Here is a 56,317-nt window from a genome sequence, read left to right as displayed (position 1 = left end):
GCCGCTTCGAAGGCTGCGACACGGTCACGACGCTCGACGCCGCCCTCGCGCTCGCGGAGCAAGATCAGGCGCGCGAGGCGTTCGTGATCGGCGGCGCGCAACTCTATGGCGAAGCGATCCGCCACGCCGACAAGCTGATCGTCACCGAAATCGACGCCGATTTCGACGGCAATACAAAGTTCGATGCGCTCGATCCGTTGCAATGGACCGAAGCATCGCGCAGCGAGACGCATCGCGCCGCCGCGCCGAATGACTTCGAGTACGCGTTCGTGGTGTACCGACGCAAGGGTTAAGTAACTCCCTTTAGCAGAAATCGCAGGCCGCGCTCACGCCTATCGTGAGCGCGGTTTTTTTTCGTCCAGCCATTTCCCCCGCCGACTTTCGGAACAATCCGAATAAAGCCGTTGATACACTCGACCCCCCCGTTTTCTTAGTTATCCGATTTTTATTTGAGATGAAACCGCTGACCAGGCGACGTAATCAAGAACGGCTGACAAGACCAAGCGGGAGCATTCGAGCGGGCCGTCGATCGTCCACGCGAATCGACGGCTCTCTTTTTTGGCTACGGGCCGCCACGCAGCGCCGCATCGGCTCCGTGGCAGCACCGTCCGCATCAAGAGGCGCAATGAATACATCAAGGTTATCAATCACGGCCATCGCAGCCGCAGCGTTCGCGCTTGCCGCGTGCAATGGGTCAAACAACGATTCATCGGTCGTCTCGACGCGGCCGTCCTTCGATGCCACGGAAATCGACAAATCGATTTCCGCTTGCCAGGACTTCAATGCCTACGTCAACAGGAAGTGGACCGACGCCGCGCAGATTCCCGCCGACGCGTCGCGCCTCACCACCTTTAGCGTGCTCGAGAAGAAAAGCAGTGACGTGCAACTGGAGATCGCGCAAAAAGGCGGCGCCGACGTCTACAGCAAGCTGGTCCAGGACTTCTACCGCGTCGCCGCCGACGAAGCCGGGCCCGAACGCGCCGGCGGTGCGCCGCTCGCGCCGCAACTCGCGAAAATCGACGCAATCCGCGATACGGCGGATCTCGCTGCCTACCTGAACGGACCTGTCGGCGACGGGCGCGCCGCCTTGTTCATCATGCACCCGTTCGCAGGCGAGATCGATCCGACGGTGAACGTCCTGAACGTCTTGGCGATGGCCCTGAGCCTGAAGTCACGCGAGCTGTACTTGAACGCCGATGCCAGGCCCACGCGCGACGCGTTCGTCGCGTCCGTCACGCGTTCGTTCATGCTCACGGGCATGTCCGCGGACGCCGCCGGCGCCGCCGCGCAAAAGGTGCTCGCCTTCGAGACGAAGCTCGCGGAAGCCACCCCGGCCGCAGGCGAAGCGAGCCCCGACGATTCTGGGGAAATCAGTCTCGCACGGGCCAACCAGATTTCGCCGAACTTCGACTGGACCGCTTTCTTCAAGGCGCAAGGCGTCACGCCGCCGGCAACCATCAAGCTGTCGTCGCAGAAATGGTTCGCGGCCATGGACGGCATGATCAAGAGCGTCCCTCTCGACGACTGGAAACAGGCACTGCGCTACGCGGTGATCCGCTCGGCGTCGAAGTATCTGTCGAAGGCATTCCGGGACGAGGACTTCAACTTCTACGGCAAGACGCTGGAAGGCCGCGCCGCCCAACCCGCGCTATCGGCGCGCATTCTGGACAACATCAACAATACCGAGGTCCTTGCAAAGGCCATGGGCGTGCCCTTCCAGGCGAAAACGCTCACGCCGGAGACCGTCGCCGCCACCGAGGCGATGGTGAAGGACATCCGCGCCGCCTTCCGTGCGCGGCTCGCGAAGTCGGTTTGGCTCGCGCCGCAGAGCATTCAGCGCGCGCTCGCGAAGGAAGAAGCCATTCTGTTCAAGATCGGCGGTCCGAAGAGCGGTCCGGACATCTCCGACCTGAAGCTGCCCGGCACGTCGTGGTATGACAACGCGATGGCGGTATCGAAGTTCGATGCGCACCGGTGGTTGTTGCAAGTCGGCACGAAGGTTGACCGGAAGATCTGGACTTTCGCGCCGCAAGAGGTAGAGGGCGCCTATTCCCCGACCGAGAACAGCATCCAGTTGACGGCGGGAATACTGCAGCCGCCGTTTTTCGACGCAAAGGCTGACCTGGCGATGAACTACGGCGCACTCGGCGCGGTTATCGGGCACGAACTCACGCACGGCTTCGACTCCCAGGGCTCGCGACACGATGCGACGGGCGCGCTCGCCGACTGGTTGCAGCCGAACGATCACACCGAGTTCGATGCCCGCGTCGCCCGCCTCTCGCGCCAGTACGACGCCTATGAGGCGCTGCCCGGCCTGCATCTGAACGGCAAGCTGACCGAAGGCGAAACGACGGCGGATTCCGGTGGCATCAACGCCGGGCGCGACGCGCTCATTGCGCGCCTCGCGCGCGAGCCGTCCGCCGACAAATCGATCGACGGCTTCACCCAGCAACAGCGCTATTACCTCGCGTGGGCCCGGATCTGGCGCCAGAAGATGACGCCTGAGTACGTGCGTTCGCAGGTCGCCACCGATCCGCATCCGATCGGCAAGTTCCGCGTGATCGGGCCCATGTCGAACATGCCTGAATTCGCGCAGGCCTTTTCCTGCAAGACCGGCGACCCGATGGTGCGAACGCCCGAGGATCGCGTGACGATCTGGTAACTACCCCGGATGAGTTCGAGTGCGCCTTCGTGGTGTATCGACGCAAGGGGTAACTAACCCCATGTAGCAGAAATCGCAGACCGCGCTCACGCCTGTCGTGAGCGCGGCTTTTTTTCGTCCGCGATTCGCGTCGTGACCGACTGTCGCAGTTCACACAGTAAGAACTTCGTAAGCCGTTGATAAACTCGCAGCGCTCCGATTCATTAGTTATCCGCATTTGTTTTTGAGATACAGACGCCATTCGGCCGAGGACGACTGGATGATCCGAGGCATCCGAGCGGGCTGTCGGTTGTCGACATCGATCGACGCCCATCCTTCCGTGCTCCGGGTCCGATGCGGTGCCGGACCGACCCCGGTTGCCCGTCAGCAACAAGGTACGTCACGAAAGAATTCAGGTATTCGATTACGGCCATTGCGGCCGCCACGCTTATGCTCGCCGCGTGTGGCAGATCAGTCACGCCCCGGGCAAATCCCGGGCGAACGGGCCGGTTTCGAACACACCGTCGTTTGCCGCGCCGTTCGCCTGCAAGCCGGGTTCGCCCATGGCGCGCACCCAGGAGGATCGCGTAACGATCTGATAAGTCCGGCCGGCAGACCCGATCGGCCGACGTTGAAGAAAGCCCCGGATGACTCACGTCATCCGGGGCTTTTTTACGACCAAAGCGCCCGCTTACTGCCCCGCGATCGTCATCTTCTCGATCAGCACCGAGCCGATTTCCTTAGTCCCGCGCACGACCGTATCCGCGCCGATCGCCTCGATATGGCGGAACATCTCCTGCAACGTGCTCGCGACCGTGATTTCCTCGACCGGATACTGAATCTTGCCGTTCTCGACCCAGAATCCCGACGCACCGCGCGAATAGTCGCCCGTCACGTAGTTGACGCCCTGTCCCATCAATTCAGTCAGCAGCAAACCGGTGCCGAGCTTCTTCAACATCTGCTCGAAGTCGTCCTCGGGTTTCGTGAGCGAACTGCGCAGCGACAAATTGTGCGACCCGCCCGCGTTGCCCGTGGTCTGCATGCCGAGCTTGCGTGCCGAATACGTCGACAGGAAATAACCCTGCACGACGCCGTCTTCCACGACACGGCGGCGCTGCGTGCGCACGCCTTCTTCGTCGAACGGCGCGCTGCCCATGCCGCCGCGCACGTGCGGATCTTCCACTACCTGCACATGCGGCGCGAACACCGGCTTGCCGAGGCTGTCGACGAGGAAGGTGGTCTTGCGATACAGCGCGCCGCCGCTCACCGCCTGCACGAACGCGCCAAGAATGCCGGCCGCGAGCGGCGCCTCGAACAGCACGCGGCACTTGCGCGTGTCGAGGCTGCGCGCGCCCATGCGCGAGAGCGCGCGCTGTGCCGCATAGCGTCCGACGGCTTCGGGTTCGGCCAGATCAGCGGCGTTGCGCCTCGACGTGTACCAGTCGTCGCGCTGCATGTCGCGGCCGCTGCCGGCGATCGGCGCGCACGCGATGTAGTGGCGCGAGTACGGATAGCCCGCGAGAAAGCCGCGCGACGTGGCGAGCACGAACTGCGAGTGCTGCGCCGAGACGCTCGCGCCTTCCGAATTCTTGATGCGCGGGTCGACGTCGAACGCGGCGGCTTCCGAGCGGCGCGCGATTTCGACGGCTTCCTCGGCGTCGATGTGCCACGGATGGTAGAGATCGAGATCCTGCGGCGACGTTTCGAGCAGTTCCGCTTCGGCGAGGCCGGCCGCGGTGTCCTCGGCCGTGAAGCGCGCGATGTTGTACGCGGCCGCGACGGTATCCTTCAGCGCCTCGCGGGAAAAGTCCGCCGTACTGGCGTTGCCCCGCTTCTTGCCGATGAACACCGTCACGCCGACCATCTTGTCGCGATTGTGCTCGATGGTCTCGACTTCGCCGCGCCGCACGCTGACGGAAAGCCCGTCGCCCTCGGAGATTTCCGTGGCCGCGTCGGTTCCACCGAGTTCCTTCGCGTAGCGCAGGATGTCGGACGCGATTTCCTTCAGCTCGTCCTGGGTGTGCGGGAAAAAGCGTTGCTTGACGTCCATGTCTGCTGCCATTTTTCGTAGCCTGTCGGAGGCGGGCCGGACTCCGGCCCGCGTGTTCGTTGCCTGGGATCGTTTCGTTGCCTGGAATCGTTGCCAGTCCGCGCTGCCGGGCCGTTGCCGTGGCCCTCGCTGCGTTGCTTCTGCGTTCCTTCACTACGTTCTTTCACTGCGGCACTGCCGACGCGCCGCGTGCTCGGTGCGCATCACGCGATCATAGCAAGGACAGCGCGCATTCACTCGCCAACGTCGAACGCCGCGACGGCGGGTTGGGCCGCCCTGCGGGAAAACACGGGGAGGCCGGCAAGCTACAATGTCGCCATGAACCGTAAAACCCGCATTCAACCGATCGAATCCGCGCCAGCCGCCGAGGCGGACGCGAACGACAACGGCTACGACCGTCCCAGCAAATCCCAGCTGAAGCGCGACATGCACGCGCTGCAAGAGTTGGGCGAGGCGCTCATCGCGCTGCCGAAAGACGCGCTGAAGCGCATGCCGATGCCCGAAAGCCTCGACGACGCGGTACGCGAAGCGCGCCGCATCACCGATCACGAAGGCAAGCGCCGTCAGGTGCAGTATGTGGGCCGCGTGATGCGCACGCTGACCGACGAGGAAACCGCGGCGCTCCGCACCGCGCTCGACAGCTATCGCGGCGTGAACCGCGCCGAGACGGCGAAGCTGCACTGGATCGAGCGCACGCGCGAAAAGCTGCTCGCCGACGACGCCGCGCTGACCGAATTCATCCGCCAGCATCCGGGCGTCGACGCGCAGGAAGGCCGCACGCTGATCCGCAACGCGCGCAAGGAACGCGAGCAGCAGAAGCCGCCGCGCTATTTCCGCGAGCTGTTCCAGTGGATCAAGAACGCGGCGGGCGTGGAGGAAGACGACGAGTCGGCCGATGCCGAAGCCGGTGACGATGATGACCAAGCCAACGCGTAATCACCCTGACGAATTGATCGTAGGCCTCGTGTCGATCAGCGATCGCGCGTCGCAGGGCGTCTACGAGGACAAGGGCATTCCGTCGCTGCAAACGTGGCTGGACGAAACGCTTGCGACGCCGTGGCGCGCCGAAACGCGCTTGATCCAGGACGACGCCGCGACCATTTCCGCGACGCTCGTCGAACTGGTCGACCAAGCCGGGTGCGACCTCGTGCTGACGACGGGCGGCACCGGCCCCGCGCGACGCGACGTGACGCCCGAGGCGACGCTCACGGTCGCCACGAAGCCGATGCCCGGCTTCGGCGAACAGATGCGCCAGATCAGCCTGAACTTCGTGCCGACGGCCATTCTGTCGCGACAAGTCGCGGTGATCCGCGAAACTGCCGATCACGCCGCGCTGATCATCAACCTGCCGGGCCAGCCGAAATCGATCCGCGAAACGCTGGAAGGTTTGAAAGATGGTGAAGGCAAAACCACGGTACCGGGCATCTTCGCCGCCGTGCCGTATTGCATCGACCTGATCGGCGGCCCGTACATCGAAACGCGGCCGGAAACCGTGGCCGCGTTCAGGCCGAAGAGCGCGATCCGGCCCGCCAAGTCCTAAGCTGCGTCGCTGCCAGCCGAAGGCGCCGACGGAATCAGGAAATGCTCGCGGTAGTACTTGAGTTCGTCGATGGACTCGTGGATGTCGGCGAGCGCGGTGTGCATCGCGCGCTTCTGGAAACCCTTGTAGATGGCCGGCTGCCAGCGGCGGCACAGTTCCTTCAGCGTGCTGACGTCGAGGTTTCGGTAGTGGAAGAACGCTTCCAGTTCCGGCATCCAGCGCGCCATGAAACGACGGTCCTGGCAGATCGAGTTACCGCACATCGGCGACTTGCCCGGCGGCACGTATTGCCCGAGAAATTCGCGAATCTGGCGCGTGGCTTCGGCTTCGTCGACCGTCGATGCCCGCACGCGCTCGGTCAATCCCGAGCGGCCGTGCGTGTTGCGGTTCCATTCGTCCATTTTGCCGAGCGCTGCTTCGTCCTGGTGAATCGCGAGCACCGGCCCTTCCACCAGCTTGTCGAGCGTCGAATTCGTCACGACGACCGCGATTTCGATGATGCGGTCGTTGTCGGGTTCGAGGCCTGTCATCTCCATGTCGAGCCACACGAGATTCATGTCGCTGCGCACGAGGATGGCGGAATCCGCTGTCCCCGAAGGTGCCTCGGAAGGTGCCTCCGAGGGTGCCTTGGATGGGTCGAGAATGTCGGTCATGAAGGAGCCTGGATGGGTGGACGAGGCGCGTCGCGTGTATGCTGGCGCCGAAGCAAAATCCGGCGGCGGCGGCCGGCGCGAGCACGGCCAAGAACCTATAATTCTCGCATAGTTCAATCGGAATCCCCGGATGTCCAATCTCAATCTCGTAGTCTCGGTGGTGTTCGTCGTCGCGCTCGTCGCGATGGTCGGCACCAAGCTCTGGCTGGCCTCGCGCCAGATCCGCCATGTCGCGGCGAACCGCAACGACGTGCCGCAGCAGTTCACCGGCACCATCGCGCTCGCCGCGCATCAGCGCGCCGCCGACTACACCGTCGAGCGCACCCGCCTCACGATGATCGAGGTCGTCGTGAGCGCTGCCGTGCTCGTCGCGCTGACGCTGCTCGGCGGCGTGCAGCAGCTCGATCTCGCGATCAGCGGCTGGCTCGGGCGCGGCTACCTCGGACAGATCGTGCTGGTGGCGTCGGTGATCGCGATCACGAGCCTCGTCGACCTGCCGTTCGATTACATCCGGCACTTTGTCATCGAGGAAAAATTCGGCTTCAACCGGATGTCGAAGAAGCTCTTTTTCGTCGATCTCGTGAAGGGCGTGCTGCTTGGCATCGCGGTCGGGTTGCCGCTCCTCTTCGTCACGCTCTGGCTGATGGACCGGGCGGGCGCGCTCTGGTGGCTCTGGACGTGGATGGTCTGGGTCGCCTTCCAGTTGCTCGCGATGATCATTTATCCGACCTTCATCGCGCCGCTTTTCAACAAGTTCGAGCCGCTCAGGGACGAAGCGCTGCGCGCCCGGATCGAAAACCTGATGTCGCGCACCGGCTTCGCGGCGAAGGGGCTGTTCGTGATGGACGGCAGCCGCCGTTCGGCTCACGGCAACGCGTATTTCACGGGCTTTGGCGCAGCCAAGCGCATTGTTTTCTTCGATACGCTGCTCGCCCGCCTGTCCGGCAGCGAAATCGAGGCCGTGCTCGCGCACGAACTCGGCCATTTCAAGCGCCGCCATGTGCTGAAACTCCTGGTCGTCATGTTCGCGATCAGCCTCGCGATGCTCGCGCTGCTCGGCTGGCTCGCGCAGACGGTGTGGTTCTACGAAGGTCTCGGCGTGCGGCCATCGCTCGTCGGCAGCAATAATGGCCTCGCGCTCGTGCTCTTCATGCTCGCGCTGCCGGTCTTCATGTTCTTCGTGACGCCGCTCGGCAGCCTCAGTTCGCGCAAGCACGAATTCGAAGCCGACGCCTTCGCCGCCAGCCAGACCGATCCGAAGGATCTCGTCAACGCGCTCGTCAAACTGTACGAGGACAACGCGTCGACGCTCACGCCCGATCCGCTCTACACCGCGTTCTACTACTCGCATCCGCCGGCGTCGCAGCGGATCGATCGCCTGATGCAGCACGCCGCATGACGGCGCGCGCGGCGAAGGCGGCGCGTGCGTCGGGCGCGCGGATCGAAGGCACGGTGATCGCGGCGCACGGACGGCACTATCTCGTCGCCCCCGCCGATGGCGGCGCGATGCTCCAGTGCTTCCCGCGCGGCAAGAAGAGTGAAGTCGCGGTCGGCGATCGGGTGATGTACGAACAATCGTCGGCGGATCAGGGCGTGATCGTCGAGATCGGCGAGCGGCGCAACCTGCTTTATCGGTCGGATCAGTTCAAGTCGAAGCTGTTCGCGGCGAATCTCGACCAGTTGCTGATCGTGCTCGCCACCGAACCGCATTTCAGCGAAGACCTGCTCGGGCGCGCGCTGATCGCAGCCGAGGCGCATGGGCTCGAACCGCTGATCGTGCTGAACAAGATCGATGTCGAGGCGGCCTTGCCGCTGGCCAGGAAGCGGCTCGCGCTGTATCGGGCGCTGGGGTATGCGGTGGTCGAGTTGTCGGCGAAACTCGCGCCCGGCGCCGTCCATCCGCAACTCGATGCACGCCTGAAAGACCGTGCGACGCTCCTGCTCGGCCAGTCGGGCATGGGCAAGTCGACGCTCGTGAACATTCTCGTGCCCAACGCGGAAGTCGCGACGCGCGAAATCTCGACGGCGCTGAACAGCGGCCGCCACACCACCACGTTTACGCGGCTTTATCCGTTGCCGAACGGCGGCTCGCTGATCGATTCGCCGGGATTTCAGGAGTTCGGGCTGCATCATCTGTCGGAAGGACAACTGGAGCGCGCATTCGCCGATTTCCGGCCGTTCCTCGGGAAGTGCCGCTTCTACAACTGTCATCACCTGCACGAGCCGGGCTGCGCGATTCTCGAAGCCATCGACGACGGCAAGATCACACCCGAGCGGCATGCGCTTTATGCGCAGCTGGTGCACGAAGCCAGCCAGATCGTCCGATGAAGCCGCGTTTTTTCGACCGCACAGCGACATCGACATGAAGCGGCTCACGCGCGCGCCGAATCTGATCACCGCTCAGCATTGGGTGAACGTACTGTCGACGGCGGGCGTGTCTTGCCAGTTGCACAACCGCTATCTGAACGGCGCGCTGGGCGAGATTCCGGCGGATCAGTGTGCGCCGGAGATATGGATCGTCGACGATCGCGACGAGTCGCTTGCGTTACGCCTGCTGGAACGGGCGAGAAGCGGACCGGCATCGGACGCGCGGCCGTGGCGCTGCGCGAAGTGCGGCGAAGTGCTCGAAGCGCAATTCACCGTCTGCTGGCAGTGCGGAACGGCGCGCGACCCGCTGGACGGTTGAACTTGCCGTGCGTCTTCAGGCCAGCCACACGGCGATCGTCAGCATCAGCAACAGCAGCATCCACAGGATCACCGCACGCCACACGAGACCGACCGCCGACTGCAGCGTGCGCGGCGTGCAATCATCGCCGACGGGGACCGGACTCGCATCGCCGACCGCGAGCGCCTCGACGCTCAGCGGCTCGGCGAGCGGCCCCGCCAGCCGCGCCCCGAGCGCACCGCTGCCCGCGGCCAGCAACACGCCTTCGTTTGCATCCGGCCATTGCCGCGCGTGATTACGCCACGCATAGATCGCATCCTCGAAATTCCCGACGATCGCGAATCCGAGGGCCGTGAGCCGCGCAGGCACCCAGTCGATGAAAAAGAACGCCCTCTGCGCGAACCACGAAAACGCGACCGAACGTTCTGCGCTCGGCGTCGCCCACGAACGCGCGAGATACTCGGCGATGCGATAGAACACCGCGCCCGCCGGCCCGACCGGAATCAGGAACCAGAAGAACACGCCAAACACATGCCGATGCGACGCCACGACCGCATACACGAGTGTATGACGCACGATCTCGCTCACGGGCATGTCGACGGTATCGAGTCCGGTCCATTCGCTCAGCACTTCGCGAGCGCGCGGGACGTCGTCGTTATTGAGCGCGAGATGGATATCGGTGAAGTAGTGGCTGAACTGCCGGAAACCGAGTGTGAAGTACACGATCACGACGTTCCACAGAAACGCCAGCACGAAGTTGATCCGGTACAACACGTAGTAGATGAGGCCGACCGCGAGCGTCCACGGCAACACGACCACGAGCCACGCGAGAACGCCGTGCTTTTGCTTGCCGGCATCGAACCCGTGCGCGGCGGATTCCGCATGATATTTGAGCAGCGCCGATATGGGATTGTGCGGCGAAAGCGCGCGCACCTGCTCGATGATGAGAGCCAGCAATACGGAGAAAAAAGTCATGCGATGCGCCGAGACATTCGAGTTTTACGAATTTCGCGTAACGATAGCACAGCGCCGCACGCGTTTAGTGCGCTAAGCAATTCATGGCCGACGCTCGCGCCTTGCCCGGCGCGCTCAAGCGGCGAGGAAACGGTAGAAATTGCGCAACATGCCGGCCGTTGCGCCCCAGATGAAATACGGAGCGTGCTTTTCGCTGGCGGCGTAAGGCATCGCAAAAAAACGACGCTCGCCGCCTTCCCACCGGAAGAGCCGCACCTGGTGATTCGCGGGGTTCATCAGCCAGGCAAGCGGAACCTCGAAGATGTCGGCGACTTCGAGCGTATCGGCCTCGAGCGCGAACGGCGGATGAACCAGCGCGACGACCGGCGTCACGCGAAAACCGGTTCCCGTGAGGTACTCGGGCAACGCGCCGAGCACCTCGACATGTTCCGATGCAAGGCCCACTTCCTCGCGTGCTTCACGCAGTGCCGTGGCGGCAGCGTCGGCGTCTTCGGGTTCGCGGCGGCCTCCGGGAAAGCTGATCTGCCCGGCATGGTCCGACAGGTGATCGGCGCGTTGGGTGAGGAGCACCGTCAACCCCGCATCGCGCACGACGAGCGGCACCAGCACCGACGCCACGCGCGGATCGCCGCCGATCGCCTTGATCCGCGCCTCGGGTGCCTCCTGCGACCAATCGAGCGTCTGTGCGAAGCGCGCGCGCAAGCCGTCGGGCGTCAGGCGTTCGGCGGGAACGGGTGGCAGATTGTCTCCGCTCGAAACGACGGGCAGGAGTTCAGGTTCGAGAATGCGCGGGGTCGAATGCTTGCTTGAGGACACGGAGGGAAGAATCGGGGTGGAAAACCAATTTGAACACACCAAAGAAAAAAGCACCCGGACGGGTGCTTTTTTTTGGTGCGCAGCGCTTATGCCTTCGACGCAGCACGGTCCTTCGAGACCAGCTTTTCCTTGATCCGAGCCGATTTGCCCGAACGCTCGCGCAAGTAGTACAGCTTTGCACGACGCACGTCACCACGACGCTTCACGACAATGCTCGCGAGCAGCGGCGAGTAGGTCTGGAACGTACGCTCGACGCCTTCGCCCGACGAAATCTTGCGGACGATGAAATTCGAGTTCAAGCCGCGATTGCGCTTTGCGATCACGACGCCTTCGTAAGCCTGGACACGCTTGCGCGTACCTTCAACCACGTTGACGCTGACAATCACCGTATCGCCGGGAGCGAAGTCGGGGATGGTCTTCTCGCCGAGTGCACGCGCGATTTCTTCCTGCTCGAGTTTTTCAATCAGATTCATGACTGTTTCCTGGTGCCATCTTGCCGGAGTTGTGTGCCTCGCGTTGCGTGGCCCCGGTAGAGGATGGATTTGCAACTGGCGCCTTTCACGAATGACTGGCGCCGCCTGAGTGTCCGCGACGTTCGGACCGCCGGCCTATTCGGCCTTCGATGCCTCTTTCGCGAGACTTGCGAGCCACGCCTCGTCGGCACGGCTCAACATCTTGTTCCTGCGCGCCCGCGCGATCAAGTCGGGGCGCTTGGTCAGCGTGTTCTTGAGCGCTTCGCGGCGCCGCCACGCTTCGATTTCCTTGTGATGGCCGCCGAGCAGCACATCGGGCACCCGCGCGCCTTCATATTCTTCCGGCCGCGTGTAGTGCGGACAATCGAGCAGCACATCGACGAAACTGTCTTGCACCGCCGACTGCGAATCGTTCAGCACGCCCGGAAGCTGCCGCACGACTGCGTCCATCAGCGCCATCGCCGGCAATTCGCCGCCGGACAGCACGAAGTCGCCGAGGCTGACCTCTTCGTCCACAACGCGGTCGATCAGGCGCTGGTCGATCGCTTCATAACGGCCGCACAACACAACGAGGCCGGGTTCCAGCGCGAAGCGCATCACCCGATCATGGTCGAGCGTCGCGCCCTGCGGCGACATCATCACGACCCGCGTGCTCGCAATGCCTTGCTGCGCCTGTGCCGCTTTCGCCGCGGCGATCGCATCTTCGAGCGGCCGCGCCAGCATCACCATGCCCGGGCCGCCGCCGTATGGACGATCGTCGATGGTCCGGTAGTTGTCGGTGGTGAAATCGCGCGGATTCCACGTGCGCAGACCGAACCGTTCCTGCTTCACCGCCCGGCTGGTGATGCCCCAGTCGGTGAGCGCGCGAAACATCTCGGGAAAGAGCGTCACGACATCGAACTGCATCGCTCTCTCCGTTCGTCACAGGGTTTAATAATCGGCGTCCCAGTCGACGACGATCTTCTTCGCCGTCTGATCCACCGTTTTGACATATACGCCGACGAACGGAATCAGCCGTTCACCGGTGATCGGCTTGCCGTCTTTCGCGGTCGCCGGATATTCGATGCGCATGATGGAATGCGCGCCGTTGTCGATCATGTCGGCAACGTGGCCCAACGCCACGCCCGCCTCGTTCACGACATCCAGGCCGATCAGATCGACCCAGTAGAATTCGTCCGCGTCGGCGAGCTTCGGAAAGTCGCTGCGCGATACATGCACAGTGTGGCCGCGCAGCGCGAGCGCAGCGTCGCGGTCGTCGCAACCGCAAAGACGCGCGACGATCGTATCGCTATGCACCTTCGACTGCACGCAGCGCGCCGATTGGCGATCGGCGCCCTTGACGAGCCACCAGCGTTTCGCGGCCAATATGGCGTCGCCGCCACGTCCCGCGTTTGCATGCGGCACCACCTTGACCCAACCCTTCAGGCCATACGCATCGACGACTGCACCGACCTCGATCGCGTCGTCCGGCAAGCTTTCGACCGGCTCGATGACACCAGGCTGCGCTTCGTCAGCAACGTTAGCAGCCACGCGGCGCGTTCCCGGCTTGCGGACGAACGCACCGAATGTGGCAACTTCGGCAGCAACTTCGCTTTGCTCCGGCTTCGCTTTGCGCGCCTCGTCGGAACCCGAATCACGCGCGGACATTGACGAACCCTCGAGCAAGTTTCAACCGAACCTCGGCAATGAATTTCGACTGGATGATGCGCGCCATCTTGCGACGCACCTCACCATCGAATTTCACTCAGGCAGCCGGCTGAGCTTGTTGCGATTGCTTGACCAAACGCTCGACGGTCGGCGACAGTTGCGCGCCAACGCCTTGCCAGTAGGTCAGACGGTCTTGCGCGATACGCAGCGATTCGCCTTTGGTCGCGACCGGGTTGTAGAAACCCACGCGCTCGATGAAGCGGCCGTCACGGCGGCTACGCGAATCGGTTGCAACGATGTTGAAAAAGGGGCGCTTCTTCGAGCCGCCACGAGCCAAGCGGATGATGACCATGCTGAAATCCTTGAAAAACCGGGGGTTCGGAACTACCAAAACACGCGATTATAGCGGGAAACCGGAGCCCTAACAAACACTTAACCGGATAAATCGAGATGCGCGCCTGTCGCGCGCCTTGACTGGGTGTGATTCGCGTCACTTCGAGCGGGAACGCGGTGCTCGATTTTAGCCCTCAAGTGCCGGAACACCCGGCAAACGCGCTCGTGCCACGTGGCCGCGATGCTGCGAATGTCGCGCGCGGCGTAGAATGCGGCGTCGGGCGAACCTGCCCTCGAACTTGCTTTCCGCACTTTCCGCTCTTACACCGCTCTTCGACCTTCGCCGATGAATCCCTCGTCTTCCGCCACGCAACCGCCCGCATCGAACGTGTCCAGCAAGCCCGCCTCCGACCGCTTCCGCTCGAAAACACTGACCGCGGCCCTCGCGTTCCTGTTCGGCAGCATCGGCGCGCATCGCTTCTACCTATATGGAATCCGCGACAAGTTCGGCTGGGCGCATATCGTCGGCATCGTGCTGGGCGCTGTCGGCTACCTGCTGCTCGCCGCGACCGAGCGTGCCTCGCTGCTCGGATGGATACTCGCATTTCCGGGCGCCGTGTCGCTGCTGGCGGCGTTTCTGTCGGCGATCGTCTACGGACTGCGGCCCGACGCGAAGTGGGACGCGCAATTCAACGCGAACACCGGCCGGCACAGCCGCTCCGGCTGGACGGTGATCTTCGTCGTGATGTTCTCATTGCTGATTGGCGCGTTTCTGCTGATGACAGGACTCGCGTTGACATTCCAGACCTATTTCGAAGGTCAGGTTCAGGCGGCGAAGGCGCTGTCTCAATAGACCAGCCTCAGAACAAGTCGAGTTGAGAACTGTCCGCCGCCTTCCGATGCGAACCCGGCGGCGCGACGGGATTGAACCCCGACATGTCGAGAATCCCGCGATGCCGGGCGTTGAGCCCGAGCCGCTTCGTCGCCTGATGAAAGCGCTGCTTCAACATGTCGGCCCATAGGCCCTCGCCTTTCATGCGGGTGGCGAAGTTCGCGTCGTAATCCTTGCCGCCGCGCATGTCGCGCACGCGGCTCATCACCCGGTCCGCCCGGTCGGGGAAGTGCGCCGCCAGCCAGTCTTTGAAAAGCGGCGCCACTTCCCACGGCAGACGCAGCACGATATAGCTCGCGCTCGTCGCGCCGGCTTCGGCGCACGCTTCCAGCACGCGCTCGAGATCGGGTTCCGTGACAAACGGAATCACGGGCGCAATGCTCACGCCGACCGGAATGCCCGCGTCGCTCAGCGTGCGAATCGTGCGCAGACGCCGCGACGGCGTAGCTGCGCGCGGTTCGAGCGTGCGCGCGATGTCGGCGTCGAGTGTAGTGACGGTGACGGCCGCCATTACCTGTCCGCGCTCGGCCATCGGCGCGAGCAGATCGATGTCGCGCTCGATTAGCGACGACTTCGTGATTGCCGCGAACGGGTGGCCGCGCTCGTGCAGGATTTCGATCACCCGGCGCGTGATCCGCAATTCGCGCTCGACCGGCTGATACGCGTCCGTATTCACGCCGAGCGCGATCGGCTCCGGCTGGTACGACGGCTTGGCCAATTCGCGCTCCAGCAGTTCGCCCGCGTTGATCTTCGCGTAAATGCGACTCTCGAAATCGAGACCCGGCGAGAGGCCAAGATAGCTATGCGTCGGCCGGGCGAAGCAATAAATGCAGCCGTGCTCGCAGCCGCGATACGGATTGAGCGAGACCGTAAACGGAATATCCGGCGACGCGTTGCGCGTAAGAATGCTCTTGGCGCGTTCTTCGAACACCTGAGTGCGCAGAACCGGCGTGCCGTCGTCCTCTCCGCGCTCGGCCGAGTGCAGCCAGCCGTCGTCGACCCGCTCGCGCTCGTCCTTCTCATAGCGGCCCTGCGGGTTCGTCACGGCTCCGCGCCCCTTGAGCGGCACAGGCGGAGCGACGGGGAATTCATGATCGTCTGAAGACATTGCGGCAGGCCGGAACACAGGAATTTACTGTATAAATATACAGTACCCCGCGACGACCGCAAGGAAAAATCAAACGTCGACGAGAATCGTCAGCGTCTCCTTGATTTCCTCCATCACGACGTAACTCTTCGACTGCACCGCGCCCGGCAATTGCAGCAGGATGTCGCCGAGAAGCTTGCGGTAGTCCGCCATCTCGCCGATGCGCGCCTTGATCAGGTAGTCGAATTCGCCGGAGACGAGGTGGCACTCCAGCACCTCAGGAATGCGCTGCACTTCGCGCCGGAACTGCTCGAACATGTTGCCGCTCTTGTGATCGAGCGTGATCTCGACGAACACCAGCAGCGCGGCGCCAAGTTCAGCCGGATTCACCCGCGCGTAATAGCCGGTGATCACGTTGTCGCGCTCCATGCGCTTCACGCGTTCGATGCAAGGCGTCACCGAGAGCCCGACCCGCTCGGCCAGGTCCTTCATCGCGATGCGGCCGTCCTGCTGAAGGATGTTCAGGATCTTGTGATCGAGCTTGTCGAGGGCTCGGACCGGATTGCGCTGGGTTCTCATGTGTTTCTACTTAAGATCCGAAAAATACAATAACAAAAACCACCTATACCTCAATAGTATAGGCGATAACACTACACCCATCGTCAATCCTGGCTTCGATCCACTGTCGAACGCGCATGAGTGACGAAAATCTCAAATCAGGACGGAGAACTCATGCGTATCGTCATTCTGGGAAGCGGCGTCGTCGGCGTCACGAGCGCCTATTACCTCGCCCGCGCGGGCCACGAAGTCACGGTGATCGACCGTGAAGCCGGCCCCGCGCTCGAAACGAGCTTCGCCAATGCAGGACAGATTTCGCCGGGCTACGCGTCGCCATGGGCGGCGCCGGGCGTGCCGCTAAAAGCCGTCAAGTGGATGTTCGAAAAGCACGCGCCGCTCGCGATCCGCCTCGACGGCACCGCGTTCCAGTTGCAGTGGATGTGGAAGATGCTGCAAAACTGCACACAGGAGCGCTATACGGTCAACAAGGGGCGCATGGTGCGCCTCGCCGAATACAGCCGCGACTGCCTGCAAGCGCTGCGCGCAGACACCGGCATCGACTACGAAGGCCGTACCGGCGGCACGTTGCAGGTTTTCCGCACGCAGCAGCAACTCGACGGCGCCGCGAAGGATATCGCCGTCCTGAAGGACGCGAACGTGCCGTTCGAACTGCTGTCGCCCGCCGAACTGTTCAAGGCCGAACCTGCGCTCGCCGCGGTATCCCACAAGCTGACGGGCGGGTTGCGCCTTCCGAACGACGAGACCGGCGACTGCCAGAAATTCACGACGCGCCTCGCCGCGATGGCCGAAGCGCTCGGCGTGAAGTTCCGCTACAACACGCCGATCGACGCGCTCGCCATCGCGAACGGCCGTATCGCGGGCGTGCAATGCGGCAGCGAAATGGTGCGCGGCGATTCGTTTGTCGTCGCGCTCGGCTCGTATTCGCCGAAGTTGCTCGGCGATCTCGTCAAGATTCCGGTTTATCCGCTGAAGGGTTATTCGATTACCGCGCCGATCGTGAGCGCGGCGTCCGCGCCGGTTTCCACCGTGCTCGACGAGACCTACAAGATCGCGATCACGCGTTTCGACGACCGGATTCGCGTCGGCGGGATGGCGGAGATCGTCGGATATGACAAACGCCTCAAGGAGGCACGCCGCGAGACGCTCGAAATGTGCGTGAACGACCTGTTCCCCGGCGGCGGCGACACGTCGAAGGCTTCGTTCTGGACCGGTCTGCGTCCGATGACGCCGGACGGCACGCCGATCGTCGGCCGCACGCAGGTGCCGAACCTGTTCCTGAACACGGGCCACGGCACGCTCGGCTGGACGATGTCGTGCGGCTCCGGCCAGTTGCTCGCCGACCTGATGTCGGGCAAACAACCGGCAATCCAGTCGGACGATCTGTCTGTGCATCGCTATTTCGGCGAAACGCGCGTGAATACGCGGCCGTCTTACGCGAAGGCTTGAAGCTGGAAATTTGCTGCATGACTCGGCATGACGAAAACGGCGCCCTCGGGCGCCGTTTTCATTTCCACCAGGCCGTTCGATTCAGGATGGGTCTTCCTCAACGCGAGAATGCCCTGATCGCCGCTCGCGCTGACGATCGATGTCTCGATGCCCGGCGCCAGCCACAGCCCATGCTCCGCGAAGGACTGCGCGGTCGCGATCCTGTCGCAGTAGAACCCTTCGATGCAAAAAGGGGCGCAATCGACCGACGCGCCCCTTTGTTTGTGCTGCGTTGTTCGCGCGGGATCAGCCGAGTTCTTTCACCAGCTCCGGCACGAGGGTGAAAAGGTCGCCGACGAGTCCGTAATCGGCGACGCCGAAGATCGGCGCTTCAGCGTCCTTGTTGATCGCGACGATGACCTTGCTGTCCTTCATGCCGGCCAAGTGCTGAATCGCGCCCGAGATGCCGACCGCAACGTACAACTGCGGTGCGACGATCTTGCCCGTTTGACCGACTTGGTAATCGTTCGGGACAAAGCCTGCATCGACTGCCGCACGCGATGCGCCAAGCGCTGCGTTGAGCTTGTCCGCCAGCGGTTCGAGCACTTTGGTGTAGTTCTCGCCGTTGCCGAGACCACGACCACCGGACACAATAATCTTCGCCGACGTCAGTTCCGGTCGATCCAGCTTCGTCAGTTCACGGCCGACGAATTGCGAAATGCCGGCGTCCGCTGCGGCTTCGATCTTTTCCACCGAGGCACTGCCGCCTTCCGCTGCCACCGGATCGAAACCAGTCGAACGGACCGTGATGACCTTGATCGGGTCGATGGATTGCACGATCGCAATCGCATTGCCCGCGTAGATCGGGCGTTCGAACGTGTCCGGCGAATCCACAGCGGTGATGTCGCTGATTTGCGCGACGTCGAGGTGCGCGGCGATACGCGGCGCGATGTTCTTGCCGTAAGCGGTAGCCGGCGCGAGGATGTGCGAATAGTCCTTCGCAATGTTCAGCACCGTGCCTTCGACATTCTCAGCCAGGCCATCGGCGAGTTGCGGCGCGTCGGCGAGCAGCACTTTGCTGACGCCCGCGATCTTCGCAGCGGCATCGGCTGCGGCTTGCGCGTTCGAACCTGCGACCAGCACGTGAATATCGCCACCGATCTTCGAAGCAGCAGCGATCGTGTTCAGCGTCGAGGCCTTGATCGATGCGTTGTCGTGTTCTGCAATTACCAGAATCGTCATTTCGTCCGTCTCCCTTACAGAACCTTGGCTTCGTTCTTGAGCTTGTCGACCAGCGTTTTCACGTCCGGCACCATCACGCCAGCCGAGCGCTTGGGTGGCTCAGCGACTTTCAGCGTCTTCAGACGCGGCGCGACATCGACACCAAGATCAGCCGGTTTCAAAGTTTCCAAAGGCTTCTTCTTTGCCTTCATGATGTTCGGCAGCGTGACGTAGCGCGGTTCGTTCAGGCGCAGGTCAGTCGTGATGACAGCCGGCAACTTTAGCGACAGCGTTTCCGAACCGCCATCGACTTCACGCGACACCGTGGCCTTGCCATCGGCAACCACCACTTTCGATGCGAACGTCGCCTGCGGCAAACCCGCCAGCGCGGCAAGCATCTGCCCGGTCTGATTCGAATCGTCGTCGATGGCCTGCTTGCCGAGGATCACCAACTGCGGCTGTTCCTTGTCGACCAGCGCTTTCAAGATCTTCGCGACCGCCAGCGGCTGCAATTCCTCAGCCGATTCGACCAGGATCGCGCGATCTGCACCGATCGCCATCGCGGTACGCAGCGTTTCCTGACATTGCGTTACGCCGCACGACACGGCGATCACTTCCGTGGCCACGCCCGCTTCGCGCAACCGCACCGCTTCTTCCACGGCAATCTCGTCGAACGGATTCATCGACATCTTCACGTTCGCGATATCGACACCCGTCCCGTCCGATTTCACGCGGACCTTGACGTTGTAGTCGACCACTCTTTTCACTGGCACCAGAATTTTCATGCACTCGCTCCAAAGTTACGATTACGTCAACGCAGCATCTCATTATACGAGCGACTCGCGCCCCCGGACCATCCGATGGTCGAGAGCGGCCGCTGCATTGCCGTGCAATAAGGAATGGCCGAATATTATAGAACGATCGTTCTATTTCATATAGAAACAAACCCGGGTATGGCCCGCCGCCATCCACACCGACACCGCGAACGCCCGCAAAGCCTTACCACGCGGCGATCACAGCGCCCGCGTACTTGCTTTCGATGAACTGTTTCACTTCCGGCGAGTGATACGCCGCGACCAGTTTCGCGACCCACGGCTTGTCCTTGTCGACGGCACGGATCGCGATGATGTTCGCATAGGGCCCCTTTGGGTCTTCGATCGCGATCGCATCCGCGTTCGGCTTGAGCCCCGCTTCCATCGCGAAATTGGTGTTGATCGCGGCGGCGTCGACGTCGGCGAGCGAGCGCGGAATCTGCGCCGCGTCGAGTTCGACGATCTTCAGCTTCCTCGGGTTGTCGACGATATCGAGCGGCGTCGCCTTCAGGCCCGCGTCCGGACGCAGCTTGAGCAAACCCTGCTTTTGCAGCAGCAGCAGCGCGCGGCCGCCATTGGTCGGATCGTTCGGCACGGCGATGCGCGCGCCGGGTTTCAGCTCGGCAAGCGATTTCACCTTCTTCGAATAGATGCCCATCGGGAAAGTGACCGTGTCGGTGAGCCGGATCAGCTTGTAGCCGCGGTCCTTCACCTGCGCATCGAGATACGGCGCGTGCTGGTAACTGTTCGCGTCGAGATCGCCGGCGGCGAGCGCGGCGTTCGGTTGCACGTAGTCGGAGAATTCGACGATCGTGATCTTCAGCCCGTTCTTCGCCGCGACCTGCTTGACGACTTCCATCACCTGCGCGTGCGGGCCGCCGGTGACGCCGACCTTGATCGCTTCATCGGCGTGGGCAACGCCCGCGAACAGGGTTGCGGCGCCGAGCGCCGCGGCAAACTTGAGAATGAATCGACGTTGCATGGTTTTTGGATGAGTTAAGCGTTACTTGTGGCTCAGACGGCGCACGAGCCAGTCGCCGAACGACTGCACGAGCTGGACGAAAACGATCAGGATCACGACCACCGTCAGCATGACTTCCGGCAAGAAGCGCTGGTAGCCGTACCGAATGCCGAGGTCGCCGAGACCGCCGCCGCCGATCGCGCCCGCCATCGCCGAATAGCCGACGAGCGACACGAACGTGATCGTCAGCCCCGCGACGACGCCCGGCAGCGATTCCGGCAGCAGCACCTTGAACACGATCTGGCGGGTAGTCGCGCCCATCGCCTGGGCCGCTTCGATCAGGCCGCGATCGACTTCGCGCAGCGCTGTCTCGACGAGCCGCGCGATGAACGGCGCGGCGGCGATGGTGAGCGGCACGACGGCGGCGGCCGTGCCGATCGACGACCCGACCACGAGCCGCGTGAACGGAATCACGGCGACGAGCAGGATGATGAACGGCGTCGAGCGCACCGCATTGACGACGCCGCCGAGCACGCGATTCACCGGGAGGTTCTGCAGCACGCCGTCGCGGTCGGTCAGATAGAGCAGCACGCCGAGCGGCAGCCCGAGCGCGGCGCCGACGAGTCCCGAGATGCCGACCATCACGAGCGTTTCCCAGAACGACTGCACGAACATATCGAACATTTCACTCAACATACGAAAGCTCCTCCACCACGACGCCCTGTCCACGCAGGAAGGCGATCGCCTCGGCGACCTTCACCGGCTGCCCGCCCGCGAGCACCGCGAGCGAGCCGAACGCCTGGCCCTGGATCTCGTCGATCTGTCCGTGCAGGATGTTGAAATCGAGTTCGTAGCGGCGGATCGTCTCCGACAGAATCGGCTGATCGACGCCCGAGCCGGTGAACGCGAGCCGCAGCAAGTGGCCGCTGCCGGTCTTGAGCCGCTCCGCGACGCGCTTTTTCATCGCGGGCGGCAGTTCGTGCGCGATCACGTCGCCGATCAACGCGCGCGTGACTTCGTGATGTGGCTGCATGAACACGTCGACGACGTTGCCCTCTTCCACCACGCGCCCGGCATCGAGCACGGCGACGCGGTCGCAGACCTGCTTGATGACGTCCATCTGGTGCGTGATCAGCACGACCGTCAGGCCGAGTTCGCGATTGATCTGGCGCAACAGGTCGAGAATTGCGCGCGTGGTTTCGGGATCGAGCGCGGAGGTGGCTTCGTCGGAGAGCAATACCTTCGGCTTGCTCGCCAGCGCCCGCGCGATGCCCACGCGCTGCTTCTGCCCCCCGCTGATCTGTGCCGGATAGCGGTCCTTTTGCGTCGTGAGGCCGACGAGATCGAGAAGCGGCAAAACGGTCGCCTCGATCTCGGCGCGCTTCATGCCGGCAAGTTCGAGCGGCAGCGCGACGTTGTCGAACACCGTGCGCGACGAGAGCAGGTTGAAGTGCTGGAAGATCATGCCGATGTCGCGGCGCGCGGCGCGCAACTCGGGGGCGGGAAGCGTCGTGAGATCGCGGCCATCGACAATCACACTGCCTTCGCTCGGCCGCGTGAGCAGGTTGATCGTGCGGACCAGCGTGCTCTTGCCGGCGCCGCTTCGTCCGATGATGCCGAACACTTCGCCTGCGGGAATCGTCAGATTGACGTTGTGCAGCGCTTCGACCCAACCCCGGGGTCCAGCGAAGCGCTGGGACAGATTGCGTATTTCGATCATGTAAATGCAAACGGCGGAGGGCTCGTGCGGGTGTCGCATCCGGTGAGCCGGCCGCCGTCGGAGGTTCTTGGTCTTAATCTGAAATTTTACCGCAGCGGTATCATTCGCTTTAATAATGATTTTCGAGCGGCTAATTACTTCGAGGAATTTAAGACACTCGAATTTTCGGGCCTATCATCGGGTAATGAATACTCCCAGGCGCAGCACCTACTCCACCAGCACTGTCAAAACGCGTCAGGGCCTCGAACTGTTCCTGCATCGCTGGCAGGCGGGAGCCGAATTCCCACAGCCGCTCGCGCGAATCGCGCTGGTTCATGGGCTCGCCGAGCACGCACGGCGCTACGACGCCTTCGCGCTGCGGCTGAACGCCGCGGGCATCGAACTGATCGCGATGGATTTGCGCGGACACGGCCGGTCGTCGGGGGAGCGCGTGTGGGTCGAGCGTTTCGACGACTATCTGTCCGACGCCGACGTGTTGCTGGAAGTCGCCGAAACGACCGCGCCCGCCGGCGTGCCACTCTTCCTCATGGGCCACAGCATGGGCGGCGCGGTCGCGGCGCTCTACGCTGCCGAGCGGGCGGCGCAAAGAAAGCTGGCGGGCCTGATCCTGTCGAGCGCCGCGCTGGAACCCGGCCACGACGTGCCGCGCTGGAAAGTCACGCTGGGCAAGCTCCTCAGCGTGATCCGTCCGCGTTTCCCGGCGCTGACAATCGACCCGGCGCTGTTGTCGCGCGCGCAGGGCGTCGTCGAGGCGAACCGGCGCGATCCGCTCGTCCACCACGACGCGATTCCGGCCCGCACCGGTGCGCAACTGCTCGCCGCGATGGCGCGCATCGAGGCGAAACGCGCGTCGATCATGCTGCCGGTGCTGGTGTTTCACGGCACCGCGGACAAGCTCACGGAGCCGGACGGCAGCCGCAAGTTCGACGCGAACGTCGGCTCGACCGACCGCACGCTGCTGATGGTCGAGGGCAGCTATCACGAGACACTGAATGATCTCGACCGCGATCGCGTGATCCGCGCGTTGATCGACTGGACGCTGGTGCGCGCCGACTTGTCGCGCTCGCGGATGCGGATGTAGACGCGGCTAGATGCCGGCCAGCGCCCGCACATGCGCGACGACGCTGCGCCCGAGCGCCGACAGGTTGTACCCGCCTTCGAGCGAACTCACGATCCGTCCTTGCGCATATCGATTCGCGACCGCCCGAATCTGCTCGGTCAGCCACGTGTAATCGGCCTCGACGAGACCCATGTTGCCGAGATCGTCCTCGCGATGGGCGTCGAAACCCGCCGACACGAAGATCATCTCCGGCTTGAACGCGTCGAGCCGCGGCAGCCATAGCATGTCGACCGCCTCGCGCACGTCCATGCCCTTCGAGCGCGCCGGCATCGGCACGTTCACCATGTTCTCCGCATGGCTGCCGGCGCCGCTGTACGGATAGAACGGATGCTGAAAGAAGCTGCACATCAGCACGCGCGGATCGCCGGAAAACGCAGCTTCCGTGCCGTTGCCGTGATGCACATCGAAATCGATGACTGCGACGCGCTGCAAGCCGTGCACCTCCAGCGCATGCCGCGCCGCGACGGCGATATTGTTGAAAAAGCAGAAGCCCATCGCCCGCGCCGGCTCGGCGTGATGCCCCGGCGGACGCACGCTGCAAAACGCGTTGTCGTAGCGGCCCGCGATCACGGCGTCCGTCGCGGCGACGGCCGCGCCCGCCGCCCGCAATGCCGCCTGATACGACTGCGGACACATCACCGTGTCCGGATCGATCTCCGCGCGCCCTTCCAGCGGCCGCCGATGCTTGATGAAATCGATATGCGCCTGCGTGTGCACGCGCGCGAGGTCGGTTTCATCGGCGAGCGGCGCCTCTTCGCGCTCGATCAGCGCGTCGATGCGGCTCGCGATCAATTGATCCTCGATCGCCTGCAAGCGGCCCGGGCATTCGGGATGCCACGGCCCCATGTCGTGGAGAAGGCAGTCAGGGTGGGAATAGAAGCCGGTCGCCATGTTTTTTGCGCGGGCCGTTGCGACGGGCCGCGTGTCTCGTGTCTTTTCGTCATACGCGCGACCACATGCCACGCGATTGACGTTAAGTTACCACACCGTTTATTCCCGCTGTCGCGCGCGCTTGCAGGCGCGATGCCGGCCGGAAGGCGTCGGTTATACTGCCCCGACCGCCCCGACGCACTGCCACACACCGTCACAACCACGCACACTATGACCTTCAAGTTTGCTCCGCTTGATTTTCCGGCCGCTTTCAAGCCGCGCTCCACCGCATCCTTCGTCTCCATCGCTTCCCTCGTCTGCGCTCTCGGCATGTTTCCCGCCGGCAGTGCCTTTGCGCAGTCGCAGCCGCAAACCGCGACGCCGCAAGGGCAGGTGTTCGAAGAAGAAATCGTGCCGCAGCGCTACGCGAACAATCCGAACGTCGACGCGTTCATCAACGACATGGTCGCGCGCTACGACTTCGATTCGAGCGCATTGCACGAGCTCTTCAATCGCGTCAGTTATTCGACGACAGCGGTGAAGCTCGTGACGCCTTCGCCGTCGCCTTCCATCAAGAACTGGCGCGTGTATCAGTCGCGCTTCATCGAACCGGTCCGCATCAACGCCGGCGTGAAGTTCTGGCGTGCGAACCAGGCCGCGTTGCAGCGCGCGTCCGATCAATACGGCGTGCCGCCGGAAGTGATCGTCGGGATCATCGGCGTCGAGACGATCTACGGCAAATACATGGGCAACTTCCGCGCGCTCGATGCGCTCACCACGCTCACCTTCGATTACCCGAACACGCCGAACCGCGCGGAGCGGCAGGCGACGTTCCGCAAGAACCTCGAAGACCTGCTGGTCTGGACGCGCGACTCGCAAATCGATCCGACCACCGTGCTCGGCTCGTACACGGGCGCGATCGGCATTCCGCAGTTTCTGCCGAGCAGCATCGTCCAGTATGCGGTCGACTACGACGGCAACGGCCGCATCGACTTGCGCGCGAGCCCGGCCGACGCGATCGGCAGCGTCGCGAATTACCTGAACAAGCACGGCTGGGAGACGGGTCGGCCGGTGGTGTGGCGCATTGCCGGCGATGTCGGGAGCCAGGGCATCGCGCAAGCCGCCGCCGATGGGCAGCCGGAGCCGCACTGGTCGCTCGCGCAGTTGCTCAAGGCGGGCATGCTGATGAACGAGCCGGCGCTGAATCTCGCGTCCGAGGCGGGGACACCCGTGACGGTCGTCGACCTGCCGACGCCAGCCCGCCCGACCGAATACACGCTCGGTACGAAGAATTTCTATGTGCTCACGCGCTATAACCGCAGTTTCTTCTATGCGCTTGCGGTTTATCAGTTAGGCGAAGCAGTGAAGGCGCGCATCGCCGCGGGCGATTCCGGCGCGGCGCCTTCATCGGCGGCGGCGGTGCAGTGAGGCTTTAGGTCGGCTTGTGCCGGTCAAGTAAAAAGGCCGTTCCGAATCGCTTCGGAACGGCCTTTTTCATTTGCAGCGACAGCGCGAGCCTGATTAATCAGGCCGGAAACACGCCCGTCGACAGATAACGGTCGCCGCGATCGCAAACGATGAACACGATCGTCGCGTTCTCGACCTGCCGCGCGACCCGCAACGCGACTTCGCACGCGCCGCCCGACGAAATGCCGCTGAAGATCCCTTCGACCGACGCCATCTTGCGCGCCATCGCTTCCGACGCCGCCTGACTCACGTTCTCCACGCGGTCCACGCGGCTGCGATCGAAAATCTTCGGCAGATACGCTTCCGGCCACTTGCGGATGCCCGGAATGCGCGAGCCTTCCTCCGGCTGCGCACCGATGATCTCGATCTTCTCGTTCTGTTCCTTCAGATACTGCGACACGCCCATGATCGTCCCGGTCGTGCCCATCGCCGAGACGAAGTGCGTGATGCGCCCTTCGGTCTGGCGCCACAGTTCCGGCCCGGTCGTCTCGTAATGAGCGAGCGGATTGTCCGGGTTCGCGAACTGGTCGAGGATGATGCCCTTGCCTTCGCGCTGCATCTGCTCGGCGAGATCGCGCGCGTATTCCATGCCGCCCGTCAACGGCGTCAGCACGATCTGCGCGCCGTAGGCCGCCATGCTCTGACGGCGCTCGACCGACAGGTCCTCCGGCATCAGCAAGACCATCTTGTAGCCACGCACGGCGGCGGCCATCGCGAGCGCGATACCGGTGTTGCCGCTCGTGGCTTCGATCAGCGTGTCGCCGGGTTTGATGCGGCCGCGCTCTTCAGCCTTCTTGATCATCGAGAGCGCCGGGCGGTCCTTCACCGAGCCCGCCGGATTATTGCCTTCCAGCTTGCCGAGAACCACGTTGTTGCGGCTGCGAATGTCGTCGTCCGCGAGACGGACGAGCTGCACGAGCGGCGTGTTGCCGATCGTGTCTTCGATTGTCATGTAAGCCATAAGCGGTACGTTTGTGCGACTGCTCGGGCGACCTCGCGTGAAGCCGGATTGCCGAATTTGTCGCGATGCGGGGAATGCACCGATTGTAGCCCAGCGGTTCCTTCGCTGCCCGCCGCCCCTATCGGCTTCAGGGATTGCGGCTGGACGCGCACTCGTGAGGACGGCGGTGAGCCAGGTCATCCAATGGCCGCGGTGAAGGCGGCGCACGAGCCGACCGGCGCGTCGGCAGCATGCGCCGCATCCCGCCTACTTCTTCACGATGACAGGCTGGGCCGCCGCGGAAGCCGTTGCCGCGCTCGACCCCGCGTGCGCCGCAGCAGCCGTCTTGCTGGCCGGCCCGACGGTCAGGCCTTCCGCCTGCAGACGTTCGACCGTCTTGCCGCCCATGCCCTTCACGCGCTTGCTCAGTTCGGCGGCGTCCTTGAACGGGCCGTGCGCGTCGCGCTCGTCGAGAATGGCTTTGGCTTTTGCCGGACCGATGCCCTTGATGCCGCGCAGGGCGTCGGTATTGGCGGTGTTGACGTCGACGGCCGCGAATGCGGAACCGATCGACATGGCGAGCGCGAACGCTGCGATTACTTTCTTGATCATCGAGTCTCTCCCTTGAGGAACCGGCCGGCGTTCATCGCTGACCGTGAGACCCAGTTTAAAAAAACGAGGCGTGCTTTTATAGCTGGCCGAATAGCCAACGCACATAGCGATCGACGCCTTCCTGCACGCTCAGGAACGGCGCATCGTAGCCCGCCGCGCGCAGCTTCGACTGGTCCGCCTGCGTGAAGCACTGGTACTTGCCGCGCAGCGCATCGGGGAACGGGATGTACTCGATCAGCCCGCGCTGCACGAGTTCCGCGAGCGACAGCGACGCTTCACCTTCGATAGCGCGCAACGAATTCACGACCGTCGACGCGATGTCGTTGAACGGCTGCGCGCGTCCCGTGCCGAGATTGAAGATGCCCGACTTTTCCGGGTGATCGAGGAAGAACAGATTGACCTTCGCCACGTCCTCGACCGACACGAAATCGCGCGTCTGCTCGCCCGCCGCATAGCCGTTGTACTCGCCGAAGAGCTTGACCTTGCCTTCGGCGCGGAACTGGTTGAAGTTGTGGAACGCCACCGAAGCCATGCGCCCCTTGTGCGTCTCGCGCGGCCCGTACACGTTGAAATAGCGAAAGCCGACGATCTGGCTTTTCGCCTTCGGCAGCACCGGCCGCACGATCTGGTCGAAGAGGAATTTCGAATAGCCGTACACATTCAGCGGCTTCTCGAACTCGCGTTCCTCGACGAAGCGGCTGGACCCGCCGTAGGTCGCCGCCGACGACGCGTACAGGAACTGCGCGTCCTGTTCGAGACACGCGTCCATCACGTCGCGGCTGTAGCGGAAGTTGTTGTCCATCATGTAGCGGCCGTCGGTTTCCATCGTGTCCGAACAGGCGCCTTCGTGGAACACCGCGCGCACCTTGCCGAAATCGCCGCGCTTGAAACGTTCGACGAATTCGGTCTTGTCGAGATAATCGTCGATCTCGCAATCGACGAGATTCTTGAACTTGTCGGCGCGCGTCAGGTTGTCGACCGCGATCACGCGCTGTTCGCCGCGCTCGTTGAGTGCCTTGACGATGTTGCTACCGATGAACCCGGCCGCGCCGGTGACGATGATGGTCATGGTGATCTCAAGCGAAAAGTTCGTTGTAGTCGACCGTCGCCGTGCCCAGTTTTCCGACGACAATCCCAGCCGCCCGGTTCGCATAGGCGATCGAGTCGATCAGCGGCACGCCTGCGCCGAGCATGGTCGCGACCGTTGCGATGACGGTGTCGCCCGCGCCGGACACGTCGTAGACTTCGCGCGCATCCGCTTGCGTATGCAGCACGCGATTGTCGGTGAAGAGCGTCATGCCCTCCTCCGAGCGCGTCAGCAGCAGCGCATCGAAGTCCAGCTCGCCGCGCAGTTTCGCGACGCGCTCGCGCAAGTCCTCCTCCGACTTCCAGTGCCCGACGACCTCGCGCAATTCCGCGCGGTTCGGCGTGATCAGCGTGGCGCCGCGATAGCGGTCCCAGTCGTCACCCTTCGGATCGACGAGCACCGGTTTGCCCGCGCGCTTCGCGTCCGCGATCATCTGCGTCACGTGCGTCAGGCCGCCCTTCGCGTAATCGGACATCAGGATGACGTCGTGCTGCGGCAGCAGGTCGGCGAAACGGGCGAGGCACGCGTGCAGGACTTCGTGCGTCGGCGAGTTCTCGAAGTCGACGCGCAGCAGTTGCTGCTGGCGCGACAGCACGCGCAGCTTGATCGTGGTGAGGAGTTCGGGATCGCGTTCGAGGTAGGCCGCGACCTTGCTCTCGCCGAGCAATTCGACGATGCGTTCGCCCGGTTCGTCATGACCGACCACGCAGAGCAAACCGGCTTGCGCGCCCAGCGCCGCCGCGTTGCGCGCGACGTTCGCCGCGCCGCCGAGGCGATCTTCCTTGCGCTGCACATGCACGACCGGCACCGGCGCTTCCGGCGAAATGCGGTTGACGTCGCCGAACCAGTAGCGGTCGAGCATCACATCGCCGACCACCAGCACGCGCGCCGCCGAGATCCGCGCGCGCGGCACAACGGGGATCGGCGCGTGCTTGCTCGCCGGGTTACTTTCCTGAGCCGGCGCCGTCGAGTTCGACATGGGGACGTCCTATTGCGTAGTAGTCGATGCCGAGTTCCGCCATCGCTTCGGGTTCGTACAGGTTGCGGCCATCGAAGACGACCGGCATTTTCAACTCGCTCTTCAAGTGGCTGAAGTCGGGGCTCTTGAATTCCTTCCACTCGGTGACGATCACGAGCGCGTCGGCGCCGGGCAACGCATCTTTCTGCGTGGGCACGAACGAGAGGCGCTTCATGTCGTCGGGACGGTCGGCGAGATCGAGGGCAAAGACGCGCCGCGCCTCGTCCTGCGCCACCGGATCGTACGCGCGCACGGTCGCGCCGCGCGCGAGCAACGCCTCGATCAGGCGGCGGCTCGACGCCTCGCGCATGTCGTCGGTGTTCGGCTTGAACGCCAGGCCCCAGACCGCGAACGAGCGCCCGCGCAGGTCTTCGCCCATGCGCTTCGTGATCTTGCCGACGAGCACTTCCTTCTGCGCGTCATTGACTTCCTCGACCGATTCGAGAATGCGCAGCCGATGGCCGTTTTCACGCGCCGTCTGCACAAGCGCCTGGACGTCCTTCGGGAAACACGAGCCGCCATAGCCGCAGCCCGCGTACAGGAAATCGTAGCCGATGCGCGGATCGGAGCCGATTCCGCGACGCACCGCTTCGATATCGGCGCCGACGGTGTCCGCCAGATTCGACAGGTCGTTCATGAACGAGATGCGCGTGGCAAGCATCGCGTTGGCCGCGTATTTCGTGAACTCCGCCGAGCGCACGTCCATGTACAGCGTGCGCTCGTGATTGCGGTTGAATGGCGTGTAGAGCCGCTTGATCTTCTCGCGCGCGATGCGGCCGGCTTCGTCGTCGTCGAGGCCGATCACGATGCGATCCGGGCGCATGAAATCGTCGACCGCCGCGCCTTCCTTCAGGAACTCCGGATTCGACACGACCGAAAAGCCGTACTTGCCCGACGCATCGAGGCCGCGCGCATTCAGTTCTTCCCCCACCACCTTGCGAACCTCCAGCGCCGTGCCGACCGGCACCGTCGACTTATCGACGATCACCTTGAAGCCGTTCGAATAGCGGCCGATGTTGCGGGCCGCCTCGAGCACGTATTGAAGGTCGGCGGAGCCGTCTTCGTCGGGCGGCGTGCCCACGGCGATGAACTGGATCTCGCCGTGCTCGACGCTCGCCTTGACGTCGGTCGAGAACTGGATGCGGCCGGCCGCGCGCGTGCGCTTCAACATTTCCTGAAGGCCGGGTTCGTGGATCGGCACGCCACCCTTGTTGAGGATATCGATCTTGCGCGGATCGACGTCCACGCAAAACACGTCGTTGCCGATTTCGGCAAGACACGCGCCGGTCACCAGACCGACGTATCCCGTGCCGACGATGGTAATTTTCATACGCGTTCCGTTTGTTCCGAAGATGCTGGTGACGGCCGGGAGCGTGGGTCCGGCAACCGTTCGCTTCTCGCCCGGCCGGCCGGTCGATCGACGCCCGCGCCGTCAGGCGGCGACAATGGGTTCGATGCGGCGCGGCGCATAGGTTTCCCAGCCGCTGCAGCCGGGACACTGCCAATAGAAAAGACGTGCGCGGAAACCACAAGTTTGACACGTATAGCGCGGCAGGTTCTTGGTGCGCTGTTTGACGAGCGTGCGCATCAGTTGCAATTCGCTGCGACGCGGCTCCTCGGCGCCCGCTTCCTGCGCTTCCAGCAGGCGCAACATGCCGGCGAGATTCGGCGACGTCTGCATTTGCGTGCGCGCGAGCGCATGGGCGGCGTCGAGTCCGCGAAGCTCCTCGACATGCTTGAACGCCACGTCGAGCAGGTCGTTCGAAGGATAGCGGTTCACGTAGCCGGTCAGCAAATCGACGCCTTCCGCCGCCCGGTCGAGCTTGACATAGGCGTTCATCAGCTTTTCGGCGACGAGCGGCAGATACGCCGCATTCTGTGCCTCGACGCGCTTCCAGCACGCGATCGCCGCCACGAGATCGCCGGATGCCGCATCGACGTCGCCTGTGAGAATCGTCGCGCGGACGTTGTCCGGGTTCGCCGCGAGCGCAATGTTCAACTCGGCGCGTGCATCGTCGGGGCTCTTGCGCTGCAGCGCTTCCTGCGCGAGTTCGCAATGAAAGTGCGCGATCTCCCTGGCGAGCGACGGCGCTCCCATCTTCTCGATGCGCTCGGCCGTCGCGATCGACTTCGGCCAATCCTTTTCGATCTCGTAGATGGTCAGGAGCGCGCGCTGCGCGCCGAGCGCGTATTCGCCGGCCTCGAGCGAGCGGAACGTTTCCTCCGCGCGATCCAGCAAGCCCGCCTTCAGGAAATCCTGGCCGAGCTCGAAAAGCGCGTGATCGCGCTCGGCAACCGGCAGGTCGGCGCGACCCAGGAGATTCTGGTGCACGCGAATCGCGCGGTCGGTCTCGCCGCGCCGGCGAAACAGGTTGCCGAGCGCAAAGTGCAATTCGATGGTTTCGGGATCGAGCTTCGCGACTTCGATGAAGGCATCGATTGCCTTGTCGTGCTGCTCGTTGAGCAGGAAGTTCAGGCCGCGGAAGTACGAGCGCGGCAGATTCGCGTTTTCGGACAGCAGCGTTTTCAGGTCATAGCGGGACGCCATCCAGCCAAGCGCGAACGCGACGGGAATGACGAGCAGCCACCAGAAGTCTAGATCCATGCGAATAGTCGGTGAGTCAGATTGGATGCCGGCACATCATGGACGCACCGGCTGCGTTCCGATCAGTTCCGATCAGATGAGCGGCGGCATCGGCGGCTCTTCGACCACCACCGGCGCCTCGCGCGCCACGCGCAGTTCGCGCTTGAGGCGCCCGTTCTCCATGCGCAGGCGGAACATCGTGGGCAGCGCAGAGATCAGCCCCGCCAGCAGGCCGACCACGAAAAATGCCAGGCCGATCAGGATCAACGGCGCTTGCCAGAAATAGCCGGCGAGGAAATTGAGCGTCGCGGTCTGCGTATTGGCGAGCGCCAGCACCAGCAGCAACACGAACACGAGGACGCGGATCAGCCAGACAAAAAATTTCATGGAGACTCTCTCGACGACGGTTGCAGACGGCATCGGACGGGTTGCTGCGCCTTGAGCCGCGCGGAGCGGCCACCCGGGCCGAAAGTGACCGGTATTGTAATTGATGCGTATCGCCGACAGGGGCAATGGTTGCCGCCGGTAGGAGTCGTTCACGGCTTCCCGCAACGACACAGCAAGAGTTGCACCCATTCCCGACGCAGCGTGGACGGCGCGCACGTCCCGGGCGCGTGGATAAAAAAAAGCACCCGTGAGGGTGCTTTTTCCGGTCATTGCCGTCTGGCCGACTTTGCGGCTTTCGCTTCCGACGTGGATCAGAGATCGTCGTCTTCGTCGTCCGACGCCTTCATCGGCTCGCCTGCGCGGCCATCGACGCGTTCTCGCAACTCCTTGCCCGGCTTGAAGTGCGGCACGAATTTCTCCGGCACCAGCACTTTCTCACCCGACTTGGGATTGCGTCCCACGCGAGACGGACGACGATTGAGCCCGAAGCTGCCGAAGCCGCGAATTTCGATGCGATGGCCGTTGGCCAAGGCCTCCGACATCGCATCGAGCATCGTCTTCACTGCGAAATCCGCATCCTTGAGGACAAGTTGCGGAAATCGCGACGCCAGTTGGGCGACCAATTCCGATTTGGTCATACTGCAGCAGTGCCGTTAAGGCTTAGCTGTTCTGGCCGTCGAGCTTGGCCTTGAGCAGCGCGCCGAGGTTGGTCGTGCCGGTGGCAGCGGCGTTCGAGTCCGATGCTGCCAGACCGCGGATCGCTTCCTGTTGTTCAGCCGAATCCTTGGCCTTGATCGACAGGTTGATGCCACGCGACTTGCGGTCGATGTTGATGATCATCGCATTGACCTTTTCGCCTTCCTTCAGCACATTACGCGCATCTTCCACGCGGTCCTGAGCGATTTCCGACGCACGCAGGTAGCCTTCCACGTCAGCCGTCAGCGTGATGACCGCACCCTTCGCGTCCACCGACTTCACCGTACCGTCGACGATGGCGCCCTTGTCGTTGATCGCGACAAAGTTGCTGAACGGATCGCCTTCGAGCTGCTTGATGCCGAGCGAAATGCGTTCCTTCTCGACGTCGATGCCCAGAACCACGGCTTCGACTTCGTCGCCCTTCTTGTACTTGCGCACGGCTTCTTCGCCGGTTTCGCTCCACGACAGGTCGGAGAGGTGAACCAGACCGTCGATGCCGCCGGGCAGACCGATGAACACGCCGAAGTCGGTGATCGACTTGATGGCGCCGCTGATCTTGTCGCCCTTCTTGAAGTTGCGGCTGAAATCATCCCACGGGTTCGGCTTGCACTGCTTCATGCCGAGGCTGATACGGCGGCGGTCTTCGTCGATTTCGAGAACCATGACTTCGACTTCGTCGCCGAGTTGCACAACCTTCGACGGTGCAACGTTCTTGTTCGTCCAGTCCATTTCCGACACGTGAACCAGGCCTTCGATGCCCGATTCCACTTCGACGAATGCGCCGTAGTCGGTGATGTTGGTGACCTTGCCGAACAGGCGCGTGCCCGACGGGTAACGGCGGGAAATGCCTTCCCACGGATCGTCGCCGAGTTGCTTGATGCCGAGCGATACGCGGTTCTTCTCTTGGTCGAACTTGAGGATCTTCGCGGTGACTTCCTGGCCAACCGACAGAACTTCGCTCGGGTGACGCACGCGACGCCATGCGATGTCGGTGATGTGCAGCAGGCCGTCGATACCGCCGAGGTCCACGAACGCGCCGTAATCGGTGATGTTCTTGACCACGCCTTCCACGATCGCGCCTTCTTTCAGCGTCTCGAGCAGCTTCGCGCGCTCTTCGCCTTGCGTGGCTTCGATCACGGCACGGCGCGACAACACGACGTTGTTACGCTTGCGGTCGAGCTTGATCACGCGGAATTCGAGGGTCTTGCCTTCGTACGGCGTCGTGTCCTTGACCGGACGCGTGTCGACGAGCGAACCCGGCAGGAACGCGCGGATGCCGTTGACCATGACGGTCATGCCGCCCTTGACCTTGCCCGTGATCGTGCCGGTCACGAGTTCGTTGTTGTCGAGGGCCTTTTCCAGCGACAGCCACGAAGCGAGGCGCTTCGCCTTGTCGCGCGACAGGATGGTGTCGCCATAACCATTTTCCAGCGCGTCGATCGCGACGGAAACAAAGTCGCCCGCCTGCACTTCTACCTCGCCCGCGTCGTTCAGGAATTCTTCGAGCGGAATGTAGGCTTCGGACTTGAGACCAGCGTTGACGACCACGAAGTTGTGGTCGACGCGCACGACTTCGGCGGAGATCACTTCGCCAGCGCGCATGTCCTGCTTGGTCAGCGACTCTTCGAACAGAGCCGCGAAAGATTCGGTATTCGGGGTGGAGGTTTGCAGGTCGGACATAAAAATCGATGTTTGCACGGCTGATTCGCGATGCCGGCCCATGATCTGAACGGGCCGATGGCAAGAAGAGCGAGAGCCACGCGGGGTTAAGGGGTTTAAATACGCTCCGTGTTTCTCACGGAGCACCTTGCAAGCGGACGAAACCTTGCCCGCCTTTACTACATCTTTACTTCTTCACTAGACGCGAACCTGGTTGAACCAGCCGATGATCTGCTCGACCGCCTGGTCGATGGATAAGGCGGAGGTATCCAGCGTCTTCGCATCTGCTGCGGGCTTGAGCGGCGCGACCGTGCGACTGCTGTCGCGGGTGTCGCGTTCACGCAGATCTCTCAGCAAGTCTTCCATATTAGCAGAAAAACCTTTTTGTATCAATTGCTTATGCCGTCTGGCCGCGCGGGCCTCGGCGCTTGCCGTCAGGAAGACCTTGAGCGTCGCGTCCGGGAAGATCACCGTGCCCATGTCGCGGCCGTCCGCGACGAGGCCGGGAACCTTGCGGAACGCCCGCTGGCGGGCAATCAGCGCCTTCCGAACGTCGGGATGAACCGCGATCGCGGAAGCCCGGTTGCCGACCGGCTCGGCGCGGATGTCCGCCGACACATCGACGCCGTCCAGTTGCGCGCAGCCCTCGCGAAACGTGATGTGCAGCGCGCCGATGAGCTTCGCCAGCGCCTCGGCGTCCGCCGCGTCGATGTTGTAGCGCATGCTCGCGAGCGCCGTCAGCCGGTAGAGCGCGCCGCTGTCGAGCAGGTGGAAACCGAGCGTCGCGGCCACCAGTGCCGCGACGGTGCCTTTGCCCGACGCCGTCGGCCCGTCGATGGTGATGACCGGAGTCTGATGAAAGGGACGGGTCGGCTTCATTGCGGATGGCCGTTTCGGCGCGTTATTACAGTCATATCGTTCAGTTGCATCACGCCTGGGCCAGGGTTGCAAAGCGGTCGAAGTAATCGGGGAACGTCTTGCCGACGCATTTCGGATCGTTGATGCGCACCGGCACGCCGCCCAGCGCGACGAGCGAAAAACACATCGCCATGCGGTGATCGTCGTAGGTGTCGATGGCGGCGTTCGGCGTGAGCGCGGCGGGCGGCGTCACGACGAGATAGTCCGCGCCCTCCTCGACCGTCGCGCCGACCTTGCGCAGTTCGGTGGCCATCGCGGCGATGCGGTCGGTCTCCTTCACGCGCCAGCTCGCGATATTGCGCAACGTGGTCCTGCCGTCGGCGAACAGCGCGGCGACCGCGATGGTCATCGCGGCGTCGGGGATCAGGTTGAAGTCCATGTCGATCGCCGTGAGCCGGCCGTCGTCGGATTCGACGCCGCGCACTTCGATCCAGTCGTCGCCCATCATTACGTTGGCGCCCATGCGGATCAGCGCGTCGGCGAACCCGACGTCGCCCTGGATGCTCGCGCGCCCGACGCCTTCCACGCGCACCGGGCCGCCGCCGATCGCGCCGGCCGCCAGGAAATACGACGCCGACGACGCATCGCCTTCCACCATGATCGTGCCCGGCGACCGGTACTGCGCGCCGGGCGGGATGGTGAAGCGCGCCCAGCCCTCGCGCTCGACGCGCACGCCGAAACGCTCCATCAGGCGGATCGTGATCTCGATGTAGGGCTTCGAGATCAGTTCACCGTCCACTTCGACGTGAATCGGGCGTTCTTGCGACCGGACGAGTGGCAGCGTCATCAGAAGCGCCGTCAGGAACTGGCTCGACACGTCGCCGCGCACGCGGATCGGCTTGTCGACTGCGATCTGCGCCGGGTGAATTTTGAGCGGCGGGAAGCCGTCGTTCTGTTCGTAGTCGATGCGCGCGCCGATCTGGCGCAAGCCGTCGACGAGATCGCCGATCGGCCGCTCGTGCATGCGCGGCACGCCGTGCACGCGATATTCGCCGCCGTTGACGGCAAGCGCGGCCGTCAGCGGCCGCACCGCCGTGCCCGCGTTGCCGAGGAAAAGCTCCGCCGCCTTCGACGGAAACGCGCCGCCCGTGCCGGTCACGATGCATTTATCGCCGTCATTCCTGATGCCGACGCCGAGCGTCGCCAGCGCGGCCAGCATCACGCGCGTGTCGTCGGAATCGAGCAGGTTGGTGATCGTGGTTTCGCCTTCGGCCAGCGCGGCGAGCAGCAACACGCGGTTCGAAATGCTCTTCGAACCGGGCAGCCGGACCGTGCCGGACGCGCGCGAAAAGGGTCCGAGATCGAGGTGTTCCATGATTGAGTCCTTATTTTGCAGGGGTGTCGTCGGCGCGCTTCTGCCCGCCGCGTTCCTGCCATTCGGTCCGCGCCACGCGCGAGCGCGCGAACGCTGCTTCGAGTGCGGCGCCGTCGGAAGCGTCGATGGCGGCGCGAAAGCGCGCGAGCACGGTCGTGTACGCGTCGAGCTCGGCCAGGAGCGCCGTGCGGTTCGCCAGGCACACGTCGCGCCACATTTCCGGGCTCGACGCCGCGATGCGCGTGAAATCGCGGAATCCGCCAGCCGCGAAGGAAAACTTGAGCGCGGCGTCGGGCGCTTCGAGAATCTGCTCGACGAGCGCGAACGACAGCACGTGCGGCAAATGGCTCACCGCCGCGAACACGCGATCGTGCTGCGCTTCGTTCATCCGGTGCACGGCGGCGCCGGTCGCCCGCCACATCGCGGCGACGCGTTCGACCGCCTCGTCCGGGTTCTCGACGAGCGGACACAGCACGACGTTGCGGTTCACATAAAGATCGGGCAACGCGGCATCGACGCCGCTCGACTCGCGCCCCGCGATCGGATGACCGGGGACGAACTGCGCGACGCGATCGCCCAACGCCGTGCGCGCCGCCGCGACGACGTCGCTTTTCGTGCTGCCGGCGTCGGTGACGAGGCTGGCCGGGTCGAGAAACGGCGCGATGCGCGCGAGCAGCGGACCGGTCTGCGCGACGGGCGCGGCGAGCAACACGAAGTCGGCGCCACGGAGTGCACGTCCGAGCGCGCCGTCATCGTCGAGGGAAGCCGCCGAGTCGATCACGCGGAGTTCGAGCGCACGCTCGACCGACTTGGCCGAACGCCCGACGCCCACGATTTCGCCCACGATTTCGCCCGATAGCGCGGCCCGCTCGCGCAAAGCCCGCGCGAGCGATCCGCCGATCAGGCCGACGCCGAAGATAACCAGTTTATTGAAGGTGAATGCAGCCACGGGACATCGCTAAAAGCGCGCCTTTCGGCGCGTGGTGTTCAAATGTTCAAACAGTCGCGAGCGTCTTTTCGAGCGCGGCGATGAAGGCTTCGTTTTCCGCCGGGAGGCCGATCGTGACGCGCAGCCACTGCGGCAAGCCGTAGTTGCCGACCGGCCGCACGATCACGCCCTGCTTGAGCAAGTCGAGGTTCACGCGCGCGCCCGCGCCGTCGTCGCTGCCGACGCGCACCATCACGAAGTTGCCGTGGGACGGCACATATTCGAGGCCGAGCTTGTCGAACGCCTCGGTCAGACGCCGATAGCCGCGCGCATTCACCGCCGCGCTTTCCTCGAGAAACGCCTCGTCCTTCAGCGCGGCGACCGCGGCCGCCTGCGCGAGCGAATTCACGTTGAACGGCTGACGCAGCCGGTTCAGAAGGTCGGTGAGTTCCGGTTGCGCGATCGCAAAGCCGACGCGCAAGCCTGCCAGCCCGAACGCCTTGGAAAACGTGCGCGACACGAGCAGGTTCGGATAGCGGCGCACCCAGTCGATCGAGTCGTAACGCTTGTCCGCCGGCAGATACTCCGTGTACGCCTCGTCGAGCACGATCGCCACATGGCGCGGCACCTTCGCGATGAACGCGTCGAGCGTCGGGCCGTCGATGAACGTGCCCGTCGGATTGTTCGGGTTCGCGACGAACACGAGGCGCGTATCGTCGTCGATGGCGGCGAGCATCGCGTCGATGTCATGGCCGTAGGCCACGGCCGGCACGACGATCGCGCGTGCGCCCAGGCCTTGGGTCGCGAGCGCGTAGACCGCGAACGAATACTGCGAGTAGACGATCGACTGCTCCTTCTCGACAAACGCGTGCGCCGCCATTTCAAGGATGTCATTGCTGCCGTTGCCGAGCGTGATCCAATCCGGCGGCACGCCGTAACGCTCGCTCAACGCGGCTTTCAACTCGAATCCGTTCGAATCGGGATACCGCCCCAGTTCCTCGATAGCGAGCGCGATCGCGCGTTTCGCCGACGCCGGCATGCCGAGCGGATTCTCGTTCGACGCGAGTTTCACGATGGTCGTTTCGTCCAGGCTGAACTCGCGCGCCACTTCGGAAATCGGCCGGCCGGCGATGTAAGGCGCGATGGCGCGCACGTACGAAGGGCCGAATTGCGATGTCATATGTCTCTCCAGTCGATGCAGCGGCAGGGCGGGCTCAACACCGGCGGGTTCAACGCGCGCGCGGGTAGGAACCGAGGATCTTCAGGAACGCGGCCTTCTGGCCGAGTTCGGCGAGCGCGGCGGACACGGCCGCGTCGTCGCGATGGCCTTCGAGGTCGATGTAGAAGTAGTACTCCCACGTACCGACGCGCGCCGGCCGCGATTCGAAACGCGTCATCGAGACGCCGTGCTTCGCGAGCGGTTCGAGCAGCTTGAACATCGCGCCCGGTTCGTTCGCCACCGACACGATCAGCGACGTCTGGTCGTAGCCGCTCGCGTCGGTCGGCTGCTTGCCGATCATCACGAAGCGCGTGCGGTTGTGCGGATCGTCCTGGATACGCGAGAAGACGTTACCGAGACCGTAATGCGTCGCGGCACGATCGCCCGCGATGGCCGCGATGGTCGGATCCTTCACCGCCATGCGCGCCGCTTCCGCGTTGCTCGACACCGCCTGGCGCTCGAGCTGCGGCGCGTTCGCCGTGAGCCAGCGCTGGCATTGCGCGAGCGCCTGCGGATGCGCGCAGACGCGCGTCACGCCGCCGAGCGTGCCGGACGCGGTCAGCAAATTGTGATGAATCGGCAGCGCCAGTTCGCCGCCGATCGTCAGCGACGTTTGCAGCAGCAAATCGAGCGTGCGCGACACCGCGCCTTCCGCCGAATTTTCAACCGGCACGACGCCGAACTCGGCCGCGCCTGCCTCGACGGAACGAAACACTTCGTCGATCGACGGACACGGCAGGCCTTCGATCGAATGACCGAAGTATTCGAACATCGCCTGTTCGCTATACGTGCCGACCGGCCCGAGAAACGCGGCGCGGATCGTCTGTTCGAGCGCACGGCTCGCGGCCATGATCTCGCGCCAGATCGCGCTGATGTGATCGCCGCCAAGCGGACCGTCGCTCATGTCCTGCAGGCGCTGGATGACCTGCATTTCGCGCTCGGGGCGAAACACCGGCGCGTTGAAATGCTTCTTCACCTCGCCGACTTCCAGCGCCACCGCGGCGCGCTGGTTCAGAAGGGCGATGAGTTGCGCGTCGATCGCGTCGATGCGTTCGCGCAGCGGCTTGAGTCTTGAATTGAGATCGTCGTCCATGCGTTTTTGCTGCGGGCGGTTGAGGGCAAGTCAGAGTGCGGAGTGCAAGTCGCGCGCGTCGAGTTGGTTACGCGCGGCCCTGCTCGAAATCCTTCATGTATTCGACGAGCGTCTTCACGCCCTCGATCGGCACCGCGTTGTAGATCGATGCCCGCATGCCGCCTACGGACTTGTGGCCCTTCAGTTGCAGCAGCCCGCGCGCTTTCGCGCCGGCCAGGAAATCGGTATTGCGCGATTCGTCGGCGAGGAAGAACGGCACGTTCATCCGCGAGCGCGACTGGCGCTCGACCTTGTTCACGTAGAAATCGCTCGAATCGATGGTGTCGTAAAGGAGCTTCGCCTTTTCGACGTTGCGCGCCTCGATCGCTTCCAGGCCGCCCTGCTTCTTCAGCCACTTGAAGACGAGCCCCGCGATGTAGATCGCGTAGGTGGGCGGCGTGTTGTACATCGAGTTGTTTTCGGCGACCGTCTTCCATTCGAACGCCGACGGGCAGATCGACAGCGCGCGGTCGAGCAGATCCTCGCGCACGATCACGAGCGTGACGCCCGCCATGCCGATGTTCTTTTGCGCGCCGCCGAAGAGCACGCCGTACTTGGCAATGTCCATCGGGCGCGAAAGAATGTGCGACGACGCATCCGCGACGAGCGGAATATCGCCCAGGTCGGGAATCTCGAAGGTCTCGACGCCGTCGATGGTTTCGTTCGTGCACAGATGCACGTAGGCGGGATCGTCGGAAAGATGCCATTCGGCGAGGTGGGGGACGTGCGTGAAGCCCTGCTCCGTCTTGCCGTTCGCGGCGATGTGCGGCGTGCCGTACTTCTGCGCTTCCTTGAATGACTTCTGCGACCACGAGCCGGTCACGATGAAATCCGCGGTTTTCCTCGTGCCGAGCATGTTCATCGGCACGATCGCGTTCTCGCCGATGCCGCCGCCCTGCAGAAACAGAATCCGATGCGACGCCGGCACTTTCAGCAATTCGCGCAGATCGGTGAGCGCGGCTTCGTGGATCGACATGAATTCGGCGCCGCGATGACTCATTTCCATCACGCTCATGCCGCTGCCGTTCCAGTCGAGCATTTCGTCGGCCGCCTGGCGCAGCACTTCTTCGGGCATCGCCGCAGGACCGGCGGAGAAATTGAACACGCGCATCTAGGAACCCCGAATGGCCAGGCGCGGCGGGAAGGAACAACGCATGCTGAAAACCGCGCCCGGAAAAGAAATGGCTGTTTGCGCTTGCACGCAAACAGCCATTATCGCACTGTCCTGAAAACCCGCCAATCCGAGGGCGCCGCGCGGGCGCCCCGTGAACCGGCCAGCCTGGACTTACTTGACGCTGCCCGGCTTGACGTCAGCCACTTCCTTGTCAGCCTGCGTGCGCGTCGCCTTGATGGCTTGCGGCATGTACTTTTGCATCAGGCCGTTCACGACATCGCGGCCAACCTGATCCTGAACCTGGATGAACTTGCGACCGGTCGGGCTCTTGTAGAACGCCGTCAGGTCCTTGATTTCGTCCGTCGAGTAGTACTTCGCGTATGCGTCGAACTGCGCCTTCATCGCGTCCTGGCGGAACGAATCCGTGGCGAACACCTGGCCTGCCGAGTCAACCAGCTTCGGCACGGCGTTCTTCTGCAGCGCCGGCACGGCGGCCTGCTTCTGCTTGTCGTTCATCGTCTTGTTTTCGGACAGCGCGTCCGACAGGATCGCCGGGACGAGTTGCTTCGATTGCATTTGCGCGCTGTTGCCAATGGCACCGACGAGCTTCTGCGCATCGATTGCGCCCAGCAGGTCGTTGATCGCGGCCTGCTTGGCCGAGTCGACCGGCGCCGCGGCTGCCGGTGCAGCCATCGGAGCGGCAGCCTGGTTCGGCGCTTGATTCTGCAGCGACTGGGCCATCGCGAAAGTCGGCACGAAAGCAGCCAGCAACATCCACTGTTTAAATCGTTTTTGCATCATTACTCCCTTTAAAAAGTATTCATCCTCGGCTGTGCGACAAGCCTTGACCGAGGCTCGCGGCTTCGCTCGCCGTTCAGCGGGCAAAGCCGCGAGCGGCAAGGCACAGGTCGCGCAGCTTAATGCATTCAGGCTTTCAAAAACAGAACACGAGTTATGCGAGTGAAAGGCGCTCAGGGCGTACCGCCATTTTCGCCGTTGCTCTCTTCTTCACCGCCCTCGCCGCTTGCACCGTTGTCGCCTGCGACGTCGGCATCCAACTCGACCTCGGCTTCCGCCTCGGCGATGTGCTGCAGTCCCGAGAGCTTCGTCCCCTCGTCAAGACTGATGAGTGTAACACCTTGGGTTGCCCGCCCCATCTCGCGTATCTCGGAAACGCGGGTGCGAATCAGGACGCCGGAATTGGTGATGAGCATGATCTCGCTTTCCGGCTCGACGAGCGTCGCGGCGACCACCTTGCCATTACGCTCCGACGTCTGGATCGCGATCATGCCCTTGGTTCCGCGGCCATGGCGCGTGTATTCGTTGATCGGCGTGCGCTTGCCGTAGCCGTTTTCGGTCGCCGTGAGAACCGACTGGTTCTCGCCGCCCGCCACCAGCAGCGCGATGACCTGCTGCCCATCTTCGAGCTGCATGCCGCGCACGCCGCGCGCTTCACGGCCCATCCCGCGGACATCGTTTTCGTCGAAGCGCACGGCCTTGCCGGAATCGGAGAACAGCATGACGTCATGCTGGCCGTCGGTGATGGCCGCGCCGATCAGATAGTCGCCTTCGTCCAGCCCGACCGCGATGATGCCCTTGCGAAGCGGCCGGCTGAACGCCTCCAGCGGCGTCTTCTTGACGGTGCCGAGCGCGGTCGCCATGAACACGTACTTGTCGGCGGAGAATTCCTTGATCGGCAGCACGACATTGATCTTCTCGCCGTCCTGCAACGGGAACATGTTGACGATCGGCCGGCCGCGCGAGTTGCGCGAGCCCTGCGGCACTTCGTACACCTTGATCCAGTAAACGCGGCCGCGGTTCGAGAAGCACAGCATGTGATCGTGCGTATTCGCGATGAAGAGCGTGTCGATCCAGTCGTCTTCCTTCATCTGCGTGGCCTGCTTGCCGCGCCCGCCGCGCTTTTGCGCGCGATATTCGGACAACGGCTGCGACTTCACATAGCCCGTGTGCGACATGGTCACGACCATCTCCTGCGGTGTGATCAGGTCTTCGGTATTCAGTTCCGTGGCGTTCAGTTCGATGCGCGAGCGGCGGTCGTCGCCGAATTCGCCGCGGATCTGGCCGAGTTCGTCGACGATGATCTGGCGAATCCGCTCCGGACGCGCGAGGATGTCGAGCAGGTCGGCGATCTGCGCCATGACCTCGCGATACTCGGTGACGATCTTGTCCTGTTCGAGGCCTGTCAGGCGCTGCAGGCGCATCTGCAGGATCTCCTGCGCCTGGACGTCCGACAACCGATACAGACCGTCGTCCTGCAGCCCGTACGCCGGATTCAGCCCTTCCGGCCGGTACGCGATGCGCCCGCCCATCGCTTCCGTCTCGGTGCGCGTCAGCATCTCGCGCACGAGTTGCGAATCCCACGAGCGGTTCATCAACTCCTGCTTCGCGATCGGCGGCGTGGGCGCCGCCTTGATGATCGCGATGAAATCGTCGATGTTCGCGAGCGCGACAGCCAGGCCTTCGAGGATGTGGCCGCGATCGCGTGCGCGGCGCAGTTCGTATACAGTGCGCCGCGTCAGCACTTCCCGCCGATGCGACAGGAAGCACTCGAGCATTTCCTTCAGATTCAACAACTTGGGCTGGCCGTCGACGAGCGCGACCATGTTCATGCCGAAGGTGTCCTGAAGCTGCGTCTGTTTATATAGATTGTTGAGAATGACTTCGGGCACTTCGCCGCGCTTCAGCTCGATCACGACGCGCATGCCGCTCTTGTCGGATTCGTCGCGAATGTCGGAGATGCCGTCGATCTTCTTCTCGTTGACGAGTTCGGCGATGCGCTCGAGCAGCGTGCGCTTGTTCACCTGATAGGGAATCTCGTCGACGATGATCGCCATGCGCTGGCCGCGGTCGATTTCCTCGAAGTGGGTGGTTGCGCGCATCACAACGCGCCCGCGCCCGGTGCGATAGCCGTCGCGCACGCCAGCGACGCCGTAGATGACGCCGGCAGTCGGGAAATCGGGCGCCGGCACGATCTCGATCAGTTCGTCGACCGTGCTTTCGGGATTGTTCAGCAGGTGCAGGCAGGCATCGACGATTTCGCGCAGGTTGTGCGGCGGAATGTTCGTCGCCATGCCGACCGCGATGCCGGCCGAGCCATTGATCAGCAGATTGGGGATGCGTGCCGGAAGGACGAGCGGCTCGTTCTCGCTGCCGTCGTAGTTCGGTCCGAAGTCGACGGTTTCCTTGTCGATATCGGCGAGCAGCTCGTGGCCGATCTTCGCCATGCGGATTTCGGTGTAGCGCATGGCGGCGGCGTTGTCGCCGTCGACCGAACCGAAGTTGCCCTGGCCGTCGACCAGCATGTAGCGCAGCGAGAACGGCTGCGCCATCCGGACGATCGTCTCGTATACAGAGGCGTCGCCGTGCGGGTGATACTTACCGATCACGTCGCCGACGATACGCGCCGACTTCTTGTAGGCGCGATTCCAGTCGTTGTTCAACTCGTGCATCGAGTAAAGCGCGCGACGGTGCACCGGCTTCAGGCCATCGCGGACATCGGGGAGCGCTCGCCCCACGATCACGCTCATCGCGTAATCGAGATATGAGCGGCGCATTTCCTCCTCGAGGGAGATTGGCAGAGTCTCTTTGGCGAATTGATCCATTATCCGTGTCTTGAACTGGGCGGCGGCAGCGCAACCGCGAAGGCCCTTCCGGCCGGCTCCGCAGTCTGATTGATTATCGTTTTGCTGCCGCTTCGCAACGACGCCGCGAACGCAGCGAATCTCTCAATTCTAACATGCGCGACATCCGCGCCCGGACGGGGCGCGTATACATAGAGTGCGCACGGAATGGGGCGCCGGACTGGATCGTATACCGGTGGAAACAGGCGAAAGCACGCCACGGATGAATGCAAGGGGAACTTACAAATTGCTGCAAGACAGCGAGTGAAATCGTCATGTGAAACAGCTATGATGCCGCCTCGTTCATCAGGACCCGATAAAAACCGGCGAGCGGGAAAAGCTCAAAAGACGCGCGGATTGGCACGCAAAATGCACGGCCTTCGCGCGCTATAAGTCACCATTTGTTTCCTGTCCCTTTCTTGTTGCTCTAGCACCACATAAGGTTGCGGGTCTATAGGACCGGGGATATTTTTTATCGGTGCAAGGGAACGATATGGCAAAATGCCAACGCACAAAGTTAGACACTGCTCGAAGTCTACACGGCGCGTTTTGTTCCGCGGTAATGTTATACTTCGAGCAATGTATGACTTGTCTTCGTCAACAGGCTCGCAGTAAACCTGCGGTAATCTCAATTTCGAGAGGAGAAATATGAATAAACTTTCAAAGCTCGCGTTCATTGCAGCTACCGCAGTTATGGCTGCATCGGCTTCGGCACAGTCGGTGCCGGCATCGCGACAAGCCGTGAACGACAACTGGGTGAACGGCACGGGCGAATACGTGTGGATGAACGGCACGAACGAGCTTTGCTGGCGCGATGCATTCTGGACCCCGGCCACGGCAAATGCAAAGTGCGATGGCGCGCTGGTCGCCACGGCACCGACGCCGCCGGCTCCGGTCACGCCGCCGCCCGCCATTGTGAGCCAAAAGGTTACCTACCAGGCTGACGCGCTGTTCGACTTCGACAAGGCAGTCCTGAAGCCGGCCGGCAAGGAAAAGCTGGACGATCTCGCATCGAAGATCGGTGGCCTGAACCTGGAAGTCGTGGTCGCTACCGGCTACACAGACCGCATCGGTTCGGACAAGTACAACGATCGCCTGTCCCTGCGTCGTGCACAAGCTGTCAAGGCATACCTGGTCAGCAAGGGCATCGAAGCCAACCGTATCTATACGGAAGGCAAGGGCAAGCGCAACCCGGTCACGACCGGTTGCAACCAGAAGAACCGCAAGCAACTCATCGCCTGCCTCGCACCGGATCGTCGCGTGGAAGTCGAAGTTGTGGGTACCTCGCGTCAGCCGCAGTAATCGGCGCAAGGTTGCCGCAGGATCGAACCCCCGCTTCGGCGGGGGTTTTTTTATGCCCGCGCGTGGCGCTCACCTGGCGCCCCGGCCCTAAGTGACACGCCGCCGCTTTTGCCCGCCCCTTTCGGCGCCTATATACTCGGGGCTAACCATCACGACATCACGAAGGGCTGCTTTCACCATGACGAACGTCGATCCCCACGAACTTCAGAAATTCAGCGAGCTTGCGCATCGCTGGTGGGACCCGAACGCCGAATTCAAGCCACTGCACGAACTCAATCCGGTGCGGCTCGACTGGATCGACGCGCATGCCCATCTGATGGGCAAGCGCGTGCTCGACATCGGCTGCGGCGGCGGCATCCTCTCGGAATCGATGGCGACGCGCGGCGCGACGGTCAAGGGCATCGACCTTTCGACGAGCGCGCTCGGCGTGGCCGACCTGCACAGCCTGGAAAGCGGCGTCGAGGTAGCGTACGAGGAAATCTCCGCCGAGGCGCTCGCGGCGCGCGAGCCGGGCACCTACGACGTCGTCACCTGCATGGAGATGCTCGAGCACGTGCCGAATCCGGCGGGGACGGTGGCCGCGTGCGCGTCGCTGGTGAAGCCCGGCGGCTGGGTGTTCTTCTCCACGCTGAATCGCAATCCGAAGGCCTATCTGTTCGCTGTGATCGGCGCCGAATACATCGCGAGGATGCTGCCGAAGGGTACGCACGACTATGCGCGCTTCATCAAGCCGTCGGAACTCGCCGGCTTCGCGCGCACGGCCGACCTGCAGCCGTGCGACATCAAGGGCATCACCTATCGGCCGCTCAGCAAGCACTTCGGCCTTTCCAGCGACACGAGCATCAACTACCTGATGGCTTGCCGCCGCGAAGCCTGACGCCATGAACCACGACGATTTGACGGGCACACAAAAACAAACGGTCACGCTCCCCGACGACCCCACTCCACTGCCGCAACGCCTGCTCGACGGCGATCGGCTCGGTCTGTGTCAGGCGGTGCTGTTCGACCTCGACGGCACGATCGCCGATACCGCGCCCGACCTCGTCGCGGCGGTGAACAAGATGCGCCACGACCGCGGTCTCGAAATGCGGCCGCTCGAAACACTGCGGCCGTTTGCGTCGGCTGGGGCGCGGGGGCTGCTCGGCGGCGCGTTCGAGATCGGGCCGGAGCATCACGACTTCGCCGTGATGCGCGACGAGTTCCTCGCGAACTACGAAGCGGACCTGTGCATCGAAACGACGCTCTTTCCCGGCATCGACGAATTGCTCGACCAACTGGACGCCCGCGGCGTGCGCTGGGGCATCGTGACGAACAAGATCACGCGCCTCTCGGCGCCACTCGTCGCGCTGCTGGGTCTCGATACGCGCGCGGCGTGCCTCGTCTGCGGCGATACCACGCCGCATTCGAAGCCCCATCCCGCGCCGCTTTTGCACGCGGCCGAACTGCTCGACGTCGCACCGGAGCGCATCGTCTATGTCGGCGACGACCTGCGCGACGTGCAGGCGGGTTTCGCGGCGGGCATGATCACCGTCGCGGCGGCCTACGGCTATTGCGGCGACGACATTCCGCCGCGCCGCTGGCATGCGAATCACGTGGTGAATTCGCCCGTCGAACTGCAGCATCTGCTGCGCGACATCGGCTGAGACTTTCCGGCGATAGGGCTTGAAAGACAAACCGATTCGCCTCACCTCCGCTTCTGTGGGATAATTTACATTCGCTTTGGGGGCGACCTGGTTTCGACAGGGGTTGCAAAGCGGCTAGGGCATACCGAGGACCCGTCACCTCGTTAATCAATGGGAAAAACGTAACTGCAAACGACGAAACGTTCGCACTGGCAGCCTAAGGGCCGCCTGCCTCTCCCTAGTTCACTGACGGGCTAGAGTCGCAAGACCGGTAGCAATACCGAGAGAGGTCATATACGTCAGTTAAGCCTTGGCGGCGTCACGACGTCCGGGTCGAAAACCTAGTGAATCGCTGTAACGAAGCGTGTTCGTCCGCGTCGTTGCGGCTAAATCAAATGACAGAACTAAGTATGTAGAACTGGTCGTAGAGCGCTACTGGACGCGGGTTCGATTCCCGCCGCCTCCACCATTTTTTTTGAAAAAGCCTCATAAGTTCAAAGACTTATGAGGCTTCGCTTTTTCTAGCCCATCAAATAGCCCATCAGCAGGCAGATTAGAGGCGCGCTTGCCGGAACATGGCGGACTTCCTTATGCTTTGATCGTATGAATCCGCTTCGGAGGCGAGATGACCTCGTATTCGTACAAAGACATCAATCCGCTATGGAGCCTCGTCGATCCGCTGACAGTGGATCAGGCGGCTGCGCTTATCGCCGGGTTCGATCCGTACTCAATCGACAAAAGCGGCGACTTCTTCCAAGACGGTGAGACCGGTCTCACCGATAGCGATGGCATCGCATGGGTATGGACCGCCCATGCAGCGCTTGCAAACGCCATCAACGCGCGGAAGTTGAAGGCAACGGTTCGCCGTTCCGCGTGGGAGCGGGGATGGGATGAAGAACCAGCAGACGATGAAAGGTTGACGAACCAAGTTACGATCCGTCCCGAGGACGAGGCTGAGGCTTGGAATGTCGAGCCGCACCGGCTACGGGTTCGCGGCATCGTTTATCGCGTTCATCCAGATTGGGGTTTGACAACGGTTGCAGTTGATGACGTTCGTGCATGGTTGATGTCCCGCGGCTTCCGAGAAGGCTTTTTCTTTCCCGATGCAACGGATGCGCCGGACTATCTCAATCCCAGTGACCCACGTTACGCGCCGAAACTCGCAGCAGCGGTAAGCGCATGGCAGGCGAACCCGAACCCGAAGGGTCGGAGCGTGAAAGACGCCCTGAAAAAATATGTGCGCGAACACGCCGCCGAGTTCCGCTTGACAGACGAGGAAGGCAAGCCGAACGAGACCGGTATCGAGGAAGTTGCGAAGGTAGCGAACTGGCAGGACAAAGGCGGCGCACCGAGGACGTAGCCCACCCTCCCCTGAACGCCACGCCAGTATTCAGTCTTGCGGGCTTGGCGTATCGAACCCGACCACCCATTAGCCCCAAACCCACCTACCCTTTCGGCCGATCTTCGGGTGCGTTTTCTGAACCCGCCCTCCTATTCAATGCCGGTGCGCCGCCCTTCAATAAGCCATGCCGCGCTATTCCGGCGCGCGCCTCATGCTTCGAGGTGTGAACATGGCCGATCCAGTCATCCCCGTTTTGATTCCGCGCCGCCGCGTGTCCGAAATAACTGGCCTTGAACGTAGCGCGCTTTACGAGCGCATTGCGCGCAACGCTTTCCCAAAGCCGGTGAGGATCGGTAGCGCCGCCGTGCGCTGGATCGAGGCCGAAGTGTCGGCATGGGTTCAGCAACAAATCGACGCTAGCCGCCAGCAAACCGCACGCGGAAAGCGCAATGTCCACCGCTGATCCGTGCAACGTGCCCCGCGCCGACGATGCCGATTCCCTTGACGCCGCGCGCTCGGAATTCTGGATGCGCTGGCGCGGAGAACTGCCCTCCTACGCGGAAGCGCGCCGCCAGACAGCTACGAACGGGCGCGCCAACAACAAAGGCGAGCATACGAACGGCGATGATCAATCGCGCGCCGCCGTGCGTCCTCCGCCCGGTTTCGCCGTCAATCATCTTGGTGTGTTTTTCAAGGACGACGACGGCGTACCGCATCGCGTCTGTTCGCCGCTGCACGTTACGGCCTTGGTACGCGACAGCAGTTCGGAAAACTGGGGCCGCGTGCTCGAATGGAAAGACGCAGACGGCACGGCGCATATCTGGGCGATGCCGATGGAACTGCTCAAGGGCGACGGCGCAGACGTGCGCGGCGAACTCGCGCGCCTGGGTCTCGACCTCGCGCCCGGATACAAGGTGCGCAACAAGCTGATTGAGTACATCACGAACGCCCGCCCGGACGAGCGCGCCCGCTGCGTGACACGTACCGGCTGGCATCGACATGTGTTCGTGCTGCCAGAGCGCACGATCGGCGAGTCGTCCGAGCGCGTCCTGTTCCAGTCGGACACCTTCCAGCGCCACTACTCGCAAGCCGGAACGCTTGCGGATTGGCGGGCGCATGTCGCGCGCTACTGCGTGGGCAATTCGCGTCTGCTGCTCGCGGTATCGGCCGCGTTCGCTGCGATGCTGCTGCATCCGGCTGGACAGGAATCGGGCGGGCTGAACTTCGTCGGACCATCCAGCACCGGCAAGACAACGGCGCTGCATGCCGCATCGAGCGTGTACGGCGGCGCGAGTTATCTGCAACGCTGGCGCGCGACGGCGAACGGATTGGAAGCGCTCGCCGCCCTGCATAACGATGCGCTGCTCGTGCTGGATGAACTCGCGCAGGTCGATCCGCGCGAAGCGGGCGAAATCGCCTACATGCTCGCCAACGGCAGCGGCAAAGCACGCGCCGCGCGAACGGGAACGGCGCGCCCGCGCCAGTCGTGGCGGTTGTTGTTCTTGTCGGCGGGTGAAATCGGACTTGCGCAACATATGCGCGACGGCGGCAAGAAGGTTAAGGCGGGGCAGGAAGTCCGATTGGTAGACATATCCGCCGATGCAGGCGGGGGTCTGGGACTTTTCGAACATCTGCACAAGTGCGAGAACGGCGGCGCGTTGTCGGCCGTGCTGATCGAAAACGCCGCGATCTACTACGGAAGCGCCGCGCCCGCGTTTCTCGAAGCCGCGACCGGCGATCTCGCAGCGTTGTCCCAATGGCTGCATGACGAGATACGTGCTTTCGTTGCCGAGCAACTTCCGGCAAACGCGGGCGGACAAGCCCAGCGCGTATGCCAACGATTCGCGTTGATCGGACTGGCGGGCGAATACGCGACGGCAAACGGCATTACCGGCTGGACGGAAGGCGCGGCCTACGCGGCGGCGGCGCGCTGCTTTGCCGAATGGCTGGATGCGCGCGGCAGCGCGGGCAATCAGGAGCGCGCCGCCATGCTCTCGCAAGTGAAGGCGTTTTTCGAGGCACACGAAGAAAGCCGCTTTTCCGATCTGGGCGCAGCCGATGATCGTCGCACGATCAACCGGGCTGGCTTTCGCCGTAACGATGGCAACGGCGGCGTTGAATATCTCGTTCTTCCCGAGGTGTACAGCCGTGAGATATGCGCGGGCTACGAGCCGAGAGCCGTCTCGAAGGCGCTGATCGAGACGGGCTGGCTCAAACCCGCAAGCGATGGACGCTCGCAGCGAACCGAGCGCATCGGCACGAAAGGACCGACAAAGGTGTATGTCCTGACTGCCGCGATGTGGGGGCACGCATGACGATCCCGCGAAGTTTTATTTCCCGTACAAAAAACCGGGTGACACGGGTTACGGGGTTACAAGATCCGCCGAGCCTTGCGTCACAAGGGTTTGAGCGTAACCCGGTTTCGTCGCTAGCGTTACCCCGTAACCTGGATGGGGTTACGTCAACCTCTGCCTGTAACCCCGCGACGGGTTACGGAGTTACGTTTCCCGCAAAAACGGGTAACGCGCAAACGCCCGCCAGTCAAGGCGCAGCGGCGGGCGTAACCCATGTAACCCGCGTAACCCCGATTTTTGAGCGCCCCTCAAAAGTATCCGCCGACGCGTCGTCCGATTGCGGCGGGCTGCCCGTTGAAGATGGTCCGTTTTTTCCGTGGGGACCGTACCTGTCCCCGGATGACGTGCGCCAGTTGCGCGACGAACTGCGCGCGACAGTTGACGAACTGGCGGCGCGTGAAGGTTGGCCGCTTGCACATCAGGACGAAATCCTGTCGCTGTCGATGAATGGCTCACTGGCAAACCTGTTGCATGACCTTGCGCACTTCGGCGCACGATTGCGAGAACGGCGCGCGCAAGCGGCGGAGCGCGAGCGATTGGCGGCGCGCGCTTGGCGCGGCGAAGGGTTGGACGACCGGCGAGCCTGACGCAGAGCGGCGCGGTTGCTTCATCGCGCCAGCATGTCGAGGATTATTCAGGTCAACTCGAACGAGTGAGACGAAACGATGGCGACGAAATCAAAGGCGAAGTCAGAGCCGCAGAAGCAAATCCCGAAAATACCAGACAAGGCTGTCGATCCGGTCAAGCGCACAGCGTTCTTTGCGGCAAGCCCGTTCATTCGCGGCGGCGCGGCGGCGGAGAAGTACGCACAGCCCATGTTCGGGGACGTGATGCTGGACGCCTATCTTGCCGAACTACGCGAGCAAACGGACGCAGTAAAGGCGGGTGACATGTCCGGCGTCGAAACGATGCTTATGACGCAAGCGAACACGCTGGACATGATCTTCAATCAACTGGCCCGCAAGGCGGCAGGCTGCGAATTCCTGAACCAGTTTCAGGCGCATCTCATTCTGGCGCTGAAGGCCCAGGCGCAATCGCGAGCGACACTCGAAGCGCTGGCCGAAATCAGGAATCCGCGCCCGGTCGCGTTTGTCAGGCAGGCGAACATCGCCAACGGCCCGCAGCAGGTGAACAATGGGGCGAAAGACAGCGCGCCGCCCGACACTCGCGCGCGCGGGCAAAACGGCGAACCGACGAACGAACTATTAACGGACGAACGCGATGGGCAGACATTGGACCCCGGATCAACGGGCGCAGCAGGCGAAAGCCATCCGTCATTGGCGACCGTGGGAAAGCTCAACCGGCCCGCGCAGTGAAGCCGGAAAAATGATCGCTTCGCGTAACGCACGCACACACGGGATGCGTTCAGCAGGATGGCGAGAAGACGCGCGCTGTCTAGTCGACCTCTTGCGCGAGTGTCAGGAGCGTCTTACGGGCGTCGAATAATGAGGCGCTGGTGGTCGCGCGTATAGCAGCGACCCGTCCCCGCAGAGGGCACGGGGTCCTTCCTAGCGACCGATGCGATGCGGAAGCGAAGACCCGCGCCATTCTTGTAGCTGCGTCGGTTTTTTTCCTAACGCACCATTACGCACTTGTGAACCGTGCGGTTGCAATTGGCGGGCGCTGCGCGATTTATAATGCGATCGCCGTCGAGACTCGACGGTCAGGTTTGGAAGCCTGTTATCGCTACACCCGCACACCTGCGCAAGCAGGTGCTGCGTTGCTTCTGCACGTCTATGGGCGGGCCGTGGCAGGGGAGCCGAAAGGCTCACCGGTTTGGTGTAGCGCCGGTCTTCCAACCTTGTCACTGTGCCCGCTCACCCGTTTGGAAGCGAGTGAACGGGCGTAACGCAGGAGCACACCATGATTCACGAAATCGTCAATGCCGCCCTACAGGCCAATCCCAATTCCTCGTTCCTGAATCGTCAATCCGACAAAGGTCGCGCGGCGTTGATTGAGATGGAACAAATCAATGCGTCGCGCGTCATTGCTTGCGGCTTTCTGGTAACAGCCAACTGCATGTTCTTCGTGGACAAGTTTTACGATGAACTATGGGTTCAGCGGAACGCCCGGTCAGAACAGACGCGACGGTTGGTCGGCTATGTTATCGACGGTCTGAAGGCATACAAGGAAGAATTGAAAACGCTTCGCGCGGAAATCGCCAGCGCGGCGGAGCAATACCTGACGCCACTCGAAACATTGACCGAACCCCATACCCCGCTGCACGACGAAGACGCCAAAGCGTTGAATTCAACGAGGCTGATCGCCATCGGGTTCAAGGTGGTCATGCGCTCGGCGCTGCTGGTGGACGAACTAAGCACGCAGACGAAGCCCTTTCTTGAAAAGGCCATCAATGCAGACAAACATCATGGGCATTCGATCATGTATCACATTGATGAGTTGCGCGATCAAATACAGCGGGAGCAACGCCGCATCGTTGAGACGGCGTGTCACTACCATCTTTTCCCACGCGAACGTCCGCGACACAAATTGACCGATGCGAGCTTGGATCGCGTATGGAGTGACCTGATCGCGAAGACGCGTCCGAATTCGGGCGTGGCGCTTGGCGGCTGAACAAGCGCGTTCAATCATTCCAAGCGGCGGCGCGCGATAAAGACATTGACCTTGCGCGCCTCCTGAAACTGCGTCTGATCGTCAGACAGCCGAGGCCAGCGCTGACTGGCGTGTGGCCCGCGCGGTTTGGCGGGCCGCTTGTTCAAATAGACCCGCATCGACAACATGGCGCGCCCATGCGTCCATCAGCGGGCGGCGCTGCTCTAGCAAGTCCGTGCGGTGGTAAGCCGCCTCCACCTTGTTTGCCACGGTATGCGCGAGTGCCCGCTCGGCAAGGTCGCGGGCGTATCCGTGTTCGCTGGCCCAATCGCGGAAACTGCTGCGAAAGCCGTGCGCCGTCGCTACGCGTTCAGGCGTGTCGCTCTTTGCCTCCACGCGGCGCAGAAACGACGTGAGCACCATGTCACTGAGTACCTTTCCGCGCGGTGACGGAAAGACCAACGTCTCATGTAGCTTCTGCTCTTTCAGGGTCTTTGCAAGTGCAAGCGCCGGGGCCGACAAAGCCACGCGGTGCGCTTCCTTGGCTTTCATCCGCTCGGCGGGAATGCTCCAGACACCTGCGTCGAGGTCGAGTTCGCTCCACGTCGCGCCGCGTACTTCGCCGCTGCGCGCCGCCGTCAGTATCAGGAACAGCAGGGCGGCGCGCGTGCCTTCGCCTTGCTTGAATCCGACAACGTGATCCTTCACGAACTCAGGTACATCGCGCCAAGGCATCGCCGGTTGGTGTTCCTTCTTGCCCGTCTGCTTCGGCAGGATGTGATCCACTACCGTAACGGGATTCGCCGCGACATGCCCATGTGCCCACGCCCATTGCATGACGGCGTGCATCCGCTGCCGCGTGCGACTGGCGGTTTCCTGTTTATCGAGCCAAATGGGCCGCAACACGTCCGCGCAATCAGCGGGAGTGATCGCGTCGAGACTCTTCGCGCCGAGCTTTGGAAACACGTAAGCCTCAAGCGAACGAATCCAATCATTCTGATGCTTTTCGTTGCGCCAACTCGGCTTCAATTCTGCGTGAACTTCGCGCGCCGCCTTCTCGAAGGTGAGCGCAGCGGCAACAATCGACGCCGCTTCGCGCTCGCGGTTACGCTGTTCAATTGGATCGTCGCCAGCGTCGAGGATTCTGCGCATAGCAAGCGCTTTTTCGCGGGCGTCTGCAATTGACGTTTCGGGGTAAGTGCCAAGGCCCGCATCGCGCCGTTTGCCCGTAATCGGGCTGGTAAAGCGCAAAGTCCATTTGCTACCGGCTTTGGTGGGTGCAAGAAACAGCCCCGTTACCTTGCCATCGAAAACCGGCTTGTCATCCGGTCGCAGTGCACGCGCTTGTTTGTCTGTCAGTGCCATCTTCAGCCCATCATTCAGCCCATCGGCGGACGCCGGAAGGTGCCGGAATATTATAGACTTCAACGGACATGTTTTCGGTCTAACTTACTGACTATAAATAGCTTATCTGGATTGCAGAGGAATATGGCGGAATCGAATTTGGCGGTCGCCGCCTCCACCAATATTCAGTAGCCGACAGCACACCGTCAGCACGAGCCCCGCAGAGCCAACCCTCTGCGGGGCTTTTGTTTTTGGTCGACAGCCGCGCCCCTCTCGTCGAAACTTCATACATGTTCGGTCGGACACCGACGACTGCGCCCGCCGACGGCAAGCTTTTCGCTTTTCCCGACTAAACCAGCGCTTACGGAGGCGTCATGCGCAGAGGCAGGTCGACGTCGATCGCGTGGCTCGTATGGCACGCACTGCTGTTCGCCCTCTCCGCGGTGCTGGTCCCCCCGCAACGCGCGCTAGCCGCCGAACCGAACGCCGACTGTCACGCCGGCACGCTCGTGACCGTCGTAGCGCACCTCGACGACGACCTCCTCTTCGTCAACCCCGGCATCAGCGACAAGATCGACGCCGGCTGGTGCGTCACCGTCGTGC

Annotated in this window: 56 protein-coding genes and 1 other RNA gene (2 of these 57 only partly in view); 23 read left to right on the top strand and 34 right to left on the bottom strand. The window is 63.0% G+C overall.

Annotation, left to right across the window (positions count from 1 at the left end; all coding sequences use genetic code 11):
* From AWB68_RS08700 to AWB68_RS51345, 3 genes are all read left to right on the top strand, one after another.
* Window positions 1-293, top strand: partial view of a dihydrofolate reductase gene (locus AWB68_RS08700; RefSeq protein ID WP_087643941.1) — the 3' portion only. It extends 208 nt beyond the left edge of the window; only the last 293 of its 501 coding nucleotides appear in the window; its start codon lies beyond the left edge, outside the window; its stop codon occupies window positions 291-293.
* A gap of 332 nt (window positions 294-625) precedes the next feature.
* Window positions 626-2,662, top strand: coding sequence for a M13 family metallopeptidase (locus AWB68_RS08695; protein ID WP_160109991.1), 2,037 nt, complete (start codon window positions 626-628; stop codon window positions 2,660-2,662).
* A gap of 338 nt (window positions 2,663-3,000) precedes the next feature.
* Window positions 3,001-3,240, top strand: a complete 240-nt coding sequence (locus tag AWB68_RS51345) for a M13-type metalloendopeptidase (RefSeq protein ID WP_374729565.1) — start codon at window positions 3,001-3,003, stop codon at window positions 3,238-3,240.
* A gap of 92 nt (window positions 3,241-3,332) precedes the next feature.
* On the opposite strand, the gene pmbA is transcribed toward AWB68_RS51345, so the two are convergent.
* Window positions 3,333-4,703: a metalloprotease PmbA gene (gene pmbA / locus AWB68_RS08685; RefSeq protein WP_087643938.1), complete on the bottom strand. Its 1,371-nt coding sequence runs from the start codon at window positions 4,701-4,703 to the stop codon at window positions 3,333-3,335.
* A 306-nt stretch (window positions 4,704-5,009) separates the two neighbouring features.
* Here pmbA and yjgA point away from each other — a divergent pair, with 306 nt between their 5' ends.
* Both yjgA and mog read left to right on the top strand, forming a co-directional pair.
* Complete coding sequence (gene yjgA, locus AWB68_RS08680; protein WP_087643937.1) at window positions 5,010-5,627, top strand: ribosome biogenesis factor YjgA; 618 nt, start codon at window positions 5,010-5,012, stop codon at window positions 5,625-5,627.
* The gene (mog, locus tag AWB68_RS08675) at window positions 5,605-6,231 is read left to right on the top strand and encodes a molybdopterin adenylyltransferase (protein ID WP_200828659.1); all 627 of its coding nucleotides are present in this window, start codon (window positions 5,605-5,607) and stop codon (window positions 6,229-6,231) included. Before yjgA ends, mog begins: the two co-directional genes overlap by 23 nt.
* On the opposite strand, the gene orn is transcribed toward mog, so the two are convergent.
* Window positions 6,228-6,884 carry an oligoribonuclease gene (gene orn, locus AWB68_RS08670; RefSeq protein WP_374729564.1) on the bottom strand — a complete coding sequence of 219 codons (657 nt, stop codon included), beginning with the start codon at window positions 6,882-6,884 and terminating at the stop codon, window positions 6,228-6,230. The genes mog and orn overlap by 4 nt on opposite strands.
* 130 nt (window positions 6,885-7,014) lie before the next feature.
* Between orn and AWB68_RS08660 the strand changes: the two genes are divergently transcribed.
* From AWB68_RS08660 to AWB68_RS08650, 3 genes are read left to right on the top strand one after another with little or no spacing between them, the layout of a single operon-like run.
* Complete coding sequence (locus AWB68_RS08660; protein WP_087643935.1) at window positions 7,015-8,283, top strand: M48 family metallopeptidase; 1,269 nt, start codon at window positions 7,015-7,017, stop codon at window positions 8,281-8,283.
* A complete protein-coding gene (gene rsgA, locus AWB68_RS08655) occupies window positions 8,280-9,212 on the top strand; it encodes a ribosome small subunit-dependent GTPase A (protein ID WP_087643934.1) in 933 nt (310 codons plus the stop codon). Before AWB68_RS08660 ends, rsgA begins: the two co-directional genes overlap by 4 nt.
* A gap of 34 nt (window positions 9,213-9,246) precedes the next feature.
* Window positions 9,247-9,570 (top strand): putative signal transducing protein, encoded by a 324-nt coding sequence (locus tag AWB68_RS08650; RefSeq protein ID WP_087643957.1) that lies wholly within the window; start codon window positions 9,247-9,249, stop codon window positions 9,568-9,570.
* Window positions 9,571-9,585: 15 nt separating this feature from the next.
* On the opposite strand, the gene AWB68_RS08645 is transcribed toward AWB68_RS08650, so the two are convergent.
* From AWB68_RS08645 to rpsP, 6 genes are all read right to left on the bottom strand, one after another.
* Window positions 9,586-10,524, bottom strand: a complete 939-nt coding sequence (locus AWB68_RS08645; protein WP_087643933.1) for a CobD/CbiB family protein — start codon at window positions 10,522-10,524, stop codon at window positions 9,586-9,588.
* A gap of 114 nt (window positions 10,525-10,638) precedes the next feature.
* Window positions 10,639-11,340 carry a CoA pyrophosphatase gene (locus tag AWB68_RS08640; RefSeq protein ID WP_087643932.1) on the bottom strand — a complete coding sequence of 234 codons (702 nt, stop codon included), beginning with the start codon at window positions 11,338-11,340 and terminating at the stop codon, window positions 10,639-10,641.
* Window positions 11,341-11,426: 86 nt separating this feature from the next.
* Window positions 11,427-11,813: a 50S ribosomal protein L19 gene (rplS, locus tag AWB68_RS08635; RefSeq protein WP_087643931.1), complete on the bottom strand. Its 387-nt coding sequence runs from the start codon at window positions 11,811-11,813 to the stop codon at window positions 11,427-11,429.
* A 135-nt stretch (window positions 11,814-11,948) separates the two neighbouring features.
* On the bottom strand, window positions 11,949-12,719 hold the full coding sequence (gene trmD / locus AWB68_RS08630; RefSeq protein WP_087643930.1) for a tRNA (guanosine(37)-N1)-methyltransferase TrmD: 771 nt from the start codon (window positions 12,717-12,719) through the stop codon (window positions 11,949-11,951).
* Between the two features lie 24 nt (window positions 12,720-12,743).
* Entirely contained in the window at window positions 12,744-13,460 is a 717-nt protein-coding gene (rimM, locus tag AWB68_RS08625) for a ribosome maturation factor RimM (protein WP_087643929.1), read from the bottom strand.
* 97 nt (window positions 13,461-13,557) lie between these two features.
* Window positions 13,558-13,812 carry a 30S ribosomal protein S16 gene (gene rpsP, locus AWB68_RS08620; RefSeq protein ID WP_087643928.1) on the bottom strand — a complete coding sequence of 85 codons (255 nt, stop codon included), beginning with the start codon at window positions 13,810-13,812 and terminating at the stop codon, window positions 13,558-13,560.
* A gap of 327 nt (window positions 13,813-14,139) precedes the next feature.
* Here rpsP and AWB68_RS08615 point away from each other — a divergent pair, with 327 nt between their 5' ends.
* Window positions 14,140-14,646: an NINE protein gene (locus AWB68_RS08615; protein ID WP_087643927.1), complete on the top strand. Its 507-nt coding sequence runs from the start codon at window positions 14,140-14,142 to the stop codon at window positions 14,644-14,646.
* A gap of 7 nt (window positions 14,647-14,653) precedes the next feature.
* Here AWB68_RS08615 and AWB68_RS08610 read toward each other — a convergent pair whose 3' ends face one another.
* The gene (locus AWB68_RS08610) at window positions 14,654-15,793 is read right to left on the bottom strand and encodes a PA0069 family radical SAM protein (protein ID WP_087643926.1); all 1,140 of its coding nucleotides are present in this window, start codon (window positions 15,791-15,793) and stop codon (window positions 14,654-14,656) included.
* Window positions 15,794-15,862: 69 nt separating this feature from the next.
* The gene (locus AWB68_RS08605) at window positions 15,863-16,351 is read right to left on the bottom strand and encodes an Lrp/AsnC ligand binding domain-containing protein (RefSeq protein ID WP_087643925.1); all 489 of its coding nucleotides are present in this window, start codon (window positions 16,349-16,351) and stop codon (window positions 15,863-15,865) included.
* A gap of 153 nt (window positions 16,352-16,504) precedes the next feature.
* On the opposite strand from AWB68_RS08605, the gene AWB68_RS08600 reads away from it, so the two are divergent.
* Window positions 16,505-17,797, top strand: a complete 1,293-nt coding sequence (locus AWB68_RS08600) for a D-amino acid dehydrogenase (RefSeq protein WP_087643924.1) — start codon at window positions 16,505-16,507, stop codon at window positions 17,795-17,797.
* Between the two features lie 285 nt (window positions 17,798-18,082).
* Here the strand turns inward: AWB68_RS08600 and AWB68_RS08595 are convergent, their stop codons facing one another.
* The 5 genes from AWB68_RS08595 to AWB68_RS08575 all read right to left on the bottom strand — a co-directional run bounded on the left by AWB68_RS08595 (window position 18,083) and on the right by AWB68_RS08575 (window position 22,490).
* Window positions 18,083-19,018 (bottom strand): electron transfer flavoprotein subunit alpha/FixB family protein, encoded by a 936-nt coding sequence (locus tag AWB68_RS08595; protein WP_087643923.1) that lies wholly within the window; start codon window positions 19,016-19,018, stop codon window positions 18,083-18,085.
* A 14-nt stretch (window positions 19,019-19,032) separates the two neighbouring features.
* Window positions 19,033-19,782: an electron transfer flavoprotein subunit beta/FixA family protein gene (locus AWB68_RS08590; protein WP_087643922.1), complete on the bottom strand. Its 750-nt coding sequence runs from the start codon at window positions 19,780-19,782 to the stop codon at window positions 19,033-19,035.
* Between the two features lie 214 nt (window positions 19,783-19,996).
* Window positions 19,997-20,791, bottom strand: a complete 795-nt coding sequence (locus AWB68_RS08585) for a MetQ/NlpA family ABC transporter substrate-binding protein (protein ID WP_087643921.1) — start codon at window positions 20,789-20,791, stop codon at window positions 19,997-19,999.
* Between the two features lie 21 nt (window positions 20,792-20,812).
* Window positions 20,813-21,466 carry a methionine ABC transporter permease gene (locus AWB68_RS08580; protein WP_087643956.1) on the bottom strand — a complete coding sequence of 218 codons (654 nt, stop codon included), beginning with the start codon at window positions 21,464-21,466 and terminating at the stop codon, window positions 20,813-20,815.
* Complete coding sequence (locus tag AWB68_RS08575) at window positions 21,456-22,490, bottom strand: methionine ABC transporter ATP-binding protein (RefSeq protein ID WP_087643920.1); 1,035 nt, start codon at window positions 22,488-22,490, stop codon at window positions 21,456-21,458. Before AWB68_RS08575 ends, AWB68_RS08580 begins: the two co-directional genes overlap by 11 nt.
* A 184-nt stretch (window positions 22,491-22,674) precedes the next feature.
* Between AWB68_RS08575 and AWB68_RS08570 the strand changes: the two genes are divergently transcribed.
* A complete protein-coding gene (locus AWB68_RS08570; RefSeq protein WP_087643919.1) occupies window positions 22,675-23,571 on the top strand; it encodes an alpha/beta hydrolase in 897 nt (298 codons plus the stop codon).
* 6 nt (window positions 23,572-23,577) lie between these two features.
* Here the strand turns inward: AWB68_RS08570 and AWB68_RS08565 are convergent, their stop codons facing one another.
* Window positions 23,578-24,501, bottom strand: a complete 924-nt coding sequence (locus tag AWB68_RS08565; RefSeq protein ID WP_087643918.1) for a histone deacetylase family protein — start codon at window positions 24,499-24,501, stop codon at window positions 23,578-23,580.
* A 210-nt stretch (window positions 24,502-24,711) separates the two neighbouring features.
* Here AWB68_RS08565 and mltB point away from each other — a divergent pair, with 210 nt between their 5' ends.
* Window positions 24,712-25,908, top strand: coding sequence for a lytic murein transglycosylase B (mltB, locus tag AWB68_RS08560; protein WP_125482902.1), 1,197 nt, complete (start codon window positions 24,712-24,714; stop codon window positions 25,906-25,908).
* Between the two features lie 97 nt (window positions 25,909-26,005).
* Here the strand turns inward: mltB and cysM are convergent, their stop codons facing one another.
* The 17 genes from cysM to gyrA form a co-directional block, all read right to left on the bottom strand.
* A complete protein-coding gene (cysM, locus tag AWB68_RS08555; protein ID WP_087643917.1) occupies window positions 26,006-26,908 on the bottom strand; it encodes a cysteine synthase CysM in 903 nt (300 codons plus the stop codon).
* A 246-nt stretch (window positions 26,909-27,154) separates the two neighbouring features.
* The gene (locus tag AWB68_RS08550; protein WP_087643916.1) at window positions 27,155-27,499 is read right to left on the bottom strand and encodes a ComEA family DNA-binding protein; all 345 of its coding nucleotides are present in this window, start codon (window positions 27,497-27,499) and stop codon (window positions 27,155-27,157) included.
* Window positions 27,500-27,575: 76 nt separating this feature from the next.
* Window positions 27,576-28,568, bottom strand: coding sequence for an ADP-glyceromanno-heptose 6-epimerase (rfaD, locus tag AWB68_RS08545; protein ID WP_087643915.1), 993 nt, complete (start codon window positions 28,566-28,568; stop codon window positions 27,576-27,578).
* Between the two features lie 7 nt (window positions 28,569-28,575).
* Window positions 28,576-29,565 carry a D-glycero-beta-D-manno-heptose-7-phosphate kinase gene (gene rfaE1 / locus AWB68_RS08540; protein WP_235028259.1) on the bottom strand — a complete coding sequence of 330 codons (990 nt, stop codon included), beginning with the start codon at window positions 29,563-29,565 and terminating at the stop codon, window positions 28,576-28,578.
* The gene (locus tag AWB68_RS08535; RefSeq protein ID WP_087643914.1) at window positions 29,531-30,934 is read right to left on the bottom strand and encodes a UDP-glucose dehydrogenase family protein; all 1,404 of its coding nucleotides are present in this window, start codon (window positions 30,932-30,934) and stop codon (window positions 29,531-29,533) included. The genes rfaE1 and AWB68_RS08535 overlap by 35 nt, the downstream gene beginning before the upstream one ends.
* Before the next feature lie 102 nt (window positions 30,935-31,036).
* Window positions 31,037-32,209, bottom strand: coding sequence for a lipopolysaccharide assembly protein LapB (lapB, locus tag AWB68_RS08530; protein WP_087643913.1), 1,173 nt, complete (start codon window positions 32,207-32,209; stop codon window positions 31,037-31,039).
* Window positions 32,210-32,281: 72 nt separating this feature from the next.
* The gene (locus AWB68_RS08525; protein ID WP_087643912.1) at window positions 32,282-32,575 is read right to left on the bottom strand and encodes a LapA family protein; all 294 of its coding nucleotides are present in this window, start codon (window positions 32,573-32,575) and stop codon (window positions 32,282-32,284) included.
* Window positions 32,576-32,886: 311 nt separating this feature from the next.
* The gene (locus tag AWB68_RS08520) at window positions 32,887-33,213 is read right to left on the bottom strand and encodes an integration host factor subunit beta (RefSeq protein WP_062639358.1); all 327 of its coding nucleotides are present in this window, start codon (window positions 33,211-33,213) and stop codon (window positions 32,887-32,889) included.
* Between the two features lie 22 nt (window positions 33,214-33,235).
* Entirely contained in the window at window positions 33,236-34,969 is a 1,734-nt protein-coding gene (gene rpsA, locus AWB68_RS08515; protein ID WP_200828657.1) for a 30S ribosomal protein S1, read from the bottom strand.
* Between the two features lie 159 nt (window positions 34,970-35,128).
* The gene (gene cmk / locus AWB68_RS08510; RefSeq protein WP_087643910.1) at window positions 35,129-35,809 is read right to left on the bottom strand and encodes a (d)CMP kinase; all 681 of its coding nucleotides are present in this window, start codon (window positions 35,807-35,809) and stop codon (window positions 35,129-35,131) included.
* A 49-nt stretch (window positions 35,810-35,858) separates the two neighbouring features.
* On the bottom strand, window positions 35,859-37,163 hold the full coding sequence (gene aroA / locus AWB68_RS08505) for a 3-phosphoshikimate 1-carboxyvinyltransferase (protein ID WP_087643909.1): 1,305 nt from the start codon (window positions 37,161-37,163) through the stop codon (window positions 35,859-35,861).
* A gap of 10 nt (window positions 37,164-37,173) precedes the next feature.
* Window positions 37,174-38,112 (bottom strand): prephenate dehydrogenase, encoded by a 939-nt coding sequence (locus AWB68_RS08500; protein ID WP_087643908.1) that lies wholly within the window; start codon window positions 38,110-38,112, stop codon window positions 37,174-37,176.
* 46 nt (window positions 38,113-38,158) lie between these two features.
* Window positions 38,159-39,271 carry a histidinol-phosphate transaminase gene (gene hisC / locus AWB68_RS08495; protein WP_087643907.1) on the bottom strand — a complete coding sequence of 371 codons (1,113 nt, stop codon included), beginning with the start codon at window positions 39,269-39,271 and terminating at the stop codon, window positions 38,159-38,161.
* A 49-nt stretch (window positions 39,272-39,320) separates the two neighbouring features.
* Window positions 39,321-40,403, bottom strand: coding sequence for a prephenate dehydratase (pheA, locus tag AWB68_RS08490; protein ID WP_087643906.1), 1,083 nt, complete (start codon window positions 40,401-40,403; stop codon window positions 39,321-39,323).
* A gap of 67 nt (window positions 40,404-40,470) precedes the next feature.
* Window positions 40,471-41,553: a 3-phosphoserine/phosphohydroxythreonine transaminase gene (gene serC / locus AWB68_RS08485; protein ID WP_087643905.1), complete on the bottom strand. Its 1,083-nt coding sequence runs from the start codon at window positions 41,551-41,553 to the stop codon at window positions 40,471-40,473.
* Window positions 41,554-41,727: 174 nt separating this feature from the next.
* Complete coding sequence (locus AWB68_RS08480; protein WP_087643953.1) at window positions 41,728-42,354, bottom strand: DUF2059 domain-containing protein; 627 nt, start codon at window positions 42,352-42,354, stop codon at window positions 41,728-41,730.
* Between the two features lie 173 nt (window positions 42,355-42,527).
* Window positions 42,528-45,179: a DNA gyrase subunit A gene (gene gyrA / locus AWB68_RS08475; protein ID WP_087643904.1), complete on the bottom strand. Its 2,652-nt coding sequence runs from the start codon at window positions 45,177-45,179 to the stop codon at window positions 42,528-42,530.
* 666 nt (window positions 45,180-45,845) lie between these two features.
* On the opposite strand from gyrA, the gene ompA reads away from it, so the two are divergent.
* The 10 genes from ompA (at window position 45,846) to AWB68_RS08420 (ending at window position 54,391) form a co-directional block, all read left to right on the top strand.
* Window positions 45,846-46,499 (top strand): outer membrane protein OmpA, encoded by a 654-nt coding sequence (gene ompA / locus AWB68_RS08470; RefSeq protein ID WP_087643903.1) that lies wholly within the window; start codon window positions 45,846-45,848, stop codon window positions 46,497-46,499.
* Window positions 46,500-46,677: 178 nt separating this feature from the next.
* Window positions 46,678-47,376, top strand: coding sequence for a bifunctional 2-polyprenyl-6-hydroxyphenol methylase/3-demethylubiquinol 3-O-methyltransferase UbiG (gene ubiG, locus AWB68_RS08465; protein ID WP_087643902.1), 699 nt, complete (start codon window positions 46,678-46,680; stop codon window positions 47,374-47,376).
* A gap of 4 nt (window positions 47,377-47,380) precedes the next feature.
* On the top strand, window positions 47,381-48,142 hold the full coding sequence (gph, locus tag AWB68_RS08460) for a phosphoglycolate phosphatase (protein WP_087643901.1): 762 nt from the start codon (window positions 47,381-47,383) through the stop codon (window positions 48,140-48,142).
* 78 nt (window positions 48,143-48,220) lie between these two features.
* Window positions 48,221-48,590: a transfer-messenger RNA gene (ssrA, locus tag AWB68_RS08455) on the top strand.
* A gap of 156 nt (window positions 48,591-48,746) precedes the next feature.
* Complete coding sequence (locus AWB68_RS08450; protein WP_087643900.1) at window positions 48,747-49,481, top strand: hypothetical protein; 735 nt, start codon at window positions 48,747-48,749, stop codon at window positions 49,479-49,481.
* A gap of 166 nt (window positions 49,482-49,647) precedes the next feature.
* On the top strand, window positions 49,648-49,926 hold the full coding sequence (locus AWB68_RS08445; protein WP_235028258.1) for a helix-turn-helix transcriptional regulator: 279 nt from the start codon (window positions 49,648-49,650) through the stop codon (window positions 49,924-49,926).
* A complete protein-coding gene (locus AWB68_RS08440; protein ID WP_087643899.1) occupies window positions 49,913-51,778 on the top strand; it encodes a DUF927 domain-containing protein in 1,866 nt (621 codons plus the stop codon). The genes AWB68_RS08445 and AWB68_RS08440 overlap by 14 nt, the downstream gene beginning before the upstream one ends.
* Before the next feature lie 392 nt (window positions 51,779-52,170).
* Window positions 52,171-52,404: a hypothetical protein gene (locus tag AWB68_RS08435; RefSeq protein WP_125482901.1), complete on the top strand. Its 234-nt coding sequence runs from the start codon at window positions 52,171-52,173 to the stop codon at window positions 52,402-52,404.
* A gap of 78 nt (window positions 52,405-52,482) precedes the next feature.
* A complete protein-coding gene (locus AWB68_RS08430; protein WP_087643897.1) occupies window positions 52,483-53,133 on the top strand; it encodes a hypothetical protein in 651 nt (216 codons plus the stop codon).
* A 547-nt stretch (window positions 53,134-53,680) separates the two neighbouring features.
* Window positions 53,681-54,391, top strand: a complete 711-nt coding sequence (locus tag AWB68_RS08420) for a hypothetical protein (protein ID WP_087643895.1) — start codon at window positions 53,681-53,683, stop codon at window positions 54,389-54,391.
* Window positions 54,392-54,472: 81 nt separating this feature from the next.
* On the opposite strand, the gene AWB68_RS08415 is transcribed toward AWB68_RS08420, so the two are convergent.
* Window positions 54,473-55,735, bottom strand: coding sequence for a tyrosine-type recombinase/integrase (locus AWB68_RS08415; protein ID WP_087643894.1), 1,263 nt, complete (start codon window positions 55,733-55,735; stop codon window positions 54,473-54,475).
* Between the two features lie 353 nt (window positions 55,736-56,088).
* On the opposite strand from AWB68_RS08415, the gene AWB68_RS08410 reads away from it, so the two are divergent.
* Window positions 56,089-56,317, top strand: the start of a protein-coding gene (locus AWB68_RS08410; protein ID WP_087643893.1) for an FG-GAP-like repeat-containing protein. Its footprint extends 2,165 nt past the window's final position; only the first 229 of its 2,394 coding nucleotides appear in the window; the start codon lies at window positions 56,089-56,091; the stop codon falls past the right edge of the window.

The sequence above is a fragment of the Caballeronia choica genome (assembly GCF_001544535.1).
Classification (GTDB): Bacteria; Pseudomonadota; Gammaproteobacteria; order Burkholderiales; family Burkholderiaceae; genus Caballeronia; species Caballeronia choica.
This window is presented reverse-complemented; position numbering and strand designations above follow the sequence as displayed.

Bases quoted from the DNA above. Each gene is read 5' to 3' on its own strand.
- serC (WP_087643905.1), bottom strand. From the start codon at position 41,553: ATGCGCGTGTTCAATTTCTCCGCCGGTCCTGCGGCGATGCCCGAAGAA.
- AWB68_RS08480 (WP_087643953.1), bottom strand. From the start codon at position 42,354: ATGCAAAAACGATTTAAACAGTGGATGTTGCTGGCTGCTTTCGTGCCG.
- gph (WP_087643901.1), top strand. From the start codon at position 47,381: ATGAACCACGACGATTTGACGGGCACACAAAAACAAACGGTCACGCTC.
- lapB (WP_087643913.1), bottom strand. From the start codon at position 32,209: ATGGATCTAGACTTCTGGTGGCTGCTCGTCATTCCCGTCGCGTTCGCG.
- AWB68_RS08430 (WP_087643897.1), top strand. From the start codon at position 52,483: ATGGCGACGAAATCAAAGGCGAAGTCAGAGCCGCAGAAGCAAATCCCG.
- AWB68_RS08415 (WP_087643894.1), bottom strand. From the start codon at position 55,735: ATGGCACTGACAGACAAACAAGCGCGTGCACTGCGACCGGATGACAAG.
- AWB68_RS08535 (WP_087643914.1), bottom strand. From the start codon at position 30,934: ATGAAAATTACCATCGTCGGCACGGGATACGTCGGTCTGGTGACCGGC.
- AWB68_RS08550 (WP_087643916.1), bottom strand. From the start codon at position 27,499: ATGATCAAGAAAGTAATCGCAGCGTTCGCGCTCGCCATGTCGATCGGT.
- AWB68_RS08645 (WP_087643933.1), bottom strand. From the start codon at position 10,524: ATGACTTTTTTCTCCGTATTGCTGGCTCTCATCATCGAGCAGGTGCGC.
- AWB68_RS08525 (WP_087643912.1), bottom strand. From the start codon at position 32,575: ATGAAATTTTTTGTCTGGCTGATCCGCGTCCTCGTGTTCGTGTTGCTG.
- cysM (WP_087643917.1), bottom strand. From the start codon at position 26,908: ATGGCTTACATGACAATCGAAGACACGATCGGCAACACGCCGCTCGTG.
- cmk (WP_087643910.1), bottom strand. From the start codon at position 35,809: ATGAAGCCGACCCGTCCCTTTCATCAGACTCCGGTCATCACCATCGAC.
- aroA (WP_087643909.1), bottom strand. From the start codon at position 37,163: ATGGAACACCTCGATCTCGGACCCTTTTCGCGCGCGTCCGGCACGGTC.
- AWB68_RS08660 (WP_087643935.1), top strand. From the start codon at position 7,015: ATGTCCAATCTCAATCTCGTAGTCTCGGTGGTGTTCGTCGTCGCGCTC.
- AWB68_RS08420 (WP_087643895.1), top strand. From the start codon at position 53,681: ATGATTCACGAAATCGTCAATGCCGCCCTACAGGCCAATCCCAATTCC.
- AWB68_RS08445 (WP_235028258.1), top strand. From the start codon at position 49,648: ATGCCGCGCTATTCCGGCGCGCGCCTCATGCTTCGAGGTGTGAACATG.
- AWB68_RS08570 (WP_087643919.1), top strand. From the start codon at position 22,675: ATGAATACTCCCAGGCGCAGCACCTACTCCACCAGCACTGTCAAAACG.
- rfaE1 (WP_235028259.1), bottom strand. From the start codon at position 29,565: ATGTCGAACTCGACGGCGCCGGCTCAGGAAAGTAACCCGGCGAGCAAG.
- AWB68_RS08440 (WP_087643899.1), top strand. From the start codon at position 49,913: ATGTCCACCGCTGATCCGTGCAACGTGCCCCGCGCCGACGATGCCGAT.
- AWB68_RS08695 (WP_160109991.1), top strand. From the start codon at position 626: ATGAATACATCAAGGTTATCAATCACGGCCATCGCAGCCGCAGCGTTC.
- AWB68_RS08605 (WP_087643925.1), bottom strand. From the start codon at position 16,351: ATGAGAACCCAGCGCAATCCGGTCCGAGCCCTCGACAAGCTCGATCAC.
- AWB68_RS08590 (WP_087643922.1), bottom strand. From the start codon at position 19,782: ATGAAAATTCTGGTGCCAGTGAAAAGAGTGGTCGACTACAACGTCAAG.
- orn (WP_374729564.1), bottom strand. From the start codon at position 6,884: ATGACCGACATTCTCGACCCATCCAAGGCACCCTCGGAGGCACCTTCC.
- AWB68_RS08575 (WP_087643920.1), bottom strand. From the start codon at position 22,490: ATGATCGAAATACGCAATCTGTCCCAGCGCTTCGCTGGACCCCGGGGT.
- AWB68_RS08615 (WP_087643927.1), top strand. From the start codon at position 14,140: ATGAATCCCTCGTCTTCCGCCACGCAACCGCCCGCATCGAACGTGTCC.
- trmD (WP_087643930.1), bottom strand. From the start codon at position 12,719: ATGCAGTTCGATGTCGTGACGCTCTTTCCCGAGATGTTTCGCGCGCTC.
- AWB68_RS08595 (WP_087643923.1), bottom strand. From the start codon at position 19,018: ATGACGATTCTGGTAATTGCAGAACACGACAACGCATCGATCAAGGCC.
- ompA (WP_087643903.1), top strand. From the start codon at position 45,846: ATGAATAAACTTTCAAAGCTCGCGTTCATTGCAGCTACCGCAGTTATG.
- mog (WP_200828659.1), top strand. From the start codon at position 5,605: ATGATGACCAAGCCAACGCGTAATCACCCTGACGAATTGATCGTAGGC.
- AWB68_RS08580 (WP_087643956.1), bottom strand. From the start codon at position 21,466: ATGTTGAGTGAAATGTTCGATATGTTCGTGCAGTCGTTCTGGGAAACG.
- ubiG (WP_087643902.1), top strand. From the start codon at position 46,678: ATGACGAACGTCGATCCCCACGAACTTCAGAAATTCAGCGAGCTTGCG.
- AWB68_RS08585 (WP_087643921.1), bottom strand. From the start codon at position 20,791: ATGCAACGTCGATTCATTCTCAAGTTTGCCGCGGCGCTCGGCGCCGCA.
- pmbA (WP_087643938.1), bottom strand. From the start codon at position 4,703: ATGGCAGCAGACATGGACGTCAAGCAACGCTTTTTCCCGCACACCCAG.
- mltB (WP_125482902.1), top strand. From the start codon at position 24,712: ATGACCTTCAAGTTTGCTCCGCTTGATTTTCCGGCCGCTTTCAAGCCG.
- AWB68_RS08520 (WP_062639358.1), bottom strand. From the start codon at position 33,213: ATGACCAAATCGGAATTGGTCGCCCAACTGGCGTCGCGATTTCCGCAA.
- hisC (WP_087643907.1), bottom strand. From the start codon at position 39,271: ATGACATCGCAATTCGGCCCTTCGTACGTGCGCGCCATCGCGCCTTAC.
- rsgA (WP_087643934.1), top strand. From the start codon at position 8,280: ATGACGGCGCGCGCGGCGAAGGCGGCGCGTGCGTCGGGCGCGCGGATC.
- rplS (WP_087643931.1), bottom strand. From the start codon at position 11,813: ATGAATCTGATTGAAAAACTCGAGCAGGAAGAAATCGCGCGTGCACTC.
- yjgA (WP_087643937.1), top strand. From the start codon at position 5,010: ATGAACCGTAAAACCCGCATTCAACCGATCGAATCCGCGCCAGCCGCC.
- rfaD (WP_087643915.1), bottom strand. From the start codon at position 28,568: ATGACCATCATCGTCACCGGCGCGGCCGGGTTCATCGGTAGCAACATC.
- pheA (WP_087643906.1), bottom strand. From the start codon at position 40,403: ATGGACGACGATCTCAATTCAAGACTCAAGCCGCTGCGCGAACGCATC.
- gyrA (WP_087643904.1), bottom strand. From the start codon at position 45,179: ATGGATCAATTCGCCAAAGAGACTCTGCCAATCTCCCTCGAGGAGGAA.
- rimM (WP_087643929.1), bottom strand. From the start codon at position 13,460: ATGTCCGCGCGTGATTCGGGTTCCGACGAGGCGCGCAAAGCGAAGCCG.
- AWB68_RS08565 (WP_087643918.1), bottom strand. From the start codon at position 24,501: ATGGCGACCGGCTTCTATTCCCACCCTGACTGCCTTCTCCACGACATG.
- AWB68_RS08600 (WP_087643924.1), top strand. From the start codon at position 16,505: ATGCGTATCGTCATTCTGGGAAGCGGCGTCGTCGGCGTCACGAGCGCC.
- AWB68_RS08450 (WP_087643900.1), top strand. From the start codon at position 48,747: ATGACCTCGTATTCGTACAAAGACATCAATCCGCTATGGAGCCTCGTC.
- AWB68_RS08650 (WP_087643957.1), top strand. From the start codon at position 9,247: ATGAAGCGGCTCACGCGCGCGCCGAATCTGATCACCGCTCAGCATTGG.
- AWB68_RS08610 (WP_087643926.1), bottom strand. From the start codon at position 15,793: ATGTCTTCAGACGATCATGAATTCCCCGTCGCTCCGCCTGTGCCGCTC.
- rpsP (WP_087643928.1), bottom strand. From the start codon at position 13,812: ATGGTCATCATCCGCTTGGCTCGTGGCGGCTCGAAGAAGCGCCCCTTT.